The 50420-nt window shown below is 70.6% G+C and carries 39 protein-coding genes; 24 read left to right on the forward strand and 15 right to left on the reverse strand.

The features are described from left to right. Positions 1-279: 279 nt before the first annotated feature. From ACFY2L_RS32740 to ACFY2L_RS32760, 5 genes are all read left to right on the forward strand, one after another. Complete coding sequence (locus tag ACFY2L_RS32740) at positions 280-573, forward strand: DUF503 domain-containing protein (RefSeq protein WP_390662563.1); 294 nt, start codon at positions 280-282, stop codon at positions 571-573. Positions 574-633: 60 nt separating this feature from the next. Next, entirely contained in the window at positions 634-1083 is a 450-nt protein-coding gene (gene rbfA, locus ACFY2L_RS32745; RefSeq protein WP_390662564.1) for a 30S ribosome-binding factor RbfA, read from the forward strand. Beyond that, the gene (gene truB / locus ACFY2L_RS32750; protein WP_390662565.1) at positions 1080-1985 is read left to right on the forward strand and encodes a tRNA pseudouridine(55) synthase TruB; all 906 of its coding nucleotides are present in this window, start codon (positions 1080-1082) and stop codon (positions 1983-1985) included. The genes rbfA and truB overlap by 4 nt, the downstream gene beginning before the upstream one ends. 258 nt (positions 1986-2243) lie before the next feature. Next, a complete protein-coding gene (locus tag ACFY2L_RS32755) occupies positions 2244-5801 on the forward strand; it encodes a trypsin-like peptidase domain-containing protein (RefSeq protein WP_390824161.1) in 3558 nt (1185 codons plus the stop codon). A gap of 463 nt (positions 5802-6264) precedes the next feature. Continuing rightward, complete coding sequence (locus tag ACFY2L_RS32760; protein WP_390662567.1) at positions 6265-7215, forward strand: bifunctional riboflavin kinase/FAD synthetase; 951 nt, start codon at positions 6265-6267, stop codon at positions 7213-7215. 109 nt (positions 7216-7324) lie between these two features. Here ACFY2L_RS32760 and ACFY2L_RS32765 read toward each other — a convergent pair whose 3' ends face one another. The 3 genes from ACFY2L_RS32765 to eccE form a co-directional block, all read right to left on the reverse strand. Further along, on the reverse strand, positions 7325-10633 hold the full coding sequence (locus tag ACFY2L_RS32765) for an SCO5717 family growth-regulating ATPase (RefSeq protein WP_390824162.1): 3309 nt from the start codon (positions 10631-10633) through the stop codon (positions 7325-7327). A 254-nt stretch (positions 10634-10887) separates the two neighbouring features. After that, positions 10888-11658 carry a hypothetical protein gene (locus tag ACFY2L_RS32770; protein WP_390824163.1) on the reverse strand — a complete coding sequence of 257 codons (771 nt, stop codon included), beginning with the start codon at positions 11656-11658 and terminating at the stop codon, positions 10888-10890. Continuing rightward, positions 11655-13010, reverse strand: a complete 1356-nt coding sequence (eccE, locus tag ACFY2L_RS32775; RefSeq protein ID WP_390824164.1) for a type VII secretion protein EccE — start codon at positions 13008-13010, stop codon at positions 11655-11657. The genes ACFY2L_RS32770 and eccE overlap by 4 nt, the downstream gene beginning before the upstream one ends. 160 nt (positions 13011-13170) lie before the next feature. Here eccE and eccB point away from each other — a divergent pair, with 160 nt between their 5' ends. The 7 genes from eccB (at position 13171) to ACFY2L_RS32810 (ending at position 20380) form a co-directional block, all read left to right on the forward strand. Next, entirely contained in the window at positions 13171-14694 is a 1524-nt protein-coding gene (gene eccB, locus ACFY2L_RS32780; protein ID WP_390824165.1) for a type VII secretion protein EccB, read from the forward strand. A 14-nt stretch (positions 14695-14708) separates the two neighbouring features. Continuing rightward, on the forward strand, positions 14709-15950 hold the full coding sequence (gene mycP / locus ACFY2L_RS32785) for a type VII secretion-associated serine protease mycosin (protein WP_390662572.1): 1242 nt from the start codon (positions 14709-14711) through the stop codon (positions 15948-15950). A gap of 206 nt (positions 15951-16156) precedes the next feature. Further along, positions 16157-16591, forward strand: coding sequence for a hypothetical protein (locus ACFY2L_RS32790; protein ID WP_390824166.1), 435 nt, complete (start codon positions 16157-16159; stop codon positions 16589-16591). Continuing rightward, positions 16591-18267, forward strand: a complete 1677-nt coding sequence (locus ACFY2L_RS32795) for a hypothetical protein (protein ID WP_390824167.1) — start codon at positions 16591-16593, stop codon at positions 18265-18267. The genes ACFY2L_RS32790 and ACFY2L_RS32795 overlap by 1 nt, the downstream gene beginning before the upstream one ends. A 132-nt stretch (positions 18268-18399) precedes the next feature. Beyond that, a complete protein-coding gene (locus ACFY2L_RS32800) occupies positions 18400-19569 on the forward strand; it encodes a S8 family serine peptidase (RefSeq protein WP_390824184.1) in 1170 nt (389 codons plus the stop codon). Positions 19570-19656: 87 nt separating this feature from the next. Further along, positions 19657-19998, forward strand: a complete 342-nt coding sequence (locus tag ACFY2L_RS32805) for a WXG100 family type VII secretion target (RefSeq protein ID WP_390662576.1) — start codon at positions 19657-19659, stop codon at positions 19996-19998. A gap of 79 nt (positions 19999-20077) precedes the next feature. Continuing rightward, complete coding sequence (locus ACFY2L_RS32810; RefSeq protein WP_390662577.1) at positions 20078-20380, forward strand: WXG100 family type VII secretion target; 303 nt, start codon at positions 20078-20080, stop codon at positions 20378-20380. A 76-nt stretch (positions 20381-20456) separates the two neighbouring features. On the opposite strand, the gene ACFY2L_RS32815 is transcribed toward ACFY2L_RS32810, so the two are convergent. Then, positions 20457-21011, reverse strand: a complete 555-nt coding sequence (locus tag ACFY2L_RS32815) for a hypothetical protein (RefSeq protein ID WP_390824168.1) — start codon at positions 21009-21011, stop codon at positions 20457-20459. Between the two features lie 168 nt (positions 21012-21179). Between ACFY2L_RS32815 and ACFY2L_RS32820 the strand changes: the two genes are divergently transcribed. Continuing rightward, positions 21180-21626 carry a hypothetical protein gene (locus ACFY2L_RS32820; RefSeq protein ID WP_390824169.1) on the forward strand — a complete coding sequence of 149 codons (447 nt, stop codon included), beginning with the start codon at positions 21180-21182 and terminating at the stop codon, positions 21624-21626. A 282-nt stretch (positions 21627-21908) separates the two neighbouring features. Here the strand turns inward: ACFY2L_RS32820 and ACFY2L_RS32825 are convergent, their stop codons facing one another. From ACFY2L_RS32825 to eccCa, 8 genes are all read right to left on the reverse strand, one after another. Then, positions 21909-22451 (reverse strand): hypothetical protein, encoded by a 543-nt coding sequence (locus ACFY2L_RS32825; RefSeq protein WP_390824170.1) that lies wholly within the window; start codon positions 22449-22451, stop codon positions 21909-21911. A 96-nt stretch (positions 22452-22547) separates the two neighbouring features. Then, entirely contained in the window at positions 22548-24836 is a 2289-nt protein-coding gene (locus ACFY2L_RS32830) for a DUF6571 family protein (protein ID WP_390824171.1), read from the reverse strand. Further along, positions 24836-25357: a hypothetical protein gene (locus tag ACFY2L_RS32835; RefSeq protein ID WP_390824172.1), complete on the reverse strand. Its 522-nt coding sequence runs from the start codon at positions 25355-25357 to the stop codon at positions 24836-24838. The genes ACFY2L_RS32830 and ACFY2L_RS32835 overlap by 1 nt, the downstream gene beginning before the upstream one ends. A gap of 731 nt (positions 25358-26088) precedes the next feature. Continuing rightward, complete coding sequence (locus tag ACFY2L_RS32840) at positions 26089-26748, reverse strand: hypothetical protein (RefSeq protein WP_390824173.1); 660 nt, start codon at positions 26746-26748, stop codon at positions 26089-26091. Further along, a complete protein-coding gene (locus tag ACFY2L_RS32845) occupies positions 26741-28915 on the reverse strand; it encodes a hypothetical protein (protein WP_390824174.1) in 2175 nt (724 codons plus the stop codon). Before ACFY2L_RS32845 ends, ACFY2L_RS32840 begins: the two co-directional genes overlap by 8 nt. 5 nt (positions 28916-28920) lie before the next feature. Beyond that, positions 28921-29367 (reverse strand): hypothetical protein, encoded by a 447-nt coding sequence (locus tag ACFY2L_RS32850; RefSeq protein WP_390662581.1) that lies wholly within the window; start codon positions 29365-29367, stop codon positions 28921-28923. A gap of 446 nt (positions 29368-29813) precedes the next feature. Further along, positions 29814-30281, reverse strand: a complete 468-nt coding sequence (locus tag ACFY2L_RS32855) for a hypothetical protein (protein WP_390824175.1) — start codon at positions 30279-30281, stop codon at positions 29814-29816. Between the two features lie 148 nt (positions 30282-30429). Then, complete coding sequence (gene eccCa, locus ACFY2L_RS32860) at positions 30430-34398, reverse strand: type VII secretion protein EccCa (protein ID WP_390824176.1); 3969 nt, start codon at positions 34396-34398, stop codon at positions 30430-30432. Between the two features lie 343 nt (positions 34399-34741). Here eccCa and eccD point away from each other — a divergent pair, with 343 nt between their 5' ends. Continuing rightward, positions 34742-36253: a type VII secretion integral membrane protein EccD gene (gene eccD, locus ACFY2L_RS32865; RefSeq protein WP_390824177.1), complete on the forward strand. Its 1512-nt coding sequence runs from the start codon at positions 34742-34744 to the stop codon at positions 36251-36253. 65 nt (positions 36254-36318) lie between these two features. Further along, complete coding sequence (locus ACFY2L_RS32870; protein WP_390824179.1) at positions 36319-37812, forward strand: PQQ-binding-like beta-propeller repeat protein; 1494 nt, start codon at positions 36319-36321, stop codon at positions 37810-37812. Between the two features lie 77 nt (positions 37813-37889). Here the strand turns inward: ACFY2L_RS32870 and ACFY2L_RS32875 are convergent, their stop codons facing one another. Continuing rightward, positions 37890-38177 (reverse strand): DUF397 domain-containing protein, encoded by a 288-nt coding sequence (locus tag ACFY2L_RS32875; RefSeq protein ID WP_390662586.1) that lies wholly within the window; start codon positions 38175-38177, stop codon positions 37890-37892. An 81-nt stretch (positions 38178-38258) separates the two neighbouring features. Here ACFY2L_RS32875 and ACFY2L_RS32880 point away from each other — a divergent pair, with 81 nt between their 5' ends. From ACFY2L_RS32880 to ACFY2L_RS32905, 6 genes are all read left to right on the forward strand, one after another. Beyond that, positions 38259-39710, forward strand: a complete 1452-nt coding sequence (locus ACFY2L_RS32880; protein WP_390824180.1) for a PQQ-binding-like beta-propeller repeat protein — start codon at positions 38259-38261, stop codon at positions 39708-39710. 213 nt (positions 39711-39923) lie between these two features. Beyond that, positions 39924-40211, forward strand: coding sequence for a 30S ribosomal protein S15 (gene rpsO / locus ACFY2L_RS32885; protein WP_055632174.1), 288 nt, complete (start codon positions 39924-39926; stop codon positions 40209-40211). Between the two features lie 346 nt (positions 40212-40557). Further along, positions 40558-42780 carry a polyribonucleotide nucleotidyltransferase gene (locus ACFY2L_RS32890; RefSeq protein ID WP_390662588.1) on the forward strand — a complete coding sequence of 741 codons (2223 nt, stop codon included), beginning with the start codon at positions 40558-40560 and terminating at the stop codon, positions 42778-42780. Continuing rightward, positions 42777-44156, forward strand: coding sequence for a M16 family metallopeptidase (locus tag ACFY2L_RS32895; RefSeq protein ID WP_390662589.1), 1380 nt, complete (start codon positions 42777-42779; stop codon positions 44154-44156). The genes ACFY2L_RS32890 and ACFY2L_RS32895 overlap by 4 nt, the downstream gene beginning before the upstream one ends. A 26-nt stretch (positions 44157-44182) precedes the next feature. Continuing rightward, the gene (dapB, locus tag ACFY2L_RS32900; protein WP_390662590.1) at positions 44183-44935 is read left to right on the forward strand and encodes a 4-hydroxy-tetrahydrodipicolinate reductase; all 753 of its coding nucleotides are present in this window, start codon (positions 44183-44185) and stop codon (positions 44933-44935) included. Between the two features lie 7 nt (positions 44936-44942). Further along, entirely contained in the window at positions 44943-45398 is a 456-nt protein-coding gene (locus ACFY2L_RS32905; RefSeq protein ID WP_390662591.1) for a hypothetical protein, read from the forward strand. Between the two features lie 84 nt (positions 45399-45482). Here ACFY2L_RS32905 and ACFY2L_RS32910 read toward each other — a convergent pair whose 3' ends face one another. Further along, positions 45483-46037: a hypothetical protein gene (locus tag ACFY2L_RS32910; RefSeq protein ID WP_390662592.1), complete on the reverse strand. Its 555-nt coding sequence runs from the start codon at positions 46035-46037 to the stop codon at positions 45483-45485. A 51-nt stretch (positions 46038-46088) separates the two neighbouring features. Continuing rightward, positions 46089-46322: a hypothetical protein gene (locus tag ACFY2L_RS32915; RefSeq protein ID WP_390824181.1), complete on the reverse strand. Its 234-nt coding sequence runs from the start codon at positions 46320-46322 to the stop codon at positions 46089-46091. 146 nt (positions 46323-46468) lie between these two features. Here ACFY2L_RS32915 and thyX point away from each other — a divergent pair, with 146 nt between their 5' ends. The 3 genes from thyX (at position 46469) to ACFY2L_RS32930 (ending at position 50135) form a co-directional block, all read left to right on the forward strand. Then, on the forward strand, positions 46469-47209 hold the full coding sequence (thyX, locus tag ACFY2L_RS32920) for an FAD-dependent thymidylate synthase (protein WP_390662594.1): 741 nt from the start codon (positions 46469-46471) through the stop codon (positions 47207-47209). Positions 47210-47421: 212 nt separating this feature from the next. Continuing rightward, a complete protein-coding gene (gene dapA / locus ACFY2L_RS32925; protein WP_390662595.1) occupies positions 47422-48321 on the forward strand; it encodes a 4-hydroxy-tetrahydrodipicolinate synthase in 900 nt (299 codons plus the stop codon). A 128-nt stretch (positions 48322-48449) separates the two neighbouring features. Continuing rightward, a complete protein-coding gene (locus ACFY2L_RS32930; protein ID WP_390662596.1) occupies positions 48450-50135 on the forward strand; it encodes a ribonuclease J in 1686 nt (561 codons plus the stop codon). Positions 50136-50420 lie beyond the last annotated feature (285 nt).

The following is a 50420-nucleotide window of genomic DNA, read 5'->3' on the forward strand; positions in this document are numbered from 1 at the left end:
CTACGTGTTGGGGTGGGGGGGGGGGCCCCACCCCGGGTGTTTGGGGGGGGGGGGGGGGGGGCGGGGGGCCCCGGGGCCCGGCCACCGCGCCGTGTCCCGGGGGCTACCGCCCCCGGACCCCCGCCGTCGGCCCCGGAGGGGCCTCGTCCTCACCCGCCGGACGGCCGCGCCGAAACCCCGTCGAGCCGACCGCGGGTTCGGGGTACCGTTCTTGATGCCCCTGTCCCATACGGCCGACAGGGTCATCGATCCCGTACCGGCGGGTGAACCGGCAGATACATGTACGTGGGGACTCTGTCCTTCGACCTCCTCCTGGGCGACGTACGGTCGCTGAAGGAGAAGCGCTCCGTCGTCCGCCCCATCGTCGCCGAGCTCCAGCGCAAGTACGCGGTGAGCGCGGCCGAGGTCGACCACCAGGATCTCCACCGCAGGGCCCGGATAGGCCTCGCCGTGGTCTCCGGTGACGCGGAGCACCTGACCGACGTACTGGACCGGTGCGAACGGCTCGTCGCCGGCCGCCCGGAAGTGGAGCTGCTGTCGGTCAGACGCCGCTTCCACGGCGAAGACGACTGACCGCAGAACCGAACAGCAGCAGACAAAGCAAGCGAAGCAGGAAGAACGGGAGACGGAGCAGTGGCCGACAACGCGCGCGCCAAGAGGCTGGCGGACCTCATCCGAGAGGTGGTGGCGCAGAAGCTGCAGCGCGGGATCAAGGACCCGCGGCTCGGCTCCCACGTCACCATCACGGACACCAGGGTCACCGGTGACCTGAGGGAGGCGACCGTCTTCTACACCGTGTACGGGGACGACGAGGAGCGGAAGGCGGCCGCCGCCGGACTGGAGAGCGCCAAGGGCATCCTGCGCTCCGAGGTCGGCCGCGCCGCCGGCGTGAAGTTCACGCCCACCCTGGCCTTCGTCGCCGACGCCCTCCCGGACACCGCCCGCACCATCGACGACCTCCTCGACAAGGCGCGTGCCGCCGACGAGAAGGTCCGCGAGGCGTCCGCGGGCGCCGGGTACGCCGGCGAGGCCGACCCGTACCGCAAGCCCGGTGACGACGAGACGGACGACACCGCCGAATGAACCGCAAGACCACCGCGCCCGACGGCCTCGTCATCGTCGACAAGCCGTCGGGCTTCACCTCCCATGACGTCGTGGCCAAGATGCGGGGGATCGCCAGGACCCGCCGCGTCGGTCACGCCGGCACGCTCGACCCCATGGCCACGGGCGTCCTCGTCCTCGGCGTGGAGAAGGCGACCAAGCTCCTCGGGCACCTCGCCCTCACCGAGAAGGAGTACCTCGGCACCATCCGCCTCGGCCAGACGACCCTGACGGACGACGCCGAGGGCGAGATCACCGCCTCCGTCGACGCCTCCCGGATCACCCGGGACGCCGTCGACGCCGGGATCGCCAAGCTCAGCGGCGACATCATGCAGGTGCCGTCCAAGGTCAGCGCCATCAAGATCGACGGCGTGCGCTCGTACAAGCGGGCCAGGGAGGGCGAGGACTTCGAGATCCCGGCCCGCCCGGTGACCGTCTCCTCCTTCGCCGTGTACGACGTCCGGGACGCCGTGGCCGAGGACGGCACGCCCGTCCTGGACCTGGTCGTCTCCGTCGTCTGCTCCTCCGGCACCTACATCCGTGCCCTCGCCCGCGACCTGGGTGCCGACCTCGGTGTCGGCGGCCACCTCACCGCCCTGCGCCGCACCCGCGTCGGCCCGTACAAGCTGGACTCCGCCAGGACGCTGGACCAGCTCCAGCAGGAGCTGAGCGTGATGCCGATCGCCGACGCCGCCGCGGCCGCCTTCCCGCGCTGGGACGTGGACGCCAAGCGGGCCCGGCTGCTCACCAACGGCGTCCGCCTGGAGATGCCCGAGGAGTACGCGGGCGCCGGCCCCGTCGCCGTCTTCGACCCGGAGGGCCGCTTCCTGGCCCTGGTGGAGGAGCAGAAGGGCAAGGCCAGGAGCCTGGCCGTGCTGAGCTGAGCCGCCCCGGCCCGCGCAGTGCCCGTGGAGCGGCGGACACGGGGTGGTCCATCGCCCCGCCGCTCCACGGTCCCCCCTCGGTTCCCCCCACCCCTAGGGTGTATCCAGCGCCCCCAGTTCATTCACCCGTCCGGCCAGGCGCTCGGAGTGAACCGAGGGAGCGCAGGGGGGCGCGTTCGCCCCGGTACCTGTTTTCTTGATCACCGCGCGCCTACCGTCGAGCCTGAGGACACACGGGCACGGCGGGGAGGTACCACGATGGCGGGACGGGGCCCGCGGACCGACGACGGACACCGCGCACCCACCGAAGCGCCCGGCGCCGCCCACCCCGCCCCCGGTGCCTCTGGCCGTGTCGCCCCGAGCGCCCTTCCGGGCCCCGCCCACCCCGACGCCTCCCTCGTCCGCATCCGCGATGTCGAGGGACGTCCGCGCGGCACCGGCTTCGTCGCCGACCACCTCGGCACGGTCGTCACCAGCCACGAGGCCGTCGACGGCCTGCCCCGCCTCGTCCTGTACGGCGCCGGCGACCGCGGCTGCGCCGTCACCGCGGACGCGGTCACCCCGCTGCCGGAGCTGGACCTGGCCCTCGTCCGCACCGAAGGCCTCGGCCTGGACCCGCTCCCCGTCACCGTCCGGGAGCACATCGGGACCGGTACGTACGTCCGGCTGGCCGCGGGCTGCTGGCGCGAGGCCCGGGTGCTGGGCGCGACGCAGGTGACGTACCCCGCCCCGGGCCGCCCCCACCTCGTCGACGGCGCCCTGGAGCTGGCGATCGGCACGGCCGGCCGGGACGCGCTGCGGGCGGGCGGCGGCGCGGCCGGGGGACCGGTGCTCGACGCCGGGACCGGTGCCGTCGTCGCCGTCCTGGGCACCGCCCTCCGGTCCGGCGACCGCGACGCCGGCTTCGCCGTACCCCTGCGTCCCGCCGCCGCGGGCCCGCTGGCCGGCCTGCTCGCCCGCAACGCGGCGACCGTGCCCGCGTACGGCGCCGACCTCAACCTCGCCGGAGTCCTGGAACTCACCGCGGCCGCGGTGAGCGCGGACGGCCCGCCCGGCGCCCTCTCCGGCTGTGCGGGCGGACCCGGCGCCGGAGCCGTGGAACCGGTCGAACGCGCGCGCACAGCAAGGGAGTTCGCCGCCTTCCTCACCGGCCATGCGGCCGTGCTCGGCCTCGTCGGCGCACCGGGCAGCGGCCGTACGACGGAACTCGCGGCCCTCGCCGCCCGCCGCGGCCGGGGCCCGGAACCCGCTCCCACCCTGTGGCTGCGCGGCGCCGATCTGAGGGACGAGGACGACTCGGTCGCCGACGCGGTCCGCCGGGCGCTGACCCGGGCGGCCCGCATCGTGGCGGCCTCGGCCGGAGTGAGCCCCGCCGCCCTCGGCGACCTCGGCCCCGACCGCCTGGCCCGCCTCGCGCACGCCGCCGGCCGCCCGCTGCTCCTGCTGCTCGACGGCCCCGAGGAGATGCCGCCCGCCCTCGCCCACCGCACGGCCCACTGGACCGAGGGCACGGCGCGGTGGCTGCGGGAGACGGGGGCGCGGCTGACGGTGGCGTGCCGGGCCGAGTACTGGGAGGAGGCGGGCACCGGGTTCCCGCCCGAGATGCTGCACGACGGCCGGGAACCCGGCGGGGGGACCCCGCCCGGTGCGCTCCCGCCCTGCGTCCCGCTCGGCGACCTCACCCCGCGAGAAGCCCGCGAGGCCCGTGCCCGGCACGACGTTCCCGGCACCGCGCTCACCGGCCCCGACGCCCGGCACCCCCTCACCCTGCGGCTCCTCTCCGAGATCCGCGCCGCCCAGCCCGCCGCCCTGCCCGCCGCCCCCTCGGCCACCCCGGTCGACCGCGACGACGTCCTGTCCGCCCACCTCGACCTGATGTGCCTGCGTGTCGCGGTCCGTCTCGCCGCCGAGAACGGCCTGTGCGGCACGGCAGTGCGCCGGCTCGCGGCCAAGGTCTCCGGCCAGGTGCACGAGGCCGCCCGCCGCAGTCTCGGGCCGGGACAGGGCGAACTGGACCGGGCGTCGTTCGAGGCGCTGTTCCCCCGGGGCCCGGCGCCCGCCCGCCTCGGCGGCGGCACCGGCTGGGCGTCCGCCGTCCTCACCGAAGGACTCCTGGTGCCCGCCGGCAGCGGCTACCGCTTCGCCCACGAGGAACTCGCCGACTGGATCCAGGGCCTCCACCTCGACCTGGACGGCGCCCTGCGCGCCCTGGTCCACCGGCGCACCCCCGGAGGCGACCACCCGCTCCCCGTCCCGCACCACCGCATCGGCCCCGTCGTCCAGGCCCTGCTCCACCTCGCCCGCAGGCAGGGCATGGCCCACCTCCTCGTCCGGCTGGAGGAGCTGACCCGGGCCCTGGAGGCCGACCCCTCCTCCTGGTGGGCCGCCCGGCTGCTCGCCGAGACCCTGCCGCGCGTCCCGGACGCGACCCCGTACGCCGGAGTGCTGCGCCTGCTGGCCGACCTGATCGCGGCGGGAGGTGAACGGGCGGTCCGGCGCCCCGAGTTCGGACCCGGCTTCTGGACGCGGCTCGCCCTCCCGGCCGAGCTCCGCCTGGACCTGCTGCGCCGGCTGGTCCTCGCCGACGGGCCGCCGGACGACCTCGGCGCCCCCCGTCATCTCGACGCCGTCGCCCGTCTCCTCGCCGCCGACGCCACCGCCGTACAGCCGTGTCTCACCCGCTGGTTCGACGACGACCGGCCGCTGCCCGCGGCCCCGCACGCCACGGTGGCGACGGCCGCACAGGCACTGCTGCACACGCACCGGCACCGGGCGCCGGACGACCTCACCGAGGTCCTCGTCGGCTGCGAGCACCGCCGGGCGGACGAACTGCTCGCCGTGCTGGCGGAGGACGAGCCGTCCGCGCTGTGCCGGGCCGTCGACCGGTGGGCGCGCGACGAGCGGCCCGCCCGGCGGGCCTCGGCGGTGACGTACGGTCTGCGCGCCGCGCCCCAGGTGACGACCGAGACCGACCGGGCGCTGCTGCGCCACGCCGCCCTCACCCTGCTCGCCCGCCCCGCCGACTCCCCCCTGCACGGCGGCGCGCTCGCCCTCCTCGTCCACGACCCCGAAAGCCGGGCCCGCCATCTGCCCCGGGCGCTGGAGCGGTTCGCGGCGGCCGATCCGCACCTGCCGCCCACGGCGCTGTTCACCGCGCTCGCCACGCATCCCGAGCCGGTCCTGGACGCCGTCCGGGCCCGGCTGGGCAGCCCCGGGGAGTCCGGGGCGGACGGCATCCTGCGCGCGCTCGCCGATGCCACCCCGCCCGGACTCGCCCGGCGGGTCGCCGCCCTCGTGCGGGACGCGGTGGCACGGCGGCCGGAGACCGCCGGTGACGTGGCCGCGTACGTCGACCGGCGCCTGGACCAGGGTCCGGCCGTCCGTGCCGTGCTCTTCCCGCTGGTCACAGGCCTGCTCGACAGCAGCGGCCCCGAGCGGGTACGAGCCGCGCTGGCCGGCGTGCTGCTCGCCCCCGGCACCCCGGACTCACGTCCGCTCCGGCGCGAACTGCTGGATCTCCTGCTGGCGCAGGAGCACGCGCCCGCCGTTCTGGACGCGGTGCTGCACGCGGTCCCGCAGCGCGGCGGAGCGGAGCTGCGCGCGCTCGTCCACCGCACCGGGCAGCTCATGGCCCGCACCCCCGACGGCGCCACCCGCTTCGACCGCGGCCTGGTCGAGCTGGCACGGCAGGTCCCGGGCTTCGCCGCGCAGCTGGCCGGCTGGCTCACCGAGGCACCGCAGGACTGGGCCGCGGTGATCGCCCCCGGGACGCGCCGCATGCTGGAGGACCTCGCGGGGGTGCGGGTGCCCGCGTGACCCGCGTGACCCGCGTGACCCGCGTGACTGGCGTGACTGGCGGGGCGCCGGGGCGTGCGCAGGCGCCCGGGACGCAGACGCGCCCTGGGTCCGGGCATGTGCGCGTGCGGAGGGGGGTGCCTGGGGTGGGGCATGTGCCCGTGTGGAGGGGTGAGCCCGGGGCCGAGCGCGCGTCCGGGTCCGGCATGTGCCCGTGTGGGGGGGTGTGCTGGGTCCGGGCACGTGCTCGTGTGCGGCGGTGCGCCCGGGGCCGGGCATGTGGCCCCCGTGCACGCGGGTGCGCCCGGCTCCGGGCATGGGCCGGGGGCCGAGCACGCGCCCGGGGCCGTGGATTCCCCTCCGGCGCACGTGGGCCGAGTCACAGCCTCCATGCCGATGCGGGCGGGAAGCACCCGGCATGGCACCCTTAGACCTGCGCAAGAGGCAACGGAACATACGGACACGGGTTCGAGGAGCGGTCACAGTGCAGCGCTGGCGTGGCTTGGAGGACATCCCCGAGGACTGGGGACGCAGCGTCGTCACCATCGGCTCTTACGACGGGGTCCACCGCGGGCACCAGCTGATCATCCGGCACGCCGTGGACCGCGCCCGAGAGCTGGGCGTCCCCTCCGTCGTCGTCACCTTCGACCCCCACCCGAGCGAGGTCGTCCGCCCCGGCAGCCACCCGCCGCTGCTCGCCCCGCACCACCGCCGCGCCGAGCTGATGGCCGACCTGGGCGTCGACGCGGTTCTGATCCTCCCCTTCACGACCGAGTTCTCGAAGCTGTCCCCGGCCGAGTTCGTCGTGAAGGTCCTGGTCGACAAGCTGCACGCCAGGGCCGTCGTCGAGGGCCCGAACTTCCGCTTCGGCCACCGGGCCGCCGGGAACGTCGAGTTCCTCGCCGAGCAGGGCAAGGTCTACGACTTCGAGGTCGAGGTCGTCGACCTGTTCGTGTGCGGGGAGGCAGGCGGCGGCGAGCCGTTCTCCTCGACCCTCACCCGGCGCCTGGTCGCCGAGGGCGATGTCGCGGGCGCGGCGGAGATCCTGGGCCGGCCGCACCGCGTGGAGGGCGTCGTGGTGCGCGGCGCCCAGCGGGGCCGCGAGCTCGGCTTCCCGACCGCCAACGTCGAGACGCTGCCGCACACCGCGATCCCGGCCGACGGCGTCTACGCGGGCTGGCTGCACGCGGGCGGCGAGGCGATGCCCGCCGCGATCTCCGTCGGCACCAACCCGCAGTTCGACGGCACCGAGCGCACGGTCGAGGCGTACGCCATCGACCGCGTCGGCCTCGACCTGTACGGCCTGCACGTCGCCGTGGACTTCCTCGCCTTCGTGCGCGGCCAGGCGAAGTTCGAGTCGCTGGAGGGGCTGCTGGAGCAGATGGGCCGGGACGTGCAGCGCTGCCGCGAGCTGGTGAGCGCGGCGTCGGAGTAGCCGACGACGGCTCTGTGAACGGCCGAAGGGCGGCCGGTGTCCTCGGACACCGGCCGCCCTTCGTTCATGGCCGCACGCGCTCGGCAGCGGGGCCGCTCCGCCGTCGCCGTTACTGCTGCGGGGGCGGCGGGGGCGGTGCCTGGCCGCCGTCCTGCTGCGGCGGGACGGGGGCCTGCGGCGGCTGCGGGTAGCCGTAGCCCGGCGGCGGCTGGGGCGGCTGGGGGTAGCCGTAACCGGCCGCCGGCTGGGGCTGACCCGGCTGCGGCGGATACGGCTGACCCTGGGGCGGGTAGGGCTGCCCGGGCTGTCCTGCCTGCGCCTGCGCCTGCGGCGGGTACGGCTGGCCCGGCTGCGGCGCGGGGGGCTGCGGCTGCCCGTACGCCTGTCCAGCCTGCGGCGGGTACGGCTGACCCGGGTACGGCTGACCCGGGTAGGGCTGACCCGGGTAGGGCTGACCCGGGTACGGCTGGCCGGGGTGGGGCTGTGCTGCTCCGGGGTGACCCGCTCCGGGCTGTCCCGGTCCGGGCTGACCGGGATACGGCTGGCCCGGCATGGGCCGGCCCGGCATCGGCGGAGCCGCGATCGGCGGCGGGTTGCCGTCGCTGGTCCACAGGCCGTGCATCTGCTGATGGCGGACGAAGTCCTCCGCGACCATCGCCGCCAGGTTGAAGTACGCCTCCCGCACCTTCGGCCGCATCATGTCGAGGTCGACCTCGGCGCCGGCGGCGAGATGCTCGTCGAAGGGCACGACGACCACGCCGCGGCACCGCGTCTCGAAGTGCGACACGATGTCCTCGACCTTGATCATCTTGCCGGTCTCGCGCACCCCGGAGATGACGGTGATGGACCGCGAGACCAGCTCGGCGTACCCGTGCGCGGACAGCCAGTCCAGCGTCGTACTGGCGCTGCTCGCACCGTCGACCGACGGCGTCGAGATGATGATGAGCTGGTCGGCGAGGTCCAGCACCCCGCGCATCGCGCTGTAGAGCAGGCCCGTGCCCGAGTCGGTGAGGATGACCGGGTACTGCTTGCCGAGCACGTCGATCGCGCGCCGGTAGTCCTCGTCGTTGAAGGTCGTGGAGACCGCCGGGTCGACGTCGTTGGCGATGATCTCCAGGCCGGAGGGGGCCTGGGAGGTGAACCGCCGGATGTCCATGTACGAGTTGAGGTACGGGATCGCCTGGACGAGGTCACGGATGGTGGCCCCGGTCTCGCGGCGCACCCGGCGGCCGAGCGTACCGGCGTCCGGATTGGCGTCGATCGCGAGGATCTTGTCCTGGCGCTCGATGGCGAGGGTGGAGCCGAGCGCGGTGGTCGTCGTGGTCTTGCCCACGCCGCCCTTGAGACTGATGACCGCGATCCGGTAGCAGGACAGCACCGGCGTGCGGATCAGCTCCAGCTTGCGCTGCCGCTCGGCCTCCTCCTTCTTCCCGCCGAGCTTGAAGCGGGAGGCGGAGGCGGTGGGCCGACCGCTCTTCGCCTTCTGCTTCTTGTTGTTGAGCAGCCGGTCCGAGGACAGCTCCACGGCCGCCGTGTAACCCAGCGGCGCGGCACCGGGGTTGACCGGCTGCCGCTGGTCGTGCTGGATCGCCTGCGGCCAGGCGGCACCGGCCCGGGGGTCGACGGGCTGCTGCGGGGCGTGCGGGGCGTGCGGGGCTTGTCCGGCCTGAGCGGGGTCCGGGGCGGGCGCCGGGGAGGGACCGGGCGCCTGGGGCCCGTGCGGGGCGGCTCCGTGCGGCGGCTGCCCCGGGAAGCCCTGCGGAACTCCCTGGGCGTCCGCCGCCGGGCTCGGGTGCGGCTGCTGCGGTGCCTGCGGGGCGGGCGGCTGCGGGAAGCCGTACGCGCCGGGCGTGTTGGGGGCGGGGGGCTGCGGGAAGCCGTAACCGCCCTGCGCGTGGGGCGCGGGGGGCTGCGGGAAGCCGTAACCGCCCTGGGCGTCGGGAGCCGGGGGCTGCGGGAATCCGTAGCCCGGCTGGGGAGCGGCGGGCGGCTGCGGTGCCGGTTCCGGTGCGGGTGCCGGTTCTGGTGCGGGTGCCGGGGCGGCCGCTGGGGGCTGCGGGAAGCCGTACGCGGGCTGCGGCGGAGCCGGGGGCGCCTCGGGACCCGGCGCGTCGGGTGCCGTCTGCGGCTGGACGGGCGGCGCGACGGGCGGCTGCTGGGCTGCCGCGGGGTCCGCCTGCTGCGGCTGCGGCTGGGCCGGCCACTCGGCCGCCGGTGCGGGAGCCGCGGGCTCGTACGACGGCGGCAACGGTGGCAACCCACCCTGCGGGACCGGCGGCGGAGCCCAGGCGGGCGGCGCGGCGGCGACCGGGGGTTGAGGCGTCCCGTCCTGCGAAGCGGCGGTGTCCGACGACTCGGCGGGCTCCGAGGGCTCGGGTGCCTCGGCGGAGTCGGGTGCGTCGGCGGAGTCGTGCTGAGCCGCCGGTTCCTCAGCGGCGGTGCCCTCGGACTCGGGGTCCGTCGGGGCGTCGGCGTCCTGAGCCACCGCCTCACCGGAGGTGTCCGCCTCGGCGTCGGTGGCACCGTCGTCGGCCGAACCGTCGGGGGCCGCGGCCTCGGCGGCCCCGTCGGTCTCCTCCTCCGCGACCGCGGCGGCTTCATCGGCCGGCTGCCCGTCCGCCTCCGCGCCCTCGGCCTCTGCCGGGCCGGTCTGTTCGGCGATCTGGCGCTTGAGGGCGACCGGTGAGAAGCGCATCGTGGCGCCGCTCTCCAGGTCCCCGCTCTCGGAAGGCCCCTCATCGGCGGCCGGGTCCGGCGCAGCGGCCGGGTTCGGCGCAGCGGCCGGCGCCGGCGTCTCGGCCTGCGGCGGCTGAGGCTGCTGCGGCTGGAACCCGCCGTTCGCCGGAAGCCCGGGCACGGCGACGGGCTCCCCCGTCGGAGGCGCGAACGGCGCGAACGGAGCGGGCGGCGCGGGAGGGGGAGCGAACGGCGCGGGAGCGGCCGGCGGCGTGGCGTGGGGAGGGACCGGCGGTGCGTACGGCGCCGCGGGCACGGCGTTCGCGGGCGCCGCGGTGGCCGGAACCCCGGGCATCCCGGGCACACCCGGCACACCCGGCGGAGCCGGAACGTGAGGAGCCGGAACGTGAGGAGTGGGGGCGGGAGCCGGAGCCGGCGCCGGTGGCGGAACGAAAGCCGGAGCCTGCGGGGCCGGAGCCGCCGGAGCCTGAGGGTTCGGAATCTGAGGATCCGGATCCGGAGCCGGAGCCGGAACGGGTGCCGGCGGTCCCGGCGGAGGTGCCGCGCCCGAGCCCCCTCCCGCGCCCGCCGCCGGACCCCCGCCCGCGTTCTGCGTGTACCAAGCGGGCGGCGCGTAGTCGATGGTGAACTCGCCCGTCATCTCGATGGCGGATTCCGCGTCGGGCTGGTCATCGCCGGGTGTGGCCCAGCCCCCGCGCGTCCCGTCCCGATCGCTGCTCACAATTCCTCCTGGTGTGGTCGAGCACCCTCATGCACGCCTGTGCCGTGCCGGGGCGCGACCATGTCTCGTCGTACGCAGTGGTTTCGAGGCCGTCCGAGGTCGTCCCACGCACCGGCCCTCCCCGGGGACGTCGACACCCACCCCATGGTTTCCGGCACCGCGCCCCACACCAGCCTAATCATCAGATGCCCCGCCCCGGCAGGCCCGCCCACTCTCAGAAGCCGACAAAGGCTGTGAAAGGCTCCGCGGCCCCGTCAGTCCATACGCCGAGGCGTGCCCAGCAGCCCGATCTCCGCGTCCGTCGGCTGCGTCATCACGTACTGCCGGTCGCGGTCGGCGCACCACAGCGTGAAGCCGTCCACCAACGTGGGCAGCGCCTCCACATGCTCCCGGGGCAGCGCCAACGCACGGCCCACCTCGGCGGCTTCGTCGGGCGAGATCCGCTGCACGCCGACCAGCCGGGCCTGCCGTATCAGGCGCGGCGCGACCGGGCTGAGGTACGGCAGCAGGGTCAGCACGGACTGCCAGGGACCGGACGCGACCCGCCCGCGCGGCGGACGCATCCCGCAGTCCCGCACCACCAGCACCGGCGTACCCGCCGAGGCGCCCTGCGGGGGCACCCGGCCGACCTCGTACACCGCGAGCCCGTTCTGCCCGCCGCCCATCGCGTGCACCATCTGCACCCAGGCCTGCGGCCGCCCCGTCTCCACGGCCACGCGCGCCCCGGTCGCCGCCGCTCTGAGGGCGAGGACCTGCGCGGTCCACAGACCGCCGATGAGGACGACGTCGTACGGCGTCGGCCGGTTGAGCCCGAGCACGGCCGGCCGCCCCTCGGTGTCGACCCCGACGACGACACCGTCGTCCCCGATGGGCAGCGCGAGCGCGTCCAGTTGGCCGGCCGTCACCTGGTGCCGGCCGTGGCGCGGGCCGAGCAGGCCGAAGCCGGTGCGCAGGGAGCGGTCTCCCCGCCGGGGTGCGGGGCGCTCCGGGCCGCCGGGAGCGGTGGCCGCCCCTGTCGTCGTCACCTGACTCCTCCGAGGGGCAGCGTGGCCAGGACGCCGGGCACCTGTTCCCGGTCGAGGCGGGCCAGCCCCGCACCGGCGTGCCGGGCCGCGCCCTGCACCGCCCGCCGGGTCGCCACCAGTTCGTCGTCGCTGCGCCCGGTCACCCTGAGGTGCGCGGAGAGGGACACGTCCTGCCGCTCCCCGCGGGCGAGGGTGACACTGAACGTCGTGGCGAGCGCGGGGACCGCCGTCACCAGGGCGATGAACTGCGGCAGCGAGGGCGCGTTGGCTCCCCCCAGCGCGGGCCACCGGCGCAGCCAGTACGTCGTGTGCCGTCGGTTGTCGCACCGCCAGCTGCGGCCGGACTCCTCGGTCCGCCGCTCCAAGGCCCCGGTCCGCCCGGCCTCCGCCGTCACCAGCGGGTTGGCACAGGCCGAGGTGGCGAGCGCCGCCGTCAGCTGCTCCTCGTCGAGGACGGTCGCACGGAACCCGGCGCCGGTCAGCCGGCTCGCCAGGTGGTCGGCGGCCCGTACAACACACTTCTGCGCTCCGACGAGACCACCGCCGCGGGCGGCCACGGCCTCCGGACACAGTTCGGGGTCCAGCTTCAGCGCGATCCAGGTGATGCGGACCGCGGGCGCGCCCGTCTGCTCCTGCAGCGGCGCGTAGTTGGTCACGGCCACCGACTGCGGGGGCAGGTGCAGGGCGGGCGCGGGCTGGGTGTGCAGCACGATCTGCGCGGACTCCAGGCGGATCCCGTCCACGTCGAGCGCGTCGCGCACCAGCGAGAGCGGCAGCGGCTGCCGGTTGCGGTCGGCGCGCAGCGCCGTCGCGTCCGCCTCGACCTGGAGGACCGCCGTGACGAACGTGCCGTCCCCGACGATTCCGACAGGCCTGCGGTCACGGCCGCCGTAGGCATAGGTCCGCAGGCTCGGATCGCATTCCAGGGCGGGTCCGAAACCGGGTTCGGTGCCGGGCGGTATCTCGAACTTCGCGGCCAGTCGCTGTCGCGTCTTCAACGCCCGTGCCGTGGCCAGCCATTCCGGGAGGGAACGGCCGCGGCGCCGGGCGACGGACAGCGCCACCACCACGACGGCGACCACACCGGCGACCGCCAGGGCCACCGGGCCGATCACCCAGCCGACGAGCAGCACGGCCGCCGCGATCTCCCACAGCACGAGGCGTTGCAGCCGGAATGCCCCGGCCTGCCCCGAACGCGCCTTCAGATGGAGCGCGCCCGGTGTCGCGGGCCGCTGCGACGCCTCCGGCGGGGACGCTGGGGAGCGCCGCGTCCGTGACCGGTCACCGGAGCGTTCGCGCGTTCCCGAAGCCCTCACTCCATCCCCCCCGTTCTGCTCACGACTCGGCCGCATTCCAGCACCGCACAGGGCACTTGACGGCGCAGGAACCCTACCCGCTCCGCCGACCCCCACCGATACCAGGCATAGTAGGGGGCCGCTCTGACATCGGGGGGCGGGGCGCTGCGGCCCCGCGAGTGCGGCCAGGACGGAAAACGGGGAGAGACAAAGACAGATGGCATCCCGGCGCGATCAGCTCAATGCCTACACCTTCGCGAAGCGCCGTATGCTCGCGGCCTTTCTGCAGTCGTCACCCGACGGTTCGGACGAGGGCGCACCGCGGCCGCTGCGTTCGGTCCTCCCCGGCATCGTCGTCGGGGTGGTCGTCATGGCCGTGTTCGGGGCGTGGGGCATGTTCAAACCGGCCGCGCCGCAGGGCTGGGACGAGCCGGGCGCCAAGGTGATCATCGCCAGCAAGTCGACCACCCGGTACGTGGTGCTGAAGACCGGCGGGGAGACCCAGCTCCACCCGGTCCTCAACATGGCCTCCGCGAAGCTGCTCCTCGACGCCGACCAGGGGGACGTCGTCACCGTCGCCGAGTCCGTTCTCGACAACGGGAAGATCCCGCACGGGGTCACCATCGGCATCCCGTACGCCCCGGACCGCCTGCCCTCGGCGGCCGAGGCCGGCAGGACCAAGCGCTGGGCGGTCTGCGAGCGCCCGAGCGCGGGCGGCGACTCCGTACAGAAGGCCGCGCTGATCCTCTCGGCCCAGGACATCGAACGGACCGAGGGCAAGGAGCGCCTGACCGGCGGTCAGCTGCTGTACGTCGCTGACCCCGACGACCAGCGCTACGTCGTGGACGCGGCCGGGCGGGCGTACCCCCTCGACAAGACCGACGAACTGCTGCTGCGCGCCGTCGTCGGCTCCCACCGCAAGCCCCAGCGGGTCTCCGCGGAGTGGCTGGCCACCCTGCACCGGGGCGACCCGATCACCTTCCCGGCCGTCGAGGGCGAGCCGGGCGACCAGGCCGGCGCCCCGGGCCAGCTGGACGACGCCACCGACAGGGTCGGCATGGTGCTCAAGGCGTTCGACAACAACTCCGAGCAGTACTACGTCGTGCTGCCCGGCCGGGTCGCCCCCGTCTCCGCGTTCGTCGCCCAGCTCCTGCTGTTCAGCGAGGACCTGGCCCCGCTCGGCCAGGCCGGTCACGCACGCGAGGTCAGTCCCGGCGCGATCGTGCCGGGCAAGGCCTTCGGCACCGGGCACCGCTGGCCGTCCGAGGACCCGGTCCCGGTCAACGAGGCGTCGGCGGCCCAGGGCAGCCGCAGCACCATCTGCTCCGTCCTGCGCGCCGTGGACGCCGGCTCGGGCGCCACCACCCTGAGCACCTGGGCGGGCACCGACTTCCCCCAGAAGCTTGCCACCGGATCCTCCAGCGCCTACGTCACGCCGGGCTCCGGCCAGCTCTACCGCCAGTTCCAGGGCGAGGAGACCAAGGCGGGACCGGTGTTCCTGGTCACCGACACGGGCCTGCGCTACGTGCTGCAGTCCAACGGCGACAGCGCCACGGACGACGCGGGCATCGGCACCACCGCCGAGCAGCGCGAGCAGCGCCGGCAGGAGGCCCGGCAGGCCCAGACCCTGCTCGGCTACAAGGACGTGGACCCCGCGCCGATCCCCGCCGCGTGGTCGGAGTTCCTTCCCACCGGCCCGCGCCTGTCGACGGCGGCAGCCCGCCAGCCGCAGGGCTCGTGAGAAGGAGGGCGAGCGTGCTTCGTACGACACTGGTGGCGGCCGCGGCCCTGCTCACGACGGCCACGGTCCTCGCACCCCCCGCGGCCGCCGCGGACAAGCTGCCCTACTCGGACCAGTGCCAGTTCCCCAACGGCCTGTACCCGGGCCGCCCCTGGTCACTGCAGCGCGTCCAGCTGGACGAACTGTGGAGCCGGTCCAAGGGGAAGAACGTCCGGGTGGCCGTCATCGACACCGGCGTGGACGTGAAGAACCCGCAGCTGGCCGCCGCGGTCGACGTCAAGGCCGGCCGCAACCTGCTCCCGAAGAACCTCAAGGACGACAACGGCGACCCCGTCGAGCGGGGCAAGGAGAACGGCACGACGGACACCGTCGGCCACGGCACCAAGGTCGCCGGCATCATCGCCGCCCGTCCGGTCGACGGCACCGGCTTCGTGGGCCTGGCACCCGAGGCGACGATCATCCCCGTCCAGCAGAACGACGCGGAGGGCCACGGCACGACGGACACCCTGGCCACCGCGATCCGGTACGCCGTCCAGGCCAGGGCCGACGTCATCAACATCTCCCAGGACACGTCCGACGCGGTGAAGCCGTCGTCCGACCTGGAACGGGCCGTCGACGAGGCGCTGGCCCGGAAGATCGTGGTCGTGGCCTCCGCCGGCAACGACGGCCTGGGCGGCAACGTCAAGAAGACCTACCCCGCCTCCTATCCGGGCGTCCTGGCCGTCGCCGCTTCCGACCGCAACAACGAACGCGCCTCCTTCTCCCAGTCCGGCGACTTCGTCGGCGTCGCCGCCCCCGGCGTCGACATGATCTCCACGGTGCCCCAGGGCGGCCACTGCTCCGACAACGGGACGAGCTTCTCGGCGCCGTACGTCGCGGGCGTCGCGGCGCTGATCAAGGCCAGGCACCCGGACTGGACGGCCCGTGAGGTCGTCGCCCAGATCGAACAGACCGCGGAACGCACCATCGCCGGTCACGACCGCCTGGTCGGCTGGGGCGTCGTCGACCCCGTCCGCGCCCTCACCGAGGACGACCGGCCCGTCGAGACCCCGACCCCGGAGACCCTCGCAAGGGCCGAGGCCCCGACGGCCGCCGAGTTCCACGCCGGCGAGACCCCCGACGAACGCAACACCCGCCTCGCCACCTACGTGGCCGTGGCCGCGGCGGTCCTCGTCGCGGGCCTCAGCGGCACGGCGGTGGCGATCAGGGACGCGCGTCGACGGGCGCGCAGGGTCGCGGGGGCGGAGGAAGGGTAGGCGCCGAGCGCCCCCCTCGGACCGGCGGCACCGTCCCTGACGCGCCGTGAACTCCCCGCACAGTGCGGCCGGTTCGCAGCACACTCGTTGCATATGGCAGTTGGGGCTGTCAGTGGAAGTCACTAGAGTGGTCGTGTTGCGGTCATGAACACTTGAGAGGCGTGGGCTGCTCAGGACGGCAGCGGACAACGGGGAGGGAAAGCTTCGTGCTTCCTGCAGACATGGGCGGGGGTGCCGCCGACGTACGGCGTGGTCTGATGGCGCTTTCGACCTTCAAGAAGCGTGTGGACGACCTGCTGACCGCCTTCGAGGGCTCGGCGGGCGGCTCGTCCAAGGTCGCGGCTCACCGCCTGACGGAATCCGCTTTCGGCACGGGGAACTTCCCGGAAGCGAAGGCGCTCCACCTGGAGTACGAGCGCGTTCACGAACGCATCACGACGCTCTCCAAGTCGCTGGTTCTCCAGCTGGAGGCGATGCAGATCGCCGTGCACGGCGTGGACGTCACCTTCGACAACCTCGACGACGACCTCCGCTACCGGTTCCACGAGATCCGGTCCGAGGTCAACCAGGACCGCGACGAGATGCTGCACGAGGAGATCAAGCGCGACAACGACGCCGACCACACTGACGCGGGGTACTGATGAGCGGCGACAAGAAGCCCGACGAATACCAGGCGGAACGTCAGGACGCGGCCCAGCAGAACACCGGCGTCGACGACGCCGTGAACAAGGCGGCGGTGCTCCACCTCGCCGCGCCGGGCAGCCCTGGTGGGTTCGGCACGACCAGCTTCGAGCACTACGAGCTCAACCAGATGATCGACATCGTCGAGTCGGCGGACCCGGAGGCCCTGGAGAGCGCGGGCAAGGCCCTGGTGGACGCCCGGAACGCCATCAACGACGCCGCCGACGAGCTCAGCCGCAACCTCGGCCAGGTCGACTGGGAGGGCGAGGCGCACACCGCCTTCTACACCTGGGGCATGGACCTCACCACCACCGCCCTCGCGCTCGCCGGCTACGCCGACGAGGTGGGCACGCAGATCATGGCGGCGAGCTCCGGCCTCGCCTCCGTACGCAAGTCCATGCCCCCGCGCGACAACCGCACCGACCCCAAGCCGCTCGACAAGATCCCCGAGACGAAGCGGGTCGACAGCAACGACGAGTACACCGCGGCGGTCACTGCGGAGAACCACCGCCAGGAAGCCATCAACCAGATGTACCGGCTGGCGTCGTTCTACACGGTGTCGAGCGGGATGATGTCGCTGGCGGAGGAACCGGTGTTCCCCAAGATGCCGGACGTGGGGGTGCCGGAGCCGCCGCCGGGCTATCAACTTCCGGTTGAACCGGGCGCCGGCCAGGGATCACTTTCGGCCTCGAACTCGAACAATTCAGACCGCGCGCACACGAGCACGTCGGCCACCGGGATTGGACCCTCACATCCCGGCGAACAGTTGCCGTCGCACAAGGCCGTGGACGAGGCCGTCACATCTCCGGAGCGTCACATCGGTACGGAGATCGACAGCGTCGGTACCTTGCCGCCGCAGGAGACCTTGAAGCCGACGCCCGTCACACCGCCGTCGACGACGGGCCCCAATGTGACTGCTGGCGGAACTCCTCCCCCCTTCGCCCCCATTGGGACGCCTCCTCCCGTGCGGGGAGCTACCGGGCGTACCTCTGGCTTCGGCGGCATGCCGGGAAGCAAGGCTCCCGCTTCGGTGCAGGGGCGCGCCGGGGGCGTTCAGGGCCGCATTCCGGCGGGGCGTACAGGTACCGGTCCCGTGGGGCCCATGGGCCGCGCTGCAGCGACTGGACAGGCAGGCGGCCGTGCTGCTGGTCCCGTCGGGCGGGGCGTGGTCGGTGGTGCACCGAAGAACGCTGGGCCTGCGGCCAGGCAGGTCGGCGGTACGCCACGCGGGCCAGTCAGTGGCTCAGGCGCCACGAACCCTGGACGGGCAGCCCCCGGACGCACCGGCGCTGGGCGCACGACCGACGGAGTGATCGGCGGAAAGCCCGCCACCGGAGCCACCCCTGGCGTCAACGGTTCCCGGGTGCCGCGTGGCACGGTCGTCGGTCGTGAAGGAACGCCCGCCTCGCCCGCCACAGGGGAGAGGCCCGGTCGGCGTGGAGTGATCGGAGCCCCGAATTCGTCGACAGGCACGGGACAGGCCCCCGGCCGTCCCGTAGGTAATCCTGACGGCGTGGTCGGAACGCCGAAGGGACGGACACCCGGGGCTCGCCGTGGCCCTGCGGGCAGTCAGGGTTCCAGCGAAACGCGTGGACGCCGCGACGAACGGCCCGACAGACCGTCATCGACCGACTGACCGGAAACATCGAAGACAGAAAGAGGCGTGGTGGCAGGCAACAGCCGGCGTGGCAGGTGGAGCACGCCCTTCGCGGGACGAAACAGGAGACGGGTTTCCGCCGTCTGTTCAGCGCTGGGCGCCTTGGCCGTCATGTCGGCAGGCGTGGCTCCGGGTGCGGCGGCCACGGAGGTCCGGTCCCAGCAGTGGTACTTGTCAGCAATGAAGGCTGACGAGATGTGGAAGGTGAGTACGGGCAAGGGCGTGAAAGTGGCCGTTGTCGATACGGGAGTCGACCCAGACACTCCGTCACTCAAGGGGCAAGTGCTTGTCGACGAGGTCCCAAAAGCGCTCGCCTATAAGGCGACTGAGGACTACCTGGGGCACGGGACAAGCATGGCGGAACTCATCGCCGGCACTGGTGACGGAGGCGGCCTTATGGGCCTTGCTCCGGGTGCGAAGATCGTTCCATACCGGATCGAGCTAAAAGGTCTGAAAGGCAAGACTGACAAGGAGAAGGCTCCTGATGTGGCGGCGGTGGTCAAGGCCATCGCGGACAGCGACGTCAAGATCATCAATATGTCGTTCACTGGCGGTATCGACGACCCCGATGTGAGGGCGGCGGTCAGGTACGCCCAATCCAGGGGAAAGTTGATGTTTGCTGGCACAGGAAACGATGCTGAGGAGAAGAATTTCATCGGCTACCCAGCCGCATACCCCTACGTGGTGGGCGTTGCCGCATCAGACGAGTCCGGAACGGTCGCGAAGTTCTCGGAGCACGGCAACTACGTCGACTTCGCGGCCCCTGGGCTGCACATCCCCACCTGGTGTGACAAGACGTTGCGCTCGTACTGCACGAACAAGGGCACCAGCCAGTCCACTGCCATCGCCTCTGCCTCCGCCGCCCTCGTCTGGTCCGCTCACCCCGACTGGACAGCCAACCAGGTCCTCGCCAGCCTGATCGACACGGCCGGACGTGACTGGGCGAAGGACGACCCGAGCACGTACCTCGGATACGGCCTGATCCGCCCCCGCAAGGTGCTGGAGAACAGCGACTACAACCCCGGCCCGCCGGCCACCGACCCGCTCGCGAAGGAGAACGCGGCAGGCGTCGAGGGCGACACGAGTGCCGCGCCCTCCGCTTCCGCGTCAACCTCGCCACAAGCCCCCAAGGACACTTCAGGCGGGTCGACTTCGGCTGCGGCATCAGACGCGGACTCCTCCGACAGCACCACGATGTGGGTGGCGCTCGGAGCCGCGGCGGCAGTCCTGGTGATCGGCGGCGGCGCCTTCGCGGTGATTCGTTCCCGACGAAGCGCATGACCATCACGCACGACAACCAGTCACACCTTTCCGGTGCACTGACGCGCAGGGAAACGAACCACAGCTCTCACGAAAGGGAGTGCCGAAATGGCTGACGGCCGCAAGCTCGATGAAGGCCAGGTAGCGAAGCTCCAGACGGAGATCATCGATCGCTACGACAACATCAGGGCTTCGCTGGCGAAGCTCCAGGGGACGATCGACATGATCGAGAAGGCGTGGACCGGCCAGGGCGCCAACGCGTTCAACTCGAAGCAGTCGGAGATCAACGTTCACATGGCCGGGATCGGCCGGATGCTCGACGAATTCCTCGAGGGCATCAACATGAACAAGACCGACAAGCGCAACCTCGAGGACCAGATCGAGGCCGACATCAAGAAGATCTCCATCGAGGACCTCGGTGGAAAGAACTCGGCGCTCAACAGCTACTGACGGGTTTTCGGCGGCGGGGTGCCGCACCGTCGACCGGGCTGCGCAGTCCGGCTGAAATCGGCAACGAAACGAGGGAAACATGTCCGGAGCCCACTACGACGACCTTGCCGTGACGTACGGCACGATGGACGCGCTCGCGACCGAGCTCGGCGACCAGGCCAAGAAGCTCGAGGACGACCTCGAGGCCCTGCGGAAGGCCGTACTCGACGTGTCCGCGGGCTGGGGCGGCTCGGCGCACGACACGTTCGCCGGCAAGAGCAAGCAGTGGGAGGGCCACGCCCGGGCCATCCACTCGGCGCTGCTCCAGATCTCGCACCTGGTCCACACCGCCGGCGGTGACTACCGCGGCGGAGACCTGAAGGGCGCCAGCTACTTCCAGTAGGAAGGGCCCCTGCACAAAACCGGGGTGGGCACGCACGGGAGGTGCCCACCCTGTGTGTTTGCCCGTACGAGTCCTTCTACTCAGCACCCGCCTTGCACTCCGCCGAATCCTCCACCTCCTCGGTGTAGACGACGATGAGGCGCTTCATGGCTTGGGCGTCCTTGTGCTCCGAGCCCTCTGCCTGGATCGCGGTGTACAACTCCTGCTTGTACTTGGCGTCGACGCACTTCTGGGTCTTACCGAAGGCCTGATTGCCCGAGTACCGGAACCTTCCTTCGTCCGCCGACTGCTCGGGGGTGTCAAAACTCTGCCGGGCTGCGAAGTAGGCCGTTGTCCGTCCCTCTTCCAGCCACGTCTGGGCAGTGGTCAAGATCAACTTCTTGTCGACGGCGACCTGGCAGCCCTTGGCCCCCGCATACGATTTGTCTCGAACGGAGATGTCCTTCCCCGCAGGCAGGAAAGGGGCCAGATCTTCGCTGTTCACCGTGATTCCGCACAGGTTGCTCGGAACCGCGTACTCGCGCTTCTCCTCCTCGCCGGCGCACCCTATGAGCAGGGTTGCAAGAGCGGTGGCCAGCGTGATTGCCGCGGCAGCACGGTACTTGGCTGAGGTCGTTCGGTGGGTGTTCATCCGTCTCTCTCTGGAGCCCAAACGTGGTCAGAAGTCCGTCATACTGCCGGGAGCTTCGAGAACGGCCTCCTCGCCGAACGAGACGAGACCCTCGCATCGTGATCCACCTCAACTGGTCCACAGGTATTGACAATTACTCCACAGAACCAGGGTGGGCACGCACGGGAGATGCCCACGCTGAGCTGTGACGGCACCATCAAGGAGCTGGACCTCGACGCACTGCCCGGTACGGCGGCTGAACTGCGGGAGCTGTCGCCGGAGTGCGCACCGGCGAGTCAACCAGGCTACGAGGACCTGCACGTCTCGTGCCGCCGTTTGCAGGACATCCCGCTCCCGCACGGCGGGGCCCTACCGCTGGTGCGCCGCTGCGGCTGCGCCTGCCACCACCCCGCCGACAGGAGAAGGGAAACGGCGAACTCCGGCATCCCGCGCGAGCCGGGTACGGCCCGTCCGACGCTGCACGCCTACCGCGCGGATCGCAACGGGCGGCGCGTCAGCCCGACCCGGACCCGCGTCCTTGGCGGCGGTGACACGACCGGACTGCGGGACTCCTGGTCGCGACTGCCTCGGCGCTGCATCTGGTGCTCGGAGGGCGGGGGCTCGGCAGGCAGATAGGCCTCTCTTGGACGCTGATTCCGTCGCCTGAAGGGAGAAAGGTCGAGACCAAATTTGGGTCCACTGGGACACCGCACAGCGCGCTGGGCGCGTCGTACTTCTTCTGCTCGCCCGACTCCGAGCAGCTGACGAGCATGCCGAATGCCGCGAGCATCATTGACGTAGCCGTGACTCGCCGCACAAACAACTAGAGAGCCTCTCATTCTGTTGGAGCCACTGAGGTAGATCTTGCCGATCCTGTTGTCGATCAGGGCCAGGGGGACAACCATCCGCTTGTGGGTCTCACTGGGTGCACTCCTCTGAAACGCCGACGGCTGCTGCGTACGCCCTTATGAGCTTGAGCATGTCCGCCGCCTGCGCATTGTCGTGCGTCACCCTGACAGAGGCCCACAGTGACGCTCGGCCCGCTTCGACTTTGGCGCAGTCGACCTTGCCGACCGCTCCGGTCGCCGAGTAGATGTACCTTCCCTGGTCGCTCTGCTGATCCTGCGGGTCGACAGCGAGCGCGGACTCGGCGACATCAGTCGCTGTCGTCTCGACTGCCCAGCGTTCCGTGCTGGCAGAAAGGACGGATTCGCCGTCAACATGAACGCGACAGCGCGTGGTGCTACCCGAGGACTCCGGATGTTCCGTAATCGTTTCCCCCTCCGGGAGCAGGGGCTTCAGCAAGTCCTGCGGAACATCGATCCCGCAAAGCGACTCGGGGACCGTGTATTTCTTTTCGGGCGACGAGCACGCGGCTACCGACAGCAGCGCGGTCATTGCGGCGACAAAGGCGATACTGGTGTGAGCCCTTGGCCGCGAGGCGTTGCGGATGTTCTTCACGGGATCCCTTTGCTCGGATGGTGAGAGACGCTCGGAGAGTCAGACGGGGGGGGAGCTTGGCGCCCCGTCGGCGTGCCGCCGGTTCCAGGGCGCCAGTCAGTCGGGGATCTCCGTCTCCATGTCCTTCGCCATGCGGTGACCCGCAGTGGACGCATCGTTGAAACCGTCATTCGTGCCGATGCGCGTCCACTCCTCGATCTTGCCGGCATATGGTGAGCGGTGAGCCTCGGCCGCAGCCAGAGCCGCCTTGTGACTCATGGCCGTATTGGCGTCCTTCGAGTTCTCCCAGCGTTCAGCGATGTCCGTCCCCAACTCCTTGCGGAACTCGGGCTCGGAGTCCTTGAAGAACTGCTCCAACACCATGCTGGTCACGGTCCCGGCCGCGCCGCCGACGCCAGCACCTACAGCGGGGCTGGCGATGAAGGAGGTTCCTACACCGGTGATAGTGCCAACCGTGCCGGAAATAAGGTTCTTCTTCTGGTTCACGGCGTTTTCGAAGTCGCCGTCCTGCTCCGCGGCTGGCCCCAGCACAGCTTCTTGGCGAGCGATTGCGAGGGTGCCGCCGATCTCACCCGATCTGCGCGCGATCTCCTTGACGGTGTCCTCGGCGCTCTGACCGTAGCGCTGGTCCTCAGGCAAGTCGGGATTGAGGTGGTAGTCCATGAGGCTGGCCATGTAGGTCTTCTGGCCGACCTCGATCGCTGCGTAGCCCTCCGGGTTCTGCCCTACGGTGATGAGGAAGCGGCTGACGTCAGCGTGCTCCAGATTGGCGGCGGTACCTGCGATCGGGAAGAGGCGAGCCACACTCGTATTGCCCTCAGGTGCGTCCGCTGTGGTCCGATTGATGTCTGGGAGGTATTCGGAGGCGATCTGCCCCATGCTGTCCGACATGTAGCTGTTGTTCGTCAGGCGTTCGTTGTCTTCCGCGATGGAGGCCACGATGTTCTCGAACAGCTTGGTCTGCCCGGCATTGTGCGGCGGAGTGTCCGCGGTAGGCATTTCCCCCGCCGGATGCCCCGTAGTAGCTGCCTCCAACGCCAGGGCCAGGTTGTTCCGCCCCGCGATGCTGTCCTCCCCCTTGTCGTCCTGGTCCAGAGGCCAGTCGCGCTCCTCGAAGAGGTAGTCGAAGTTGCTCAGGGTCCGTCGGCCCTGCTTGCCGTCGCCGTCGGTGTCGTGGGTGAAGTCGTGGTCCTCGTCCTTGGTGACGAAGGTGCCGTTGAAGAAGTCCGTGGCCGCGTCGGGGTTGTTGGAGAGGGCCTTGAGATAGCCCGCCATGGGGTCCCAGCCCGAGTCGGTGCCGGTGCGGTTGAGGAGAGGGTCGCCGCCGGTGCGGGTCCAGGCGCCGTGGCGGCCGTTGCTCGTGAACTTCTTCTCCGTCTCCATCAGCTTGTCGCCGTAGTCGACGAGGAAACGGTCGTCGTAGTCACCCCACCGCATGAGGTTGGACATGACCTGACCGCCGAGCGGGAAGCCGCCGCTGCGGCCGACCGGCTTGTCGACCAGATCGACCATGGTCGACTTCCATGTCGTCATGTCGGCGTTGTCGCTCTGCGAAGCCGTGGCGAGCGTGAGGCTGAGATTCTTCTGCAGGTCGTCGAACTGGTCGCTCCGCGCCTGGCCGACCTTCCAGGCGCTGTGGTCGTTGATGCCCGTCCAGAAGTCCAGAGTGCGCTGCGCTCCCAGGCGCGTGGCGAAGCGTTCCGCGAACAGTGGGTCGTCGGCGTTGTCCTTCAGCCCTTGGTTGAGCCGGTCGAACTCCGCGGGCGACAGATCCTCGGGCTTCTGCTTGGCCAGGTCCGCCAGCTCCACGGCGTCCTTCAACGCCTTGGCCGCGGAGTCCCGGTCGCTGTAGTCGACGTCCGAGAACCCCAGCTTGCTCTGGTCGGCGATGGCCATCAGCACGGTGCCGGCCGTGGTGTCGCTCTCGGTGGCCTTGTCCAGGATTCCCTGGATCTCGTCGCGCAGAGCGGTGATTTCGCCCGCATGGTCCTTGTCCTGCTGGGCTCGTCCCTCCGGCGGGACGTTCGACGTGACGGTGAATCCGCCCTCGTAGCCGATCACCGTCAGGTTCTTCAGCCGGCCGCGCTCGATGGCGTCGTTCAGCTTCCCCTTGTAGTTCTTCAGCTCGTCCCGGGTGTCCTTGAGGATCTTGTGGATGGACGAGGCCTGGCTGTGCGCGTCCGTGAACTCCCCGGCCGTCTTGCCGATGAACTCCTTCGAGACGGTGGCGTTGTACCCGGCCCAGTTGGCCTTGTTGGCGGCGCCGCGCAGCCCCTTCTCGGCGGAGTCCATCAGCGTTTCCAGGTCGCCGACCATCGTGGACCAGTCGTCGACGGCGTCGTCGAGCAGGCCGAAGTCGGCGTTCCGAAGGGCGTCGAGATCCATCAGTCCTTCTTGCCCTTCTTGTCGTCCTTCTCGCCGTACACCGGGTTGGGCTTGCCGGGTTCGCCGACGCGCTCGTCGAAGCCCGCGTCCAGCAGGTCGATGCTGCTCATCTGGCGGCGGATGTAGTGGTCGTCACCGGCGTGCAGCTTCTTCGTGACGGTCATGTGGTTCGAGATGTGCGCGCACGCGTCCCGAAGGGAACCGAGTTGCTCGTCCCAGCGGAGCGCGACATGCTGCAGCGCACCGCCCAGGGCGAAGCCCGCGGTGCTGAGTCCGCCGGCGGCGCTCTCGCTGGTGGGTACCGCCCGGCGCCCCTTGTTCCAGAGATCGTTGTACAGCTCGAACGCATGGCTGCCGATGTTCGCCAGGTCCCCCTGAGTCGCCTTGAGCTCGCCGTACTGACCGGGATCAGGCGCGGGGCGCACCGGGCCGCTACCGGGGTCCAGCTGGTTCAGCCGCATGTGGGGCGTACCGCCCCCGGCCGCCTCCGCCTTCAGCTGCTCCCACTCGTCCCAGGCCATGAGCCTGCCCCTTCCCCGTGTCCCCGTGTCCCCGTTGAGCTCGCGCGCCGGGCGAGCCGCGTCCGTCCGCTACCAACAGGCCAGATCCGTGAACTCGATTCAAGCGAGTTCACGGATCTCACCATACTTTCCACAAGTCACAGGTGGGTGGCTTGACAGCCCAGAGCGCGGGCCGGGCGATCTCGCCGGCGACCGGAAGGGCGACGCCAGCTGGGAGCGGGCAGCATGAACTACGGGGTCACAGCAAGTCTTTCAGCACTCCTGCTCAGGCGGCGTTCAAGCGGGTCAGCCATCAGAGTGAGGAGGCGGGGGGACGGGAGGCGGGGGTGGGATGACGGGCCGAGGCGGAATCCGCGGCCGGACCGGTCCCGAGACGGGAGGCGGGGGAGGCGGCCCCTCAGGTACGCGGAACCGCTGCTGTGGCGGGGGCCCGACCGGGGGCGGCGGAGGGGGTGGCGGCGGAGGCGGCTCCATGTCCGGCAGTACCGGACCGCCCACGCGCAGCCGTTCGATGGTCTGCTCGGCACGCCGCCGGGCGTGCGGGGCGTCGTCGCGTTCGTAGAAGCGGGGGAACTCCCGGCGGCCGAGGGTATCCGTGAACAGCGGCTTGTAGCCGAGCGCGTGGGCGATCGCCATCATGCGGCGACACCGCTCGGCACTCGTGGCATGGGGAAACTGCAGGTGTACGCGGCCGCGTCCGTCGAAGTGCCTGATGATCTCCTCGTCCGTCATCAGTCCTCCTCGTAGCGTGGTAGTTCCTCGGGAAGGAGACGGGAACCCTGGCATTCGGCCAGTTCGTAGGCGTGCGCGGTGACCTGGTAGGCGAAGTCGGTCACCGCCTGGCGCAGTTCTGCTCCTGAGACCCTGCCCTCCCCGACCACGCCGGCCTCGGTGATGATCGCGTAGGACTCCTTTGCGTCCTCTGCCCGGAGCCCGCGCGGGACGCAGGGTATGAAGATGGAAGAGCTGCCACTGTCTTCGTCCAGCCGTGCCAGGGCTTCGATGCCGTCTGCGGATACGCGTACGATTTCGTCGCCCGTGTCGGCTCCGTAGTGGTTGAGCCACTGTTCCACGGAGGTGTGTTCGACTTGCGCCATGCCGGAGAGAATCGAATCTGCGCTGGTGTAGATGTGGCAGGAGAACATGAGATCTTTCCCCTCGTGCCGTTTGCTGGCCCCCTCCTCAGCTGTTCGCGTACGCGGCAGCGCCCGGATCACCACATCGCGATCGACGGCGCCATCGCAGACCTTTGACGGCAGCCGCTCGAGGCCTGTGGTCAACGCGAACCACGCGGCAGCGCCAACAAGGCTGAGGACCGTCAGGCAGATAAGAAACCCTTTCACACTTGCCTTGGTCGCAGCCCGCTCCCTGCTCCGGGCATCCTCAGCCATGCGGACGCTCCTTTGAATTGGTCAGGAATTCACTGGCGTCGTCCCAACCCTCGTTGACGGCTACGCGGACGGTGTCGCTGGACCCGTCCTTGGGGAGATCCACATGGTGCTGCTCAAGGGCGTCCTTGACGGACCACTGCGTCTGCTGGTTGACGGAGTCCCGCGTAGCGTAGAGGTCCTTGGCGCTGCTGTAGAGGGCCTCATCCCGGGCGCCCTCCAGTTCCTGGCCCTCGAAGAGACGATCAACGGCCAAGCCGACGACTCCGCCGGCGAAGCCTCCGATGGCGGCGCCGGTTGCCGCCTGGCTGCCAGGGAAAAGAGAGACCGACCCATACCCCAGACCCGTCGCGACCCATGTCTTGACGAAATCGCTCTTCTTCTGCAGAGCCTCGTTGTAGTCCTCTTCGCCATCGACGGCGGCTTGAACTTCGTCATCAGCCACGGAATGACCGACGATTCCCTCGATGATTCCAGCGTTCCTGCCAATGTTTTCGAGGACCTGGCTGCGGGTGCCGTCGAACAAAGAGGGATCCGAGAGATGCGCGTCGAGAAGGCCGCTGGTGTACACACTCTCTCCGACGACGATCCCGGCCCTGCCTTCCGGATCCAGGGAGACTGCCGAAAGGAACCGTGTCACATCCGTCGTTTCCAATCCTTCCGGATCTTCGCTGTTCGTGAGGAACACCTGGGCGTCAGAACTTCCGAACGCCCGGCTGATCTCCGGCATATAAGAAGCCGCCATGTTCCCGAAGCTGTCCCCCAGCCCGTTGCTCACCAGGTCCTCACCCCCACCGGGCTGTGCCACCGCGTTCATGATGTTGGCCATGATCTGCACCTGCGTCGCACTGTGCGGCGGGGCCGGGGAGGTGTAGTCGTCGGCGGCGACCCCGGTGACCGCGGCCTCAAGGGCGTGGCCCAGCGTTGCTCCACGGTCTGTGTACGTCGTGGTCCCGAACATGTGGTCCAGGTCCGACTTGGACTCGAACGCGTGCGTCGCCGCTTCGGGGTTGTGGGAGAGGCCCTCGAAGAGTCCTTCCAGCGGGTCCCGGCCATTGCCGTCGCCGAAGACGAGATCCAGGGCGTCGTAGCCCTTCACCCATAGGTCGTGAGTGCCCGCGTCCCCCGCCCCCTTGTCCGCCTTGAAGAGCGTCTTCCGGTAGTCGTCGAGGAACTCGGTGTCGTACTGGCCCGCCCGCATGAGGCTGCTGATGACCTGGGACCCCAGGGCGCCGACGGGATTCATCGAGTCGGCGGCGCGGAAGTTCGTGTTGCGTTCCGCTATGAGGTCCTTCTTCCAGTCCCGCATGGCGTCGGAGTCGGAGAAGGAGGCCGTGGCCAGGGTGAGGCTCAAGTTCTTCTGGAGGCTCTTCATCGCTTCCAGTTCCGAGTCCCTGGCGCCGGCGTGGGCGTAGGTCATCTCGGTCCAGAACTGGAGCGTCCCCTTGGGGCCCAGCCGCGTCGCGAACTGCTCCGCGAACAGGGAGTCGCCGTTGTACTTGTCCATCGTGCGGTTGAAGTCGGCGATGTCGTCGAGGGACATGTCGGCTGGGTTCTTGGCCATCTTCGCCAGCTTCTCCGCCGCCGCGACGGCCTCGGCCGCCTCGTCCCGGTTCGCGTACGAGGCGTCGGCGAAGCCGTACTTGGCCTGGTCGACGAGGAGCCGCAACACCTTCGCGGCGCTGTTGTCGCTCTGTGTCGCCTTCGTCAGGATGCCCTGAATCTCGTCGCGGAGGGCGTCCACCGCCTTCTGGTCGGTCGTGCCGGTCTTTCCACTGGGGTCGGATGCCCAGTCGGGTCGGGTGTTCCCTGTGACGGTGAACGTGCCCTCGCCGGTGTCGATCACCGTCAGGTTCTGCTGTGCGCCTCGTGTGATCGCGTCGTTCAGCTGGGTGCGGTAGCCGATGAGTTCACCGCGGGTGTCACTGAGGATCTTGGTGATCGAGTCGGCCTGGGTGTACGCGTCGGCGAACTCGGCGGCGGTCTTGGTGATGAACTCGCGGGAGACGGTGGCGTTGACCCCGGCCCACTTGGCCTTGTCGGCCTTGGCCTTGAGGTTGTTCTCGGCGTCCTTCTGCAAGTCCGCGAGCTTCTTCGTCATCTGCTCCCAGTCGGTGACCGCTTCACCGAGCTTGGAGAAATCCCCGTAGCGGAGCGCGTCGAGGTCCATCGGCGTCAGTGGCCCTTCCGGTCGTCGAAGCCCTCGTCCAGCGTGGCGATGCTGCTGACCGTGCCGGCGATGTACGAGTCGTCGGCGGCGTGCTGGTTCTTGGTGAACCGCAAATGGTTGGAGATGTGGGCGCAGGCGTCCAGCAGGGCCTTCGACTGTTCGTTCCAGCGCTCTGTCACGTGGTCCAGCGCGCCTCCCAGAGCGAAACCCTCGCTCTTGAGTCCGCCCGCGGCCGCCGCTGAGGCCACACGTGCGTGCCCGCTGTAGGTCGTGAAGTCCTCGAACAGGTCATGGGCTGCCTTGCCGACCGCCTCAAGATCCTTATGCCCCGCTACGAGGTCTCCCTGAGTCCCGTTCCCACCCTGATCGGCTGGGTATTGGTTGAGCTGCATCCGCGTGGAATGCTGTTCCGCAGCCGCGCTCTTCAGCTGTTCCCACTCGTCCCAGGCCATGCGCCTGCCCCTTCCCCGTGTCCCCGTGCCCCCGTTGAGCTCGCGCGCCGGGCGAGCCGCGTCTGTCCGCTACCAACAGGCCAGATCCGTGAACTCGATTCAAGCGAGTTCACGGATCTCACCATACTTTCCACAAGTCACGGGTGCTTGACAGTGCAGGGCGAGGGCCGGGCGATCGCGGCGGCGGGTCACATCTGGGCGGCCGGCGAGAACGTCCACACGGCGCCCGCCATGAGGCCTTCCACATGGCGCTGGTCCAGATCTCCCCCCTCGTTCACACCGTCGGCGGTGACTACCAGGGCGGCGATCTGAGGGGCGCCAGCTACTTCCAGTAGGAACACGTACGGCTCGGCACCAGGGTGGGCACGCACGGGTGGTGCCCACTCTGTCGCCGTGCCGGCACCTTCCCCGCCTTCTGCTTCAGCCCCGAGGTCACACGGGCACGGTCACAGCCTGAACAGCACTCCTCGCAAGGTCCATCCTGCGCCGAGGATCGTGTTGCGCAGAGGGTCCGTCATCTCTCGCGTGTCGAAGCGGAACGTTTCGACTTTGTGCTTGCGCCCGTCGGGGCCCTGCTGCGTCTCCCACTGCTTGAACACGGCCGGCGCGTGCCCGCGTCCGTACTGCTTGTCGGCGTTGTCCGACGAACGGTTCTCCCACCGCTCGTCGAGGAAGCGCACTTCATGCTTCACCGGGATCAGGCGCATCCGGGTCTTGAGGGTCACGCCCACTCGACGTATCTGGCACTCCGCCACCAGGTCGGCCTTCTCGGCAGGGAGAGCGTTGCGCACGCGGTACGCAACGCCCGGCGTGTTGAGGGCGAGCAGCGCAGCCCGGACCTCTGCGCCCGGCAGCGGTGCGACACCTTCCGCGGGGTACTGCGTGCCGGTCAGTTTGTCCCACAGACGTCCCATGGCTAGACCTCCGTCCCCGCGTCCGGACGCACCGTGCGAACGAAGTCCTGGAGATCCCCCAGGACGGTCGCGTCAAGGCTCGGGCAACGGCCCATGGACAACGCGACTTCGCAGTCATGTGCCTGGGCCCGCACACCCCGCTCTCGTCTCACCCCGACTCCTCGGCGACCCGTCCCACCTGCACCAACGGCTTCCCTCGCCGTCGAGAAACAAAGACCCCCCGCCCCGCCGGCATCGGCCGCGGCCGCACCCCGCCGAGGAGGTCGCCCTCTCCCGGGTCGCCCGCCAGGACCACGCCCTGGGCGCCCAGTTCCTTGATCCGCTGCATGAACGCCTCGTAGGAGGCGCGGCCCGCGCCGGCCGTGGAGCGGGCGATGATGAAGCGGACGCCCACGTCCCGGGCGAACGGCAGCATCTCCGTCAGCCCCGCCAGCGGGTTGCCGCTCGACGTCGCGACCAGGTCGTAGTCGTCGATGACGACGAACACCGTCGGCCCCTGCCACCAGCTGCGGTCCCGCAGCTGCTGCGCCGTCACGTCCGCCGTCGGGGTCCGGCGCTGCATCAGGTTCGCGAGCGCGGACATGTGGTGCTCCATGGCGTTGGACATCGGGATGTACTCGGCCAGGTGCGAGGACGGGGTGACGTCCAGCAGGGAACGCCGGTTGTCGACGACGAACAGCTTGCACTCGTCGCCCGCATAGCGTTCCGTCAGCTGCTTGATCAGCAGGCGCAGCAGGTTCGACTTGCCCGACTCGCTCTCGCCGAAGACGAGGAAGAACGGATCCTGTTCGAAATCGACGAAGACCGGTTCGAGGTTGTTCTCGTCGAGCGCGAAGGCGACTCCCTGGCGTGGGAAGCGGTCGCCCGCGGGCAGCTGAGCCGCCGGGAACTCGCGGGGCAGCAGACGTACTTCCGGGGCGGGCGCCGCCTGCCAGTGCCGGGACACCTCCGCGGCCAGTGCCTGCGTGGCGTCGGAGAGGTCCGTGTCGGACGCGAGACCGTCGATCCGCGGCACCGCCGCCATGAAGTGCAGCTTCTGGGGCGACTGACCACGGCCGGGCACGCCCGCCGGGACGTTCGCGGCGACCTTGCGGTCGAACTCGGAGTCCATCGTGTCACCGAGCCGCAGCTCCAGGCGGTTCATCAGATGGTCCTTGAGGGCGGCCCTGACCTCCATCGATCGCGACGCCGTCAGGACCAGGTGGATGCCGTAACCGAGACCGCGCGCCGCGATCTCGTGGACGATCTGGTCCATCGCCTCGTAGTCCGCACGGAAGTTGCCCCACCCGTCGATGACCAGGAAGACATCGCCCCAGGGCTGGTCCGTCACCGAGATCTCGCCGCGTGCCCGTCTGGCCCGGAAGTCGGCGATGGAGGAGATGCCGGCCGCGCGGAAGTACTCCTCGCGGCGGTTCATCACGCCGTACACCTCGGCCACCGTGCGCCGCACCCGCTCCGGGTCCAGGCGTGAGGCCACTCCGCCGACGTGCGGCAGCCCGGCGACCGCCGCCATGCCGCCACCGCCGAAGTCGAGGCCGTAGAACTGGACCTCGTGCGGGGTGTGGGTGAGCGCGAAGGAGCAGATCAGCGAGCGCAGCAGAGTCGACTTCCCGGACTGCGGGCCGCCGAGGATCTGCATATGGCCGGCCGCGCCCGAGAAGTCCACCCAGAGCGCGTCGCGACGCTGCTCGTACGGCTTGTCCACCAGACCGACGGGCACGACCAGCCGGCCCGCGCCCTCGTAGCCGGGCTGGGTGAGCCCGCGGCCCTGGACCGCCGTGAGACCGGGCAGCAGCGCGTCGAGCGACGGCGGGCTGTCCAGCGGGGGCAGCCACACCTGGTGGGCCGCCGGGCCCTGCGCCTCCAGCCGGCGCACGATCACATCGAGGACGGTGTCCGCCAGGGCCTCGTCGACCTCCGGGGCGTCGGAGCCGCGCTGCCGGGGCACCTGCGCGTACCGCACCGGCACCTCGGCCGCCGTGAACAGCACCGGTCGCCGGTCCAGCGGCAAGGGGCCGCCGCCCAGCGCCGCCCGCTGCGCGCCCGAACGGTAGACGCCGGAGACGTACGCCGCCTTGAACCGCACCATCTCGTCCGTGCCGAACTTCAGGAAGCCGGAGCCCGGCACGTTCGGCAGTTCGTAGGCGTCCGGCACGCCCAGCGCTGCGCGCGACTCGGCAGCCGAGAAGGTCCGCAGACCGATCCGGTACGACAGATACGTCTCCAGGCCCCGCAGCCGGCCCTCCTCCAGGCGCTGCGAGGCCAGCAGCAGATGCACGCCGAGCGAGCGGCCGATGCGGCCGATCTGCACGAACATCTCGATGAAGTCAGGCTTGGCGGTGAGGAGTTCGCTGAACTCGTCGATCACCAGGACCAGGGAGGGGATCGGCTGCAGCGGGGCGCCCGCCGCGCGCGCCTTCTCGTAGTCGTGGATGTTGGCGTAGTTGCCCGCGTCCCTCAGCATCTCCTGACGGCGGTTCAGCTCACCGCGGATGGAGTCGCCCATGCGGTCGACCAGGGTCAGGTCGTCGGCCAGGTTGGTGATGACGGCCGCCACGTGCGGCATCTGCGCCATGCCGGCGAAGGTCGCGCCGCCCTTGAAGTCGGCGAGGACGAAGTTCAGGGTCTCCGAGGAGTGGGTGACCGCCAGCCCCAGGACCAGGGTGCGCAGCAATTCGGACTTGCCGGAGCCGGTCGCACCCACGCACAGCCCGTGCGGGCCCATGCCCTCCTGCGCGGCCTCCTTGAGATCGAGCATCACGGCCCGGCCGTCCTCGCCGACACCGATCGGCACCCGCAGCCGCTCCGCCAGCGACCGCGGCCGCCAGGTGCGCCGGGGGTCGACGGACGCCGCGTCCCCGAGGTTCAGCAACTCGGTGAACTCCAGTTTCGCCAGGAGCGGTTCGTCGTCGTCCCCGCCGGACGCCGTCCGCAGCGGGGCCAGTTGCCGGGCGAGCACCTCCGCGGACTCGTACGACAACGCGTCGGGCGTCCCCTCGTACACGCCTCCGTGCCCGGACTCCACATGCAGCGCGCCGGGCTGCACGACGATGTTGAGCTCGCCGCCCGCCCCGGCCGGCTCGCCCGGGACGACCTCCAGGACCGTCACCCCCTGAAGGCCCTCGGGGTTGGCCAGCAGTGAGTCCGGGGGGAGGGAGAGGCCGTCGAGGACGACGACGATGTGCGGCTCGTCCGGCAGGGGCGCGGCGTCCGGGTGGAAACGCGGCCGGCCGGTGAGGCGGGAGGAGAGCAGATTCTCCAGCTCACGGGAGTCACTGCCGATCAGCCGGCGGCTGCCCGCGCCGTCCACGGCGTCCGGTGCCTGCACATGCGGCAGCCACTTCGCCCACTCCCAGTGCGCCAGTTCCTCCCGGCCCGCCGCGACGACGAGGACCAGGTCCTCGGGCGAGTGCAGCGCGGCCAGCGAACCGGCCAGGGCGCGGGCGCAGGACCGTACGGACATCGGTTCGCCGCTGATCGTCACCCAGTAGAAGGCGCGCAGCGAGACCGCCATCGGCAGGTCGTGCAGGGTGCTGTGCACCGCGAGGAAGCGCTGCAGGGCGCTCGCCGTCAGCGGCTCCAGCTGCTCCACCGGCCCGGTCTCCGGGGCGACGAGCGGGGTGGCCAGCGCCTGGGCGCCGAGACCGATGCGGACCTGGGCGAAGTCCTCGTCGCCCGGGCGCCGTTCCCACACCCTGCTGCCCTCGGCCACCAGCGCCCACAGCTGCTCGGGGGAAGGATGCAGGTAGTACTGCGCGTCCCGCTGCGCCTTCGCGGTCTCCAGCGTGCTCCGCCGGGTCTGAGCGAGGTATCCGAGGTAGTCGCGGCGCAGATCCGCCAACTGCCCCTGGGAGCCCCGGCGGAAGCGGATCACCATCGCCACGGACATGGCCACCGTCGAGGCGATCATGACCATGCCCATGATTTTCATGAACGGCTGCCCGCTCGTGAAGAAGAAGACCACCGAGCCACCCATGCCGAGCGTCGGCAGGAGTTGCATCAGCACGCTCTCCTGGTTCCCCCGCGGCAGTTCGGGCGGAGGCTGTACGGCGATCTCGCCTGTGGGCACTTCGGACGGCAGCGACCTGGGCGGCCGCTTCACGACGATGTGGCTCACTGCTCACCAATTCCCTCAACGGCCCCGGGCAGATCCGGAAGTACCGTCCGCCACCCCGTGTCAGGCGGACGCAGGCCGCCGCGTGATCCTACTGACTTCTCGTGCGAGGAGAGGGCGGTAGGGTGCCGGATGTTCGCGTGAGCACAGGGGACTTGGGCCCGTAACGCCGGAACATTCCCTGCGAGAGGGGCGGTTCGGCGCTCCTCGGCCGCCCGGGGACACCCGTCTCGCCGCCCGACCGGACCCACGGGCCGGACCGGGCGCGATCCGGCGCAGGACTTTCACCGCCGACACACGGCGAACGCCAGAAGGCGCGAGAACCAGCAGTGAGGGGGAGCAGCAGGTGAGCATCACGGCGTCCGCGGCGGCCACCGGGGGAGGACAGGGCACGCAAGCCGCCTCCGGAGCGGGGACAGGACTGGGCTTCTGCCGGGTCACCATCGTCGCGCCCGATAGCAGGATCGACGTGGCCCTGCCCGACGACATCCCCGTCGTCGACCTCTATCCGGAGATCCTCCGGCTCTCCCGGCAGACCCCCGCCGAGGGCGCCCCGGTCGGCTACCACCTCGTACGCCGGGACGGCACCGTCCTCGACGGCTCCCGCTCGTTCACCGCCCAGCACATTCTCGACGGCGAACTGCTCACCCTGCGGCCCTTCGCCGAGTCGCTTCCCCCGGCCGTCCACGACGACGTGTCCGAGGTGGTCGCCGCCGCGGTGACGCGTGAACGCACCCTGTGGGGCGGCGACCTGACCCGGGCCGCGGGCCTCGTCGGCGGCGGTGTCCTGCCGGTCCTGCTCGCCTTCGTGGCCTGGACGGGCGACCCGCGCCACGACATGCACTCGCTGCCCGGCGTCCTCGCCGCCGTCGCAGGTGTCCTCCTGGTCGCTCTCGCCTGCGTGCGGGCCCGCGTCTACGACGACCGGGCCTCCGCCGTCGCCCTGGGCCTCGGCGCTCTGCCCAACGCCGCTGTGGCTGGCTCCGGCCTTCTCCCGCTCGCCGACGGCCAGGGCATCGGCAAGCTGCAGTTCCTCCTGGCCTGCGCGGCGGTGCTGGTGGCCGCGGTGCTCCTCACCCTGTGCTCCCCGGCCGGTGACGGCCCCTTCGTGGCCTGTGTCCTCGCCTCGGGTGTCGCCCTGGCCGCCGTCTTCGCCGGAATCCTGGCGCACTGGACGCCCTCCGAGATCGCCGCCCTGTGCGCCCCCCTCGGCGTGGGCGCCCTCGCCTTCCTGCCCGGCCTGTCCATGCGGTTCGCCCGGCTGCCCATCGGTTACGACACCCGCGACCCCGCCCCGCGCAGCGCGTACGGCGCCGAACCGGCCCCCCAGGAGCCGGTCGACGTCGAGCGCATCACCGCCCAGGCGCGCCGCGGCCACGAACTCCTGGTCGGTCTGGTAGGCGGCTGCGCGATCCTCGCCGTCGGATCCTGTGCCGTCCTCGGCTTCTCCGACGACCCGTGGGCCCAGCTGCTCGCCCTCGCGACCGGTGTCGCCCTGCTGATGCGCGCCCACCTCTTCCGCTACACCGCCCAGGTCGCCCCCGTCCTGGCCGCGGGCCTCGGCTCCCTGGTGCTGCTCGGCCTCGGCCTGGCGCTCAACCCGCCCCTGCCGGTGCTGCGCGACGCCCTGACCGGAGACCGCGCCGACCTGGACCTCCGCACGATCTGGCTGGTCGCGGCGATCGCGGCGGCCTCCGCGATCGTCACCGCGATCGGCCTGATCGCCTCGCGCGGCGGGCTCACCCCGTTCTGGGGACGGTTCATGGAGATCGCCGAGGGCTTCGTCCTGCTGACCCTGGTCCCGCTGGCGCTCGCCGTCTTCGACGTGTACGCGACCGCCCGGTCGATGACGAGCTGAGCACTGCGAAAGGAACGTCGAGCGTGAGCTTCGGCCCACCCCCATCCATATACACCCAGTCCAGCGTGACCGCGGCGGCCGTGCGCGACAAACGCCGCCGTACCTGGCTGCTGGTCCTTCTCGCCCTGGTCCTCGTCGCGGCGCTCGGCACCGGCGGCCTGCTCCTGTGGAGCGGTGACGACGACGGCAGGGCGACGCGACAGGCCGAGGCCCAGAGCCGCCTCGACGTCCGCGAGACGGTCGAGAAGCAGCCCGCGAGCACCGTCGGAAAGAGGGCCTTCCGCTTCTCCGTGGACGACATGAGCCCCGGCGAGCACTACGAGATGCCCGGCATGTGGGCCACGGACAAGATCTTCGCCAAGGGCATCAACAAGACCGTCGTCGGCCTGGCCGTCGGCACCGACGCCTCACCCGGCGACGAGAAGTGGAAGATCCCCCTCGACGGTCCCATCTGCGGCTACACCCGCCACGTCACCGTCGAGCACCGCACCGCCGTCCTCTACCGGTCCGGCACCGAGGAGGACGCCCTCTGCGACCACGTGGCCTTCTTCGACCTCGACGACGGCCGCAGGGTCTGGTCGCACGACTTCCCCGTCCACGGCGTCGGCGCCACCCCGGAGAAGCCGAGGACCGGCAGCCTCCAGGACACCCCGAGCGTGACCCTCACGCATGACACGGTCGCCGTCACCTGGGGTGGCGGGACGATCGCGTACGGCATGGACCGCGGCACGAAGCGGTGGAGCACCAAGGTGGCCGGCACCTGCCACGACGACGGCGCCGCGGGCGGAGGCGCGCTGCTCGTGCGCCAGGAATGCTGGAGCGGGGACAAGGACCTCCCCGTCGACAACTGGGACTTCCGCAGCTACAAGGTTCGCGCGGTGGACCCGGACACCGGCCGCTCCCTGTGGACGTACTCCGCCGCCAAGGGCATTCGCGACCTCGACATCCCGTCCACCGACCCTCCGCTCCTCGCCGTGTCCGCCGGCGACACCGGCATCACCGAACTGCTCTCGCTCGGCGACCGCGGCGAGAACCGCGCCACGATCCGCCTCCAGAACGGCACCTACACCGGCGAGTGCTCGTACGAGGACTATCTCGTCCTCGACGACTGCCCGACCATCGCCGTGGGCGCGGGCCAGGTCTTCCTGCGCAGCAAGGAGATGACCGACAAGGCGGACAAGACCATCTCCAACTGGGTCATCGGCTTCGACCTGGCGACCGGGAACAGCACCAAGAAGTTCGACGCGGGACCCAACTCCCTGCTGTACCCCGTGCGGATGAGCGGCGGCCGGCTGCTCGCCCTGCGCGAGAGCGACGACCGGATCACCCCCACCGGACTCGTCAGCCTGGATCCCGAGACCGGGGAGGAGACCCCCTACTTCTACTTCAACCTGCCGGCCGAGGCGGAGAACTTCACGCTGACCGACTTCAACGACGTCCTCGTCCAGAACGGGCGCCTGTTCTTCGGCGCGAAATCCGTCACCGGCCCGGCCAAGGACCAGCCCCAGTGGGTCTACCTGGCCCTCGGCATCGAGAGCGGCGCCGAGAAGAACCCGTGACGCCTCGGCGGCGGCCGCGCCACACCGGCCGCCGCCCCGCCCTCAGTCCGTTCCCGGCGCGATCCGCCGCCCGCGCCCTATTCGTGCGGCGCCGGCTCCAGATCGAACTCCCCGTCCCGCGCCCCCAGGACGAACGCCCGCCACTCCGCCTCCGTGTACCGCAGCACGGTGTCCGGGTCGAGTGAGGACCGCATCGCCACGGCCCCGCCCGGCAGATCGGCGATCTCGACCCGCTCCTCGTGCTCCTCGGTGCCCGGAGCGGACCTCCACTCGACCCCGGAGATGTCGAGCCCGTACAGCTCGTCCCGCTCCCGTTCCTTGCGCGCCTTGAGTGCGCTGTCCTCGGTGCCCTGGGTTTCGGCCATCGCGGCTCCGGTCCTTCCCTCTGTGCCAACGAGCTGCGCGACCACCCTACTTGTCACCCTTCTCCCAGTTCAGAGGTTCCCTTGAATTACGGCCCCGCCCCGTCCCCGTACACCGCGTCCGCCCTCGAGGACCACCGCGCCCGTACCCGCCGCAGGCGCCTCCTGCTCGGCGGGACGGCCTTCGTGGCCGTGTTGCTGGGCGTGGCCGTCTGGGGCCTCGCGGGCGGGGGCGGTACGGCTTCCGGCTCGCGTCCGCCGGCGGCGGCGCAGGCTCCTGACGCCGTACGGGAGACGGTCGAGGAACCCCCGAAGTCGGTTGAGGGGAAGCTGGCGTTCACCTATACGGAGGAGATCCGCGAGGTCGGTGCCGTCGTCACGGCGGACGGCACCTGGGCCACCGCCAGGACCTTCGCGAAGGCCTACGGGAACCAGATCACCGGCATCAGGCTCCGGGCGGCCGGCGGGAAGGCGGCCGAGGCCTGGAAGCTGAAGCTCCCAGGCCGGATCTGCGCGGTCACCCGGCACGTCAGCGCGGCCGGCCGGACCCCCGTCGTCTACTCCTCGACGGCATCGGGCACCGACACGTCCACCGCCTCGGCCTGCGACCGGCTCGCCCTCGTCGACCTGGACACCGGACGCAAGCTCTGGGAGGCGGAGCTGTTCGGCGACACCCCGCCCGCACAGGCCAACGTGACCATGACCGACGGCGTCGTCGCGATCGCCTCCGACCAGGGTTCGGCCGGGTACGACATGACTGAGGGCAAGCGCCTGTGGACCGGTACGGCCCCGTCCTCCTGCGCCGACGAGGGCTTCGCCGGCGGCACGGGCCTGCTCGCGCTCCTGCGCTGCGGCGACTCGGCCGCCCCGGCCTTCCGTGTGCAGAAGGTCGACCCGCGGACCGGCAGGAGCCGGTGGACGTACCGGGTGGCGCGGGGCGTCCAGGGCGTCCACCTCGTCTCCGCGTCCCCCGCCGTCATCGCCGTGGCGGCCGGCGACGTCCTGACCACCGACCTGATCTCGCTCGGCGACCGGGGCAGGGCCCAGGGCACCATCCGCATCGACCGCGCCCACCAGCAGGTCGACTGCGACAGGCCCTTCAGCGCGGTGGTCGAGAGCTGCACCACCGTCGTGGTCGGCGAACGGCAGCTCTACCTCACCACCGACGACGACGTCGTCGCCTACGACCTCACCACCGGAAAGAGCGTCTTCAAGTTCGACTCCCCGTCGGACAGCAGCTCGACCGTCCCCCTGCGGATGAGCGGCGGCAGACTGATCGCCTACCGCGCGGGCGGCGGATTCTCCCCGGGAGCGGTCGTCAGCCTGGACCCCGCCAACCGGGCGGAGACGATCCTGCTGCTCTTCGCCGACAGCCCGGACGGGGAACTCGACGGCATCGACGAACCGCGGAACGCCGACATCGTCTACGAGCACGGCCGGATCTTCTTCGGCGCCAGGACCGTCCACGGGCCCACGACCAAGGGCGAGGTGGGGGAGACCGCCACTGTGGCGGTGGCCATCGAGAGCGTGGCCTGACCGCTCCGCCGCATATCCCGTACGGTCGCGTCGTCCCAGGCTGGTACCCTGGCTGTCGGCCGTTTGTGTACGCACCCCCGGAGCCCCCTCAGGACACCCTGATGGCCCTGGAGGCCGCGCCCAGCGGATCCCCGCCTCCCGAGTTACGGAAGCTCCCCCGAGATGTAGACCGGGGGCACTCGGTGGCCCATCACAGACTATTGAGGAGTACGCGTGTCGCTCGACGCCGCTACGAAGAAGCAGATCATCGCCGAGTTCGGCCAGAAGGAGGGCGACACCGGCTCCCCCGAGGTCCAGGTCGCCATGCTCTCGCGCCGGATCTCCGACCTGACCGAGCACCTCAAGACCCACAAGCACGACCACCACTCCCGCCGTGGTCTGCTGATCCTGGTCGGCCAGCGTCGCCGCCTGCTGCAGTACCTGGCCAAGAAGGACATCCAGCGCTTCCGTGCGCTGGTCGACCGCCTCGGCATCCGCCGCGGTGCGGCCGGCGCCAAGTAAGACGCCGTGAAGGGAGCGGTTCCCGTTCTAGGGGGCCGCTCCCTTTGCTGTACGTACGGAAACGTGCGGACTGTCACCGCCCCTTTGTAGTGTGGTAGCACGACGCATGACGTACGACACAGAGTGATGACACGTACCCGTCGCGGGTAGGCCGTCATCACATACAGAACGAGGAGACGCGCACCAAGCCGCCGCCGGTCCTCGGTAGTGGCCCCCGGGGGGAAGTGAGCCCCGGGTGCTTCGATCGAAGACCGGCCCGCACAGCACGGAGCGCCTCTCCGCCACCGTCCCCCTGCCACACGGGCAGCCGAGGGACGAAAGACGACAAGTAACGGAGAAAACGCTAGTGGAGAACGAGACCCACTACGCCGAGGCCGTCATCGACAACGGCGCCTTCGGTACCCGCACCATCCGCTTCGAGACGGGCCGCCTGGCCAAGCAGGCCGCCGGCTCCGCCGTGGCGTACCTGGACGACGACACCATGGTGCTGTCGGCCACCACCGCCTCCAAGAACCCCAAGGACCAGCTCGACTTCTTCCCCCTGACGGTGGACGTCGAGGAGCGGATGTACGCCGCCGGCAAGATCCCCGGCAGCTTCTTCCGCCGTGAGGGCCGTCCCTCCGAGGACGCCATCCTCACCTGCCGCCTGATCGACCGCCCGCTGCGCCCGTCCTTCAAGAAGGGCCTGCGCAACGAGATCCAGGTCGTCGCCACGATCATGGCGCTCAACCCCGACCACCTGTACGACGTCGTCGCGATCAACGCCGCGTCCGCGTCCACGCAGCTGGCCGGCCTGCCCTTCTCCGGCCCGATCGGCGGCGTCCGCGTCGCGCTGATCCGCGGCCAGTGGGTCGCGTTCCCGACGCACACCGAGCTCGAGGACGCCGTCTTCGACATGGTCGTCGCGGGCCGCGTCCTGGAGGACGGCGACGTCGCGATCATGATGGTCGAGGCCGAGGCCACCGAGAAGACCATCCAGCTGGTCAAGGGCGGCGCCGAGGCGCCCACCGAGGAGGTCGTCGCCGCCGGTCTGGACGCCGCGAAGCCCTTCATCAAGGTGCTCTGCAAGGCCCAGGCCGACCTCGCCGCGAAGGCCGCCAAGCCGACCGCCGAGTTCCCGATCTTCCTGGACTACCAGGACGACGTCCTCGAGGCCCTCACCGCGGCCGTCAAGCCGGAGCTCGCCTCCGCGCTGACCATCGCGGGCAAGCAGGAGCGCGAGAGCGAGCTGGACCGCGTCAAGGCGCTCGCCGCCGAGAAGCTCCTGCCGGAGTTCGAAGGCCGCGAGAAGGAGATCTCCGCCGCGTACCGCTCGCTCACCAAGCAGCTGGTCCGCGAGCGCGTGATCAAGGAGAAGAAGCGCATCGACGGCCGCGGTGTCACCGACATCCGCACGCTGGCCGCCGAGGTCGAGGCCATCCCGCGGGTGCACGGTTCCGCCGTGTTCGAGCGTGGCGAGACCCAGATCCTGGGCGTCACCACCCTCAACATGCTCCGCATGGAGCAGCAGCTGGACACCCTCTCCCCGGTGACCCGCAAGCGCTACATGCACAACTACAACTTCCCGCCGTACTCCACCGGCGAGACCGGCCGCGTCGGCTCCCCGAAGCGCCGCGAGATCGGCCACGGCGCCCTCGCCGAGCGCGCCCTGGTGCCGGTCCTGCCGACCCGCGAGGAGTTCCCCTACGCGATCCGCCAGGTCTCCGAGGCGCTCAGCTCGAACGGCTCGACGTCCATGGGCTCGGTCTGCGCCTCCACCATGTCGCTGCTGAACGCCGGTGTGCCGCTGAAGGCCCCGGTCGCCGGTATCGCCATGGGCCTGATCTCCCAGGAGATCGACGGCGAGACGCACTACGTCACCCTCACCGACATCCTCGGTGCGGAGGACGCCTTCGGCGACATGGACTTCAAGGTCGCCGGCACCAAGGAGTTCGTCACCGCCCTCCAGCTCGACACCAAGCTGGACGGCATCCCCGCCTCCGTCCTGGCCGCGGCCCTCAAGCAGGCCCGTGACGCCCGCCTCCACATCCTCGACGTGATGATGGAAGCGATCGACACGCCGGACGAGATGTCCCCCAACGCGCCGCGGATCATCACCGTGAAGATCCCGGTCGACAAGATCGGTGAGGTCATCGGCCCCAAGGGCAAGATGATCAACCAGATCCAGGAGGACACGGGCGCCGAGATCACGATCGAGGACGACGGCACCATCTACATCGGTGCCGCCGACGGTCCCTCCGCCGAGGCCGCCCGTACGACGATCAACGGCATCGCCAACCCGACGATGCCCGAGGTCGGCGAGCGCTACCTGGGGACGGTCGTCAAGACGACCACCTTCGGCGCGTTCGTGTCGCTGCTCCCCGGCAAGGACGGTCTGCTGCACATCTCGCAGATCCGCAAGCTGGCCGGCGGCAAGCGCGTGGAGAACGTCGAGGACGTCGTCGGCGTGGGCCAGAAGGTCCAGGTCGAGATCGCCGAGATCGACTCCCGCGGCAAGCTCTCCCTGATCCCCGTGATCGAGGGCGAGGAAGGCTCTTCGGACGACAAGAAGGACGACGCCGACCAGTGACGTCCCGTGGCTCCAAGGCGACGGCCCGCACCTCTTCGGAGGCGCGGGCCGTCGCCCGTACCCAAACCCTGATCAAGGGCGAGAACGGCATCGGTACGGTCCGCAAGACCACCCTCCCGGGCGGCCTGCGGATCGTCACCGAGACCCTGCCCTCGGTCCGCTCCGCGACCTTCGGCATCTGGGCCCACGTCGGTTCCCGCGACGAGACCCCCGCGCTCAACGGCGCCACGCACTACCTGGAGCACCTGCTCTTCAAGGGCACCTCCCGGCGCAGCGCCCTGGACATCTCCTCGGCCCTCGACGCCGTCGGCGGCGAGATGAACGCGTTCACGGCCAAGGAGTACACGTGCTACTACGCGCGCGTGCTCGACGCCGACCTGCCGCTCGCCATCGACGTCGTCTGCGACATGCTGACCGGCTCGCTCATCCTCGAAGAGGACGTCAACGTCGAGCGCGGCGCGATCCTCGAAGAGATCGCCATGACCGAGGACGACCCGGGCGACTGTGTGCACGACCTGTTCGCGCACACCATGTTCGGCGACAGCGCCCTCGGCCGCCCGGTCCTCGGCACCGTCGACACGGTCAACGCCCTCACCGCCGACCGCATCCGCCGCTTCTACAAGAAGCACTACGACCCGACGCACCTCGTGGTGGCGGCCGCCGGCAACATCGACCACAACAAGGTCGTACGCCAGGTCCGCGCCGCCTTCGAGAAGGCGGGCGCCCTCAAGAACCCCGACGCCGCCCCGATCGCCCCGCGCGACGGCCGGCGCACGATCCGCGCCGCCGGCCGGGTCGAACTGCTCGGCCGCAAGACCGAGCAGGCCCACGTCGTCCTCGGCATGCCCGGTCTGGCCCGCACGGACGACCGCCGCTGGGCGCTCGGCGTGCTGAACACGGCCCTCGGCGGCGGGATGTCCTCCCGGCTCTTCCAGGAGGTCCGGGAGAAGCGCGGCCTGGCCTACAGCGTGTACTCGTACACCTCCGGCTTCGCCGACTGCGGCCTGTTCGGCGTGTACGCCGGCTGCCGGCCTTCGCAGGTCCACGACGTGCTGAAGATCTGCCGCGACGAGCTCGACCACGTCGCCGAGCACGGTCTGTCCGACGACGAGATAGAGCGCGCCATCGGCCAGCTCCGGGGCTCCACGGTCCTCGGCCTGGAGGACACCGGTGCGCTCATGAACCGCATCGGCAAGAGTGAGCTGTGCTGGGGCGAACAGATGTCCGTCGACGACATGCTGGCCCGGATAGCGGCGGTGACCCCGGACGAGGTCCGTTCGGTGGCCCGCGACATCCTGGGACGGCGCCCGTCGCTGTCGGTCATCGGCCCGCTCAAGGACAAGCAGGCCTCCCGTCTGCACGACGCCGTCGCCTAATCCACTCCCGTAAGGAAGCACAACAGATGAGCAAGCTGCGTGTGGCGGTCCTCGGCGCCCGGGGCCGGATCGGTTCCGAGGCGGTCCGGGCGGTCGAGGCCGCCGAGGACATGGAGCTGGTGGCCGCCCTGAGCCGCGGCGACAAGCTGGAGACGCTGGCGGAGACCGGCGCCCAGGTCGCGGTGGAACTCACCACGCCCTCCTCCGTCATGGAGAACCTCGAGTACTGCGTCCGGCACGGCATCCACGCCGTCGTCGGGACGACGGGCTGGACCGAAGAGCGCCTCACGCAGCTGAACGGCTGGCTGGCCGCCTCTCCCCGGACGGGCGTGCTCATCGCGCCGAACTTCTCCATCGGCGCCGTCCTCACCATGAAGTTCGCGCAGATCGCGGCGCCCTGGTTCGAGTCCGTCGAGGTCGTCGAGCTGCACCACCCCAACAAGGTGGACGCCCCTTCCGGAACCGCCACCCGCACCGCCCAGCTCATCGCCGAGGCCCGCCGCGCCGCCGGCTGCGCCCCGGCTCCGGACGCCACGGAGACGGCCCTGGACGGTGCTCGCGGAGCGAGCGTCGACGGTGTCCCCGTGCACGCCGTCCGTCTGCGCGGCCTGCTCGCCCACCAGGAGGTCCTGCTGGGCGGCGAGGGCGAGACCCTCACCGTCCGCCACGACTCCCTGCACCACAGCAGCTTCATGCCGGGCATCCTGCTGGGCGCCCGCAAGGTGGTGACGACTCCGGGCCTCACCTTCGGTCTGGAGAACTTCATGGACCTCGGCTGAGCCCGTCATGCGCGCCAAGCTCTCCTACGCCGTCACGGCCGCCGTCCTGGTCTTCTACTTCGTCCTGGTCGGCAGCCGTGGCGTCATGCTCATCCAGTCCGGCACGCTGCTGACCGTCACCTTCGGGGTCGCGGTGCTGATCCTGCCGGTCATCGGGGTGTGGTTCCTGTGGAAGAACACCCAGTTCGTCCGTCGGGCCAACGCCCTCGCCGCCGAGCTCGACGCCGAGGGCGGCCTGCCCGTCGACGAACTCGAGCGCACCCCGGCCGGCCGGATCGACCGCGACTCGGCCGACGAGGTCTTCGCCCGGCGCAAGGCCGAGACCGAGGCGGCCCCGGACGACTGGCGCACCTGGTTCCGTCTGGCCGTCGCCTACCACGACGCCCGCGACACCCCGCGCGCCCGCAAGGCGATGCAGCGCGCGATCACCCTCCATGACGGCAGGCGGACCGAGGCAGCCTGAGCCGCCTCGCGACGACCGCACCGCCGTATGCCGAAGGGGCCGGCCCGCGTCTCGCGCGGACCGGCCCCTTCGGCACAGGGCGTGTCAGACGAGCCGGTTCTCCGCGGCCCACGCCTCGACGGCGTCCGCGGCCCGGTCGAACGCCTCGGACCGCCCCAGGAAGTCCGCTCCGTGCGTGGTCAGCAGTATGGCGGGCTCCTCCTCCGGCCGGTCCCGTCGGACGACCGTCAGCGCCTCACCCTGGACGGTCCGCGGCAGCCCCAGCCAGCGCACGGGCTGCTGCGCCGTCCGCACCGCCGCGACCCGGCCCCAGGGAACCGTCCGCGTGACGAGGAAACGTACCTGCCGCAGTCCGCGCGAGCTCACCCACACACCCATGCGGAGCAGGCGCAGCGCACTGGCGATCACCAGCACCGAGAACCCGAGGATCCCGCCGGCCTCGGAGACCGACCCGGTCAGCGCGATCACGACCGCCGCGAGCAGCACGTACGAGGCGAGCAGCAGTGCCAGCGCGGCCACCGCGACCCGCCAGGGCCCGGGCCGGTAGGGGCGCCGCCAGCGCTCACGGTCCTCGAAGGGCAGCGGGACATCGTCCGCTGACTCGAATGCGCGGTCGGCCGTCAGGAAGGGCAGGGGCACGGCTGGTCCTCACTCGTCCATGCGTGGGCTGTGCCCGGTGAGGCTATCGCGTCAGCGCCCCCGGGCGGCCTGTGACTGCTGTGACTGGTGTGACTGCTGTGCCGGGGAGGGGTGGTCCACGGTGAGCGCTGGGCTTCCGATGACCACGGAGCCGACGAGCGCGGCCACGATCGTCAGCCCCAGGAGCCAGCGCCCGGCCGTCTGCCCCGCGGAGGAGCGCTCAGGGGGAGGGGGAGTGACATCGCTGGTGAACAGGGTGACCGCGTCCTTCGGAGGTCCGTACAAAAGGTTTCCACGGGTACAGACGCGCGAGGAGCGCAAAAGGTGCCCGCTTTCACCCCGATTTCATGGGACCCGGGTGGTGAAGACCCCGTTTGGCGGGACGTAGAGTGGCGTCGCCGAATGACGAGATGGGAAGGACCCTCCGAATCGTGACCCCCACCCCGGACGACGACTTCAAGATCGACCTCCGCAGCGACGTCACCGTCGAGCTGGTCAAGCACAGCGCGGCGGACTCCGACGTCCTCTTCGCGGCCCGCGTGTCGACCGTCGGGGAGCAGTCCCTGGACGAGTTGGGCAAGGACCCGGAGCGTTCGAAGGGGCTGATCAACTACCTCATGCGCGATCGGCACGGCAGCCCGTTCGAGCACAACTCGATGACCTTCTTCGTCAGCGCCCCGATCTTCGTCTTCCGCGAGTTCATGCGGCACCGGGTCGGCTGGTCGTACAACGAGGAGTCGGGCCGCTACCGGGAGCTGCAGCCGGTGTTCTACGTGCCGGACGCCTCGCGCAAGCTCGTCCAGCAGGGCCGCCCCGGCAAGTACGTGTTCGTCGAGGGCACCCCGGAGCAGCACGACTTCGTCAGCCGGGCCATGGAGGACTCGTACCGCCAGGCCTACCGGACCTACCAGGAGATGCTCGCGCAGGGCGTCGCCCGTGAGGTCGCCCGCTCGGTCCTGCCCGTCGGCCTGTTCTCCTCGATGTACGCCACCTGCAACGCCCGCTCGCTGATGCACTTCCTCGGCCTGCGTACCCAGCACGAGCTGGCCAAGGTCCCCTCCTTCCCGCAGCGGGAGATCGAGATGGTCGGCGAGAAGATGGAGGCCGAGTGGGCGAAGCTCATGCCCCTCACCTACGCCGCCTTCAATGCCAACGGTCGTGTCGCCCCGTGACGAAGGCCTGTTCCCCTGTCCGGCACACATGTACGGGCCGCTCGCGCGAAGTGTCCGTATTGCGGCATTTGGAGAAGTTCATCTAGCCTGATCAAACGGACCCGGTACTGCTTGAACCCCCGAGCAGGCAGTACCGGGATCCGCATTTGTCGTGACTTTTCGTAACCCCCCGAGGGCAGACCACGGGGTGAGCAACGAGTAGCGTGTTCCCCATGGCTCCGACCTCCACTCCGCAGACCCCCTTCGGGCGGGTCCTCACCGCCATGGTCACGCCCTTCACGGCGGACGGCGCACTCGACCTCGACGGCGCTCAGCGGCTCGCCACCCACCTGGTGGATGCAGGCAACGACGGCCTGATCATCAACGGCACCACCGGCGAGTCCCCGACCACCAGCGACGCGGAGAAATCGGACCTGGTACGAGCCGTCCTGGAGGCCGTCGGAGACCGGGCCCACATCGTGGCCGGCGTCGGCACCAACGACACCCACCACAGCATCGAGCTGGCCAAGGCCGCCGAGCGGACGGGCGCACACGGCCTCCTGGTCGTCACCCCGTACTACAACAAGCCCCCGCAGGAGGGCCTCCACCGCCACTTCACGGCGATCGCCGACGCCACCGAGCTGCCCGTCATGCTCTACGACATCCCCGGCCGCAGCGGCGTCCCGATCAACACCGAGACACTCGTCCGCCTCGCGGAGCACCCGCGGATCGTGGCGAACAAGGACGCCAAGGGAGACCTCGGCCGCGCGAGCTGGGCCATCGCGCGCTCCGGCCTCGCCTGGTACTCCGGCGACGACATGCTGAACCTGCCGCTGCTCTCCGTGGGCGCGGTCGGCTTCGTCTCGGTCGTCGGCCACGTCGTCACCCCCGACCTGCGCGCCCTCGTCGACGCGTACGTCTCCGGCGACGTCCAGAAGGCCACCGAGATCCACCAGAAGCTGCTCCCCGTCTACACGGGTATGTTCCGCACCCAGGGCGTCATGACCACCAAGGCCGCACTCACCCTCCTGGGCCTGCCCGCCGGACCGCTGCGCTCGCCCATGGTCGAGTGCTCGCCAGAAGAGATCGACCAGCTCAAGATCGATCTTGCCGCCGGCGGGGTACAGCTCTGACAACGGACTTCACAACTGAATAGGCAGGCCACCGGTGCCTGCGACCACAACGACAACTGCTTCTGCACGAACGTCACGCGCGCCACGTGCCCTACCGGTACGTGGCGCGCGTGTTTGAGGAGAGTCTTTTGAGTCATCCGCATCCCGAACTGGGCCCGCCCCCGCCGCTCCCCGAGGGCGGCCTGCGGGTCACCCCGCTCGGCGGCCTCGGCGAGATCGGCCGCAACATGACGGTCTTCGAGTACGGCGGCCGTCTGCTGATCGTCGACTGCGGAGTGCTCTTCCCCGAGGAGGAGCAGCCCGGTATCGACCTGATCCTGCCCGACTTCTCGTCCATCCGTGACCGTCTGGACGCCGTCGAGGGCATCGTCCTGACCCACGGCCACGAGGACCACATCGGCGCCGTCCCCTACCTCCTGCGCGAGAAGCCGGACATCCCGCTGATCGGCTCCAAGCTGACCCTCGCCCTCATCGAGGCGAAGCTCCAGGAGCACCGCATCCGCCCGTACACCCTCGAGGTGGCGGAGGGGAACCGCGAGCGCATCGGCCCCTTCGACTGCGAGTTCGTCGCCGTCAACCACTCCATCCCGGACGCCCTCGCGGTGGCGATCCGCACCCCCGCCGGCATGGCGGTCCACACGGGTGACTTCAAGATGGACCAGCTCCCGCTGGACGGCCGCCTCACGGACCTGCACGCGTTCGCACGTCTGAGCGAGGAGGGGATCGACCTCCTGCTCTCCGACTCGACGAACGCCGAGGTTCCCGGCTTCGTTCCGCCGGAGCGGGACATCTCCAACGTCCTGCGCACGGTCTTCGCGAGCGCCCGCAAGCGGATCATCGTGGCGAGCTTCGCCAGCCACGTGCACCGCATCCAGCAGATCCTGGACGCCGCCCACGAGTACGGACGACGGGTGGCCTTCGTCGGCCGCTCGATGGTCCGCAACATGGGCATCGCCCGCGACCTGGGCTACCTCAAGGTCCCGCCGGGTCTCGTCGTGGACGTCAAGACCCTCGACGACCTCCCGGACCACGAGGTCGTCCTGGTCTGCACGGGTTCCCAGGGCGAACCGATGGCCGCCCTGTCCCGCATGGCCAACCGCGACCACCAGATCCGTATCGTCCCCGGCGACACGGTGATCCTGGCGTCGTCCCTGATCCCCGGCAACGAGAACGCGGTCTACCGCGTGATCAACGGCCTGACCCGCTGGGGCGCGCACGTCGTCCACAAGGGCAACGCCAAGGTCCATGTCTCCGGCCACGCCTCGGCGGGCGAGCTGCTGTACTTCTACAACATCTGCCGCCCGAAGAACCTGATGCCGGTGCACGGCGAATGGCGCCATCTGCGCGCCAACGCCGAGCTGGGCGCCCTGACGGGTGTCCCGCACGACCGCATCGTCATCGCCGAGGACGGCGTGGCCGTCGACCTCGTCGAGGGCAAGGCGAAGATCTCCGGCAAGGTCCAGGCGGGCTACGTCTACGTCGACGGCCTCTCCGTCGGCGACGTCGGCGAGCCGGCGCTGAAGGACCGGAAGATCCTCGGCGACGAGGGCATCATCTCGGTCTTCGTGGTCGTGGACTCCTCCACCGGCAAGATCACCGGCGGCCCGCACATCCAGGCCCGCGGCTCGGGCATCGAGGACTCGGCCTTCGGGGCCGTCACCCCGAAGATCGCCGAGGTCCTGGAACGCTCCGCCCAGGACGGTGTGGTCGAACCCCACCAGCTGCAGCAACTCATCCGCCGCACCCTGGGCAAGTGGGTCTCCGACACCTATCGCCGCAGGCCGATGATCCTCCCGGTCGTGGTGGAGGTCTGAGCGACGTACGACCCCTCGCACGTGCCCTCGTACGTGTGAACCTGGAGCGGGCCGCCTCGATTTGCATCGAGGCGGCCCGCTCCAGTACGTTTACGGCTCCGCCCGAACGGGAACCCGGATGCCTCGCGCAACGGAACCAGTCCCGGGAGGGGCCGGGAAAACCGACTCAGAACTTCTGATAAAGTCGGATCCGCCGGAAAGGAAACCGCGAAACAAAAGCGGGAACCTGGAAAGCACCGAGGAAATCGGATCGAGAAAAGATCTGATAGAGTCGGAAACGCAAGA

Origin of the sequence: Streptomyces sp. NPDC001381 (assembly GCF_042895685.1) — a bacterium.
In the GTDB taxonomy this organism is placed as follows: domain Bacteria; phylum Actinomycetota; class Actinomycetes; order Streptomycetales; family Streptomycetaceae; genus Streptomyces.

Bases quoted from the DNA above. Each gene is read 5' to 3' on its own strand.
- ACFY2L_RS32875 (WP_390662586.1), bottom strand. From the start codon at position 38,177: ATGGCCGAAACCCAGGGCACCGAGGACAGCGCACTCAAGGCGCGCAAG.
- ACFY2L_RS32740 (WP_390662563.1), top strand. From the start codon at position 280: ATGTACGTGGGGACTCTGTCCTTCGACCTCCTCCTGGGCGACGTACGG.
- ACFY2L_RS32855 (WP_390824175.1), bottom strand. From the start codon at position 30,281: ATGGGACGTCTGTGGGACAAACTGACCGGCACGCAGTACCCCGCGGAA.
- ACFY2L_RS32800 (WP_390824184.1), top strand. From the start codon at position 18,400: ATGTCGGCAGGCGTGGCTCCGGGTGCGGCGGCCACGGAGGTCCGGTCC.
- ACFY2L_RS32820 (WP_390824169.1), top strand. From the start codon at position 21,180: ATGCCCACGCTGAGCTGTGACGGCACCATCAAGGAGCTGGACCTCGAC.
- ACFY2L_RS32850 (WP_390662581.1), bottom strand. From the start codon at position 29,367: ATGGCCTGGGACGAGTGGGAACAGCTGAAGAGCGCGGCTGCGGAACAG.
- truB (WP_390662565.1), top strand. From the start codon at position 1,080: ATGAACCGCAAGACCACCGCGCCCGACGGCCTCGTCATCGTCGACAAG.
- ACFY2L_RS32755 (WP_390824161.1), top strand. From the start codon at position 2,244: ATGGCGGGACGGGGCCCGCGGACCGACGACGGACACCGCGCACCCACC.
- eccE (WP_390824164.1), bottom strand. From the start codon at position 13,010: ATGCGGCCGAGTCGTGAGCAGAACGGGGGGGATGGAGTGAGGGCTTCG.
- ACFY2L_RS32795 (WP_390824167.1), top strand. From the start codon at position 16,591: ATGAGCGGCGACAAGAAGCCCGACGAATACCAGGCGGAACGTCAGGAC.
- ACFY2L_RS32905 (WP_390662591.1), top strand. From the start codon at position 44,943: ATGCGCGCCAAGCTCTCCTACGCCGTCACGGCCGCCGTCCTGGTCTTC.
- ACFY2L_RS32840 (WP_390824173.1), bottom strand. From the start codon at position 26,748: ATGGCTGAGGATGCCCGGAGCAGGGAGCGGGCTGCGACCAAGGCAAGT.
- ACFY2L_RS32835 (WP_390824172.1), bottom strand. From the start codon at position 25,357: ATGGCCTGGGACGAGTGGGAGCAGCTGAAGGCGGAGGCGGCCGGGGGC.
- ACFY2L_RS32810 (WP_390662577.1), top strand. From the start codon at position 20,078: ATGTCCGGAGCCCACTACGACGACCTTGCCGTGACGTACGGCACGATG.
- dapA (WP_390662595.1), top strand. From the start codon at position 47,422: ATGGCTCCGACCTCCACTCCGCAGACCCCCTTCGGGCGGGTCCTCACC.
- ACFY2L_RS32830 (WP_390824171.1), bottom strand. From the start codon at position 24,836: ATGGATCTCGACGCCCTTCGGAACGCCGACTTCGGCCTGCTCGACGAC.
- ACFY2L_RS32845 (WP_390824174.1), bottom strand. From the start codon at position 28,915: ATGGACCTCGACGCGCTCCGCTACGGGGATTTCTCCAAGCTCGGTGAA.
- eccB (WP_390824165.1), top strand. From the start codon at position 13,171: ATGGCATCCCGGCGCGATCAGCTCAATGCCTACACCTTCGCGAAGCGC.
- ACFY2L_RS32815 (WP_390824168.1), bottom strand. From the start codon at position 21,011: ATGAACACCCACCGAACGACCTCAGCCAAGTACCGTGCTGCCGCGGCA.
- ACFY2L_RS32805 (WP_390662576.1), top strand. From the start codon at position 19,657: ATGGCTGACGGCCGCAAGCTCGATGAAGGCCAGGTAGCGAAGCTCCAG.
- dapB (WP_390662590.1), top strand. From the start codon at position 44,183: ATGAGCAAGCTGCGTGTGGCGGTCCTCGGCGCCCGGGGCCGGATCGGT.